The organism is Marinomonas flavescens, from assembly GCF_004352835.1.
Lineage (GTDB): Bacteria > Pseudomonadota > Gammaproteobacteria > Pseudomonadales > Marinomonadaceae > Marinomonas > Marinomonas flavescens.
The window spans coordinates 1-57,671 of the sequence record NZ_SJSB01000020.1; the positions used below are offsets into that span (position 1 = coordinate 1).

Below are 57,671 nucleotides of genomic sequence, written 5' to 3' on the forward strand. Positions count from 1 at the left end.
TGAGACGAATAAATAATCGTCCAAGGAAGTGTTTAGGGTTCAAGCAACCAGCCGTAGTGTTTAAAGAAATGTGCTTAGTTACTTGAAGTGAAAAGTGTCGCACTTCGGACTTGAATTCAGGGTCTATAATAGACATTGATAAGCCTAATTAATTTTATAATCACTAAAACCCTTTGTTTTTTATAATAAAAATATTAAATACTAATAAATAAAACTAAATTTCAATAAATTTCAATAAATTTCAATAAATTTCAATAAATTATTTTTCATGATTAGGTCTAGAATGCACAGAGCGCAACTGTAAAAAATTAGAGCGTGACATCAAACGTAAGATCGTTAATTTCTTTGTGAAAGGCAAGTCTCATCGGTTGATTTTCTGTCAGTGACGGGATTATCCAACACACATAGAAGTGGAATAATTGATGATAGCTTCTACCGTCTGCGGCGGCGCAGTAAAAATATAATTATTATTTCACCTTCATTTTCGAGCTTTTTTTATTGAAAATAATATGATAGAAAATATGGTTTTTTAGCGATAAAATCGATCATTCTTATTATGATAATAACGCTGAGGGATCACCTTGAAATATACATTACGCACCATCACACTGATTGTGGCTTGCATTGCTAGCTTATCTGCTAATGCAGATCCAAAAATGCCGGGAACACACAAAGGTTACTCTTCCATTGATATGACCACTGCGGGCATGCCAGCGGATGTGAAAATGATTTCAGTTGCAGACATCAAGCATGAACTGGAAGGGAAAGCCCCTTTTGCCGTTGGTTTTGATATTGATGATACAACACTATTTAGCTCGCCTGTTTTTTACCGCGGCCAGCAAGAATTTTCGCCTAATGGTTATTCTTATTTAACAAACCAAAAATTTTGGGATAAAGCGAACTGTGGCTGGGATCAATTCAGCATGCCTAAACACATCGCACAAGAATTGATTAAAATGCATCAAGATCGCGGTGATAGTATCTACTTCATTACCGGCCGTACTGGTTCTAAATGCCATTTCACCACAAAATATCTAAAGAAAACGTTCGATATCAAAAATATGCATGATGTGATTTTTGCAGGGTCTAGCCGAACTGAATACACAAAAACACCGTACATTAAAGAACACGACATCAAAATCTATTATGGTGACGCTGACGGCGATATTATTTCAGCACGAAATGCAGGTGCAGAAGGTATTCGTGTAATGCGCGCTGCTAACTCCAGCTACAAACCAATTCCTAAAAACGGTATTTATGGCGAGCGAGTACTAAAAGACTCTCAATACTAGAGCTCACCTCTACGAATAAACCAAAAGCCGCACTTCAAATGAATGGCGGCTTTTATATTTTTTTAGCGCTAATAGAGCTACTACGAACTAACGTATACGATCAGCATAAACCTATCATGATTTTTATCAGCCGTAGGCTATTTAGACTCTGTTAACCATAAACCAGACACCTCTTGCACCCCCGCCCAAGATTGCTCAAACCCTTCTTCCAGCGTGGCATCACCTCGCAACCACAACTCAATGCCAGACCAAGTACTAGATAACAATATATCTGACAAAACATTTAATACAAAAGAACTGTATTCTGGGCATTTCTTGGTCAGAATCGCACTCAATTCATCACGTAGTGACACCATGCCAGCCAAACGAATTTGGCTTATTTTAGGATGCTTATCCATTAACTTCTGCCTAGCAATCAACTCAGCCCATTACGATTCGGATTCTCTTCCCCCCAGTCGGGGTGAGACAGGTCTCTTTCAACCTGATGGGTTTGCCAGCTTCGCTTATAAACAAAAAAGGGAGTGATCATCATCGCTCCCTTTTCTTTTAGTGCACCTAATATGCTTTAAGCAGCGACTCGTTCCGCCACGGAGCGGTTATCCAAGTAACCACTAAAACGCGTTAAAACAAATGCCACCAGCACAATAACGCCGCCGACCCATGCGGTGTCTATTAGTTGGAATTTATCCACTATGTGGCCACCAATAAGCGCACCAAGCGCAATCCCAACATTAAACGCCGCAATATTCAGTCCAGAGGCGACGTCTACCGCATGTGGCGCTTCTCGCTCAGCAATCTGCACCACATAGACTTGTAGTCCTGGCACATTACCAAAGGCAAAGGCTCCCCAAATCAATACCGTTGCTAACGCCAACCATGGATAAGGCGCCGTAAAGTAAAATAAGAAAAGCACCGCCGCTAATGCTACAAAAAGGTAGGACAAAGCCGACACAGGTCCCATGCGATCCGCCATTCTGCCGCCGTAAATATTACCAACCGCCACAGACACACCATAAACCAGCATGATTAAACCAATCGCAGAAGAGGGAAAGCCACTCACCAACTCAAGAATAGAAGCCAGAAAGGTAAAGGCAACAAACGTGCCGCCGTAGCCTATCGCAGTCATCGCATAGACCAACAACAAACGCGGTTTCGCCAATACAGACAACTGTTTCACCAAGCTCGCACTGGCAGATTGAGGCAAGTTATTAGGCACTAAGATCGCGCTGCCAATCATGGCAACTAAACCAAGAGCAGACACCACTAAAAAGGTCGCACGCCAACCAAAGTGCTGACCGATCCAAGTTCCTAAAGGCACCCCTGTCACCAAGGCAACCGTTAAGCCGGTAAACATCAAAGCAATCGCACTGGCTTCTTTTTCTTTCGACACCAAGCGAGTCGCTATCGTCGAACCAATAGAAAAGAACACACCATGGGCTAAGCCGGTTAATATTCTGGCGGTAATCAAGGCCTCATAGCTAGGTGCAATCCACGCCAGCATATTACCAAGAATAAACAAGCTCATTAAACCAATCAGCAGCCATTTTCGGTTTAACTTACCCGTTAACGCCGTTAATACAGGGGCGCCAACGGCCACACCTAGCGCGTATAAACTGACCAGCAAACCTGCACTTGGCAAGCTCACAGAAAGATCGTTTGCAATGGTTGGGATCAAGCCAACAATAACAAATTCAGTCGTACCAATTGCAAAGGCGCTGAGCGCCAGTGCCCAAAGAGCAAGCGGCATAATAATGCACTCCTATTAAAAATGAGGTTCAAGTTTTGTTGGAGTGGAGTATGAAGCTTGTTAATATTTACAAAAATAGCATTAATAACAAATCACCTTTTCATAATCGGCAACAATATACGAGTGATGCAAGATGAATGGTATACGCTCAAAGACAGAAGACTTAGAAATACTCCTTGCCGTCGCGGATCATGGGGGCTTTTCTGCCGCGGCCAATGCGCTCGACATACAAGTCGCCAAGGTTTCCCGTGCCATCTCACGCCTTGAGCAAGAGCACGCCTGCAGCCTTTTTACTCGTACCACTCGAAAGGTCACAGTGACGCAAGAAGGCGAGCAATTTATTCGCTCGATTCGTGAGGCAATGAAGCAAATAATGGGCGCGGAATTCGCCCTCACTGAACAAAAAATACGCCCTAGTGGCCGTTTACGAATCGACGCTGCCAGCCCCTTTGTTCTTCATCAGCTTGTTCCTTTGATCAAGCCGTTTCGAATCGCCTATCCAGACATCGAATTAGAGCTGGTATCAAATGACAGTATTATTGATTTGATCGAAAAGCGCACCGACCTAGCCATTCGGATCGGCGGCTTAAGTGACTCTGGACTGTACGCGTCACTGCTTGGACGCAGCCCTTTGCATTTAGTGGCTGCGCCTGAATATCTCATGCGCTCAGGCACCCCTAGCACACTGGATGAGCTAAGCCAGCACGATATTATTGGCTTCTCTGATAGTGCGAACTTAAACAAGCTACCCAATACCCCTCCCGTCAATCTGGCGGTTAGCATCAAAGCCAACAGCGGAGAGACCATTCGCCAGCTGTGCTTAGAGGGCAACGGCATTGCCCTGCTGTCTCATTTTATGATTGCCAATGATCTTCAATCTGGCCGCCTAGTTAACTTACTGCCAGACGCCATCCAGACACCAAACCCACGAGAATTGATTCAAGCTGTGTATTACAAGCACACAGCACTTGCCTCTAGAATCGACGCGTTTTTGCAGTTTATTGCAGGAAAACTCAGCTTTTAACGTTTTTCAAAGCCATAAAAAAGGGCTAACCACGTTAGCCCTTTTGCTTAATCAATAACGATTCAATCGAGTCGAATTAGTCGAGTAAACCATCAAAGTCGGAAGCGTCATGACGCTCTAGCAGTTTGGCTCCGTCACCAAACCCTTTATTGACGATGCGTCCGCGCTGAACCGCTGGGCGTGCTTCAATCTGTTTTGCCCAACGCATCACGTTTTTGTAGCTTGCTACGTCCAAAAACTCAGCAGCATCGTACAGATTACCTAATACTAGGTTGCCATACCAAGGCCAAATCGCGATGTCTGCAATCGAATACTCTTCACCCGCAAAGTATTCATTGTTTGCTAAGTGCTGATCAAGTACGTCTAACTCACGCTTTACTTCCATTGAAAAACGATCAATTGGGTACTGCATTTTAGACGGTGCGTAGGCATAAAAATGACCGAAACCGCCACCTAAATAAGGCGCTGAACCCATTTGCCAGAATAGCCAATTACGGCATTCTGTTTTGGCTTTAAAATCACTCGGCACAAGCGCGTCAAACTTTTCCGCCAGATACTGCAAAATAGCACCAGACTCAAATACGCGTGTTGGCGGTGTTGTACTGTGATCCATTAAAGCGGGGATTTTTGAGTTTGGATTAATCTCTACAAAACCGGAACCGAACTGATCGCCTTCACCAATATTAATCAAATAAGCATCGTATTCGGCGGCGTCGATACCTATTGCCAACAACTCTTCCAACATAATCGTCACTTTCTGACCATTCGGTGTTGCTAAAGAATGCAGCTGAAGTGAGTGCTTACCTACCGGTAACACCTTTTCATGGGTTGCTCCCGCTGTAGGTCGGTTAGTGCTTGCAAATTTACCGCCATTTTCAGACTTCCATTGCCAAACCTTTGGCGGGACGTAATTTGTATCAGAACTCATAAAATCTCCTAAGCGTCTTTTCGCAAACCAAGTAGAAAAGCCTTTGTCACCCAATGGCATACAAATGTTAACTGGCTTATCCGTAGTCTCTATCTATATGGGACCTTGCTTAAAGTTAACAAGGCTGCTGTCAGCAAGGCTTAACCACGCCAACAGTGAACGCTAAAATAATGACACAAAAAATCCTTCGTGCACTAGAGCACAAAGGATGAATAAATGGGGAAGTAAAAACCTTATTTCTCGACAAAAGCCCGTTCGATAACGTAATCCCCTGGCACACCGATCTTAGGCGATTCGTTAAATCCTCGTTGATCCAACAAAGCGGCTGTGTCCTTGAGCATGTGCGGGCTACCACAAATCATCACACGATCATTTTCTGGGCTCAACGGTGGCAAGCCAATATCGTCAAACAATTTTCCACTGTTGATCAAATCGGTCAAACGCCCTTGGTTACGAAACGGTTCTCGCGTCACGGTTGGGTAGTAGATCAATTTCTCTTTCACTAGATCACCAAAGTATTCGTTATTTGGCAGCTCGTTTTCAATAAAGTCCGCATAAGCCAATTCACTAACGTGACGAACACCATGCACTAGGATGATTTTCTCGTACTCATCGTAGGCTTCAAAATCTTGGATCACACTTAAAAAGGGGGCTAGACCCGTTCCTGTTGATAAAAGATAAAGATGTTTACCCGGATGAAGATCACGTGTTACCAAGGTGCCTGTTGGCTTGCGGCTCACTAAAATGTCATCGCCTGCTTTCAGATGCTGCAAACGAGAGGTCAAAGGGCCATCGGCTACTTTGATGCTAAAGAACTCTAAGTGCTCGCTGTAATTTGGACTAGCGATACTGTATGCACGCATCAAAGGTCGAGTATCTGTTTCCAAACCAATCATCACGAATTGACCATTATCAAAACGTAGGCTCGGATCTCGTGTCACTTTAAAGCTAAAAAGATTATCGTCCCAATGATGGACGCTCAACACTTGTTCTGTTGCAAATGCACTCATGGTTATCCTGTTTTAAATCTATAAGAGGGTTTAGCTGAGGGTTAAAAAGACGTCAGCATTTCATTGTCGTCTATTTTATAAACGACTATAGTATTTGTTAAGTTGATTATTTAGATATTATCCATCTATAAAATAGATATAGCCCTTATGAAATTCACTTTAAGACAACTCGAAATATTTGTCGCTGTTTCGCGAACGGGTAGCGTATCTAGAGCTGCCGAAAAACTGTTCATGTCTCAATCTGCCACTAGCACGGCATTGGGCGAACTCGAACGTCAATACAACTCGCAATTATTTGATCGAGTAGGAAAATCTCTTAAAATAAATGAGATGGGACGACGTATATTACCCCTTGCCGTAGAGCTTTTGGATCGAGCAGAAGACATTAATAACACGCTAAAAGGACACCAAGGTTATGGCTTGATGAAAGTCGGAGCCACCTTAACCATAGGTAACTATCTTGCGGCGTTATTAATCGCCGAATTCCTTCATTTACATTCAGATAGCCAAATTAAATTAGAAGTACACAACACTAGTACTATTATTCAACAAATCAGTAACTACGAACTCGATATAGGTTTAATAGAAGGCGCTTGCCATCACCCGGACATTGAAGTGGAAAAATGGATGGCTGATGAGCTCGTCGTTTTCTGCTCTCCAGAGAATCCTTTGGCGTCATTAGAACAGGTCACAATGGATGAGCTAATTAAGACGCCTTGGATATTAAGAGAAAAAGGCTCTGGGACACGCGAAACATTTGATCATGCTTTTCATCATTATCACGCTCAACTTAATATTCGCTTAGAGCTGGAACATACCGAAGCCATCAAACGCGCGGTAGAGTCTGGTTTGGGCATTGGCTGTATTTCGCGCCTAGCCTTAAAAGACGCCTTTCGACGAGGTAGCCTAGTACCGATTGAAACACCTAATTTAGATTTACAGCGCTACTTCTACTTCCTTTGGCACAAGAAAAAACACCAAACACCTGGCATGCGAGAGTTTCTCACCTTATGTAGAGAGATAACGGAAGGCATAGAGCGAAGTGATCAAGTAGATTTATCCCGCATCCATAATGACTAGCAAATGTAAGCGTCTCTAAATCAGCTCGTCTACCCATCTGCTTGGACGCCCTGACGTTTGCTGGGCCGTTGTAACTATTTCAAACAACATGAATAAACTACACATAATCGAAATAGAAACCTAAAAAACGGGTCTTGGCATCATGATAACGTTTTCGGATCTAAGAAATTAGATTCGTTCGCATGTTAATAAAGCGACAGTTTTGCTGATCTTTTCGCATAGAAAATGAAGGAAAGATGAAGAAAACGCCGCCAAACTAAAACTGGCACACACCTTGTTACTTATCTTAATCAAGCGATACAGCTTGTTTAATTATTTGAAAAAGTAACTGAGGAGTAAGCACATGAAGAACTTCATTCCCGCACTTGCAACCACTATCGCGTTAGCTTCTTTTAGCACAATAGCCAGCGCAGATGAGACACCAGCCAACACTCACGGATTTTATGTTGGTGGTAATTACGGTTATTTAAAACTAGATGGCGACGATAACTTTGATCAAGACAGTAACCACGATGTGAAACAGGGTGTCATCGGTTATCGCATTAACCAATACCTCGCATTAGAAGGCAGTTATATCGATTTCGGACGCTATGGCAATGACGTCACTAGTGCAAAAACAGACGGCTATACTGCTGCTGTGAAAGGTACCATCCCTGTCGGCAATCGAGTGGAGTTGTTCGCGAAAGCAGGTCAGCTTTGGTATTCAACCGATTATTCCGTTGCCTCATACAATGACAGCTCCAACGATACTGGCGTCTTTGCTGGTGCAGGTGTTGGCTTCAAAGTGACTAATAATTTCCTAGTCAACGCTCAGTACACTTGGTATGACATGGATCTTGACGCGAAAAGTGCGACCGACAGCTCTAGTACCCGTACTAATACGGACTTTAACCAAGCTAGCGTAGGTGCAGAATACCGTTTCTAATCGCTATTTGCTCGACAAGTATTACTTGTCGAGCATCATTAGGCGGTTAAAAAATCAGCCTAATTTTGGCGCATCAAAATCTTCTGGTTCATCTGAATACACGCACACATTCCAATCTTCGATTAGGCCATCGCTCGATTTACATTGGCTTTCAAAAAATGCCACCAATTCGCTACGCTGGTTATGTGCTTCGAACGATGCCATGTCTTTCCAAATTTCATTAAAAACAAGAGGGAAACTGGTTCCAGTGGCCATAGGGCAGGCGATTTGGCGCGTGACGCGATATTGGATACAGCCGTCTTCACGTAGCGCATTGGCTTCAAGTCCCTGTAATAACTTGAACACGGCCTTTTCTTGACCTTTTTTGGGTAAAAACTGCGCAACACAATACACTTTACTAGACATAAATAAGCCCTTTCAAAAAAATGGAAAATCCTTTTTGATCTTATGATAAAAAGTCATTCGACCATAACCAATGGTCAACGTACAAACAAGCTCACTGACAACACTTCCCCATGTTGTTCTCTTTGTGCAGAAAAATGCGAAAGATAATAACGACCTTCCATTTTGGTGACTGTCTAATTACTATCTGACCCTATCATTCCCAAGGTAATACCACTATGAACCCTATTATTGACGCTCAATTAGCCCACAAATCCATTCGTAAGTATCTGAATAAAGACATTGAACCAACGCTATTACATGAACTGATTCATAGTGCACAAGGAGCCGCCTCCTCTAGTTTTATCCAAGCCTATTCATTAGTACAAGTCACCAACAGCGAAAACCGCAAGAAGATCGCCACCTTAGCAGGCGGCCAAAAATGGGTAGAATCCGCGCCTGAGTTTTTAGTGATTTGTGCGGATCTAAGTCGAGTAGAATATGCCTGTGTAGAGCAAGGTCTTGGCGCTCTTGAAGGTTACGCTGAGCACTTTCTAGCGGCTACGGTTGATGCGGCCTTAATGGCACAAAACCTAATGCTAGCAGCGGAATCTGTTGGTCTTGGGGCTGTTTTTATCGGCGGCATTCGTAATGACCCTGCACAAGTCTCTGAGCTGCTTGCCTTACCTGAACAGGTTTATCCTGTCTTTGGACTTTGCCTTGGTTACCCTGATGCCGAGCCGGATGTAAAACCTCGCCTACCAGTAGACGTAATCCTTCATACCGACCGTTACGATGCTTCTCGTTGCGAAGCTGATGTCAAAGCGTATGACAACCAAATGGAGGCGTATTACCAAAGTCGTGGCGACAACCAAAAAGTTAGCAACTGGTCAGAGCAAACTGCCGCAGCCGTACAGAAAAAGAAACGTGAGCACATGCTAGGATTCTTACAAGAACGCGGTTTTCTAAAACGCTAAAAACACTAGAAAATTACCCTTATTCATACCAAAAAGCGCGACTCACCCTGTCGCGCTTTTTTATTACTTGCTTACTAAAGAACCATGTTAATGCTAGTGATTTAGCCTATTCATTGGAGAAAGCGCATCAATCAACTCATTCGATTCACCCGCCATTGCTTTGACCAACAAATCTGACGTGGTTGGACCAAGAGTAAAGCCTTGATGACCATGCCCAAAATGAAACCATAATCCAGTATGGTTGGGAGCGGCTCCCACCAGCGGTAACATATCCGGCATACAAGGTCGCGTTCCCATCCACTGTGGCTCATCAACCTTTTTTCCTAGGTCCATGATTTCATTTAATGCCTTAGCACCGCGCACCAACTGGCTAATTTCTATTGGCGAGTCCATTGGCACCAAAGCCGCGCCTGTTGTTACTCGCAAGCCTTTCGTCATTGGTGCAGCCAACACACCATTTTCCACATCAAGAAAGGGACGAGTCAGAGAAGTTTGTGTATCAAAATGCCCATGATAACCACGTTTATAAATCATCGGAATTTTGTAACCAAAACGTTTCAGTAATTCAGGTGACCAAGGACCTAAAGCAACCACCACGTTCTCTGCGTGCAAATCACCTTCATTGGTTAAAACCTGCCAGCCTGAAACCGTATGTTTCAGTGTATTTGCGTCACCTGAAACAAACCTTCCGCCACGAGATAAAAATAAGTCACAGTAAGCCTTAGTTAAATCACCCGGAGAATGACAGCTCCAACTCTGGTTAAAATGCACCACACCAGCAGGATCTGCCGTTAAAGCAGGCTCTTCTTGGCGATAGCTTTTACCATCTACAATACGTGAAGTGACACCATACTCACTGTCTAAAAAGGCCGCTTTTTTCGTTGCTTTCTCAAACGCCTCAGGCTCACGATAAAGCATCGCTAAACCATTACGTTCGATAAGATGCTCTGATTTAGAATCACGAATTAAGTCAGCATGATCTGCTGTAGAGCGACCCGTTAATTGAGAGTAAATGTGAGAGATTTTCGCATGTTTCTGAGGGGATGAATGCCGAAAATACGACCAAAGAGCGGGGGCCATTTTCAATGCACCACCTACTCGCCAAGTCACATCATTACTGATTTCTAACGAATACCGAAACAACGTTAATAAATCTCTTGGTAAAGCGTAAGGCTCTGCCGCTTCAACCTGAATAATACCAGCATTACCATAACTGGTTTCACAGCCTGCATCAGTCCGATCTATTATCGTCACTGTGTGCCCTTCTGCCTGCAGCGCCAAAGCGCTACTTACACCGACCATTCCCGCACCAAGAACAAGAAAATCTGCCATATCGCGACCTCGATATTATTCCAGCGTATTTAAATCATTGTATTTTTACTATCGTTATACATTCCTACATCACGCTATAGACTTCAACCTGAAATTCCTATTTCCATCCGACAATATTGGTGATTTGGTGCATTCGTAGCGTTTTAACCACGTCCATTACGACCCATGCTGTTGAGCAAGCACCCGTAAGCGGCTTTTGAATTCAGAACGATCAACATAACAACCATGTAAATGGCGGCGACCGCTGGTGTCTTCAAACTTGTTACGGCCATGCAATACTCGACGATTATCAAACACCACCATTTGACCCGCTTGCAATTTAAGCTCGATTTTAAAGCGCTCATCACGAAAACGTGCCATCAGGTTACGATAAGCAAGGTAATAATCACGCATAATGTCACTGGGTAAGTCAAAGACTGCGGCGATATGTGCGTTGTATTTCACTTCGACAATATTGCCGAAATCATCGACGTTGATCACGCTATGGTGTTGGCGAATATCCTGCTCTTGATCATGGTAACGAAAAGGAATGACTTGCTCGGACAATAACGTAAAGTGATCGGGGCACTGTTCACGCAACTCTTCAGCCACTCGTAAGCCATCAACAAACGTGGACTCTCCGCCTTCGCATTCATTGGCTAGGCAATGTAAAAACTGGTAACCCGGTGGGGTTTCCTGATTGGGCAAATCCGTGTGAAGTGGTAAGGAAATCGAGGTGTAAGCCAAATTAATGGGAGACTCAACAGATACTACATCAAACGTGGTGCCAAAATTTGTCTGACGCAAATAATCTATACGAGTTGCCAACGACACAGTCGATTCAGTGGTGTCTGGCATGCCTTCAATAATGGTTAAGCCAAGCTTATCTAGCGCCACCATCCACTGATACAGCGCCTTATCATCACTAATCACGGCGTCATAATGGGCTCGTGGAATGCTCTGAAGAAAGGACGAATCCCAGCTTTGATAACCACTAATATGGCGTACTTGATTCACACGAGAATAGTCATATTCATGGAGCCACGACCATAAAAAAGCGCTTTTATGGCCGCCTTCTGACCAGGTGATATCCAGACTCATCTCACCAATCTGAACACTCAACGGATGAATGTCTTCACTCACACTCAACAAGTCAAAATCTCGCTCTTGTGTATCAGAATGAAACGCAGAAGAGCAATTGTCTCTTAACCAAATATAGTGATAAAGAGACTCTGAGCCATCATCCCACGTAACCGTTAAGCTGTGCTCTTCCTGTTGAACTGACGCTATTCGTCTATTGGTAAGCCGGCTATTTGAATGGCTAATATTGGCTGTCATGGAGCGCTCCTGAGGGCAAAAAATTCATCGACTAAAATCATAGGACCATGCTAGATCTATTGTATTTTTTATTCAAACAACATATTTTGACAAAGTTGATAAGCAATTGTGATGGATCAGTATGAAAACAGACCTTCCTCCCATGAATTGGGTCAAAACCTTTGAAGTGGCTGCTCGCCTGCTGAATTTTAGTGCGGCGGCGCGTGAACTCAACATGACACAATCCGCTGTTAGCCAGCAGATTAAGCTACTCGAGCATCATTTGGGCGATCCCTTGTTCATTCGCAAACACAGAAAAGTCAGCCTCACGAATAGTGGGCTCGCGTATCTTCCTGTGGTACAAGGCGTGTTGAATAATTTGCAGCGCAAAACGGCAGATATTTTTTCTCCCATTGGAAAAGGCCGCTTAGTATTGAATGTGAATTACGCTTTTTCGTCGCTCTGGCTAACCCATCACCTTTATAAGTTTTGCGCACGTTATCCGGGGATTAGGCTGCAATTAATGCACTCGAATTGGGAAAGCGATTTTTCTGAAAGCAGCTACGACTTGTCTATCATGAATGGCAATGGTCGCTGGCCCGGACTGAACTTAGAGGCTCTGCTGCAAGCCAATGTGCAGGCCTTTTGCTCGCCCAACCTTGCCAAACATATCGACTCGCCTAATGACCTCCTTTCATTACCGCTCATTGAAGTCATGGGCAGTAGCCACTCTTGGTCTCAATGGTTTGAAAAAGTAGGCATCGACATGGACGACAGCAAGGTCGTATGCCACAAGGTAGACACCCTAACCGCCGCAACCCAAATGGTAATATCTGGACTTGGCGTGATGCTCGCTTACCCAGATTTCTTTATCGGAGAAGAGTTTGAAGACACATTATGCTCTCCTTTCAAGGTTCAGTTACCCACAGAAGACAATTACTTCCTTGCCTTTCCTGAAGGCAAACCGCTGTCTAAATCTGCCACGGTTTTTCGCGACTGGCTGCTTGAAGAACTAAGAATCGTCGCTATCAATGTCTCCTAACACTCTGTAATGAAAAGGCTATTTATCTTTGGTTTCTTCCAATGCGCTGCTGTCGATAAAGCCTTTTTCTACCAATTGCGTGAGCAGAACTTTGGTTTGTTCTCGAAATAAGTCTCTAAGGAGGCGCACTGTCGGTGTAATTGACTGGCGGCTAGAACAAATTAACCAAAGCTCGCCTTGAGCAACTTTATAATCCTGCATCAATGGCAAAAGACGACCCGTTAGCAGATCATTAGTAATATCTAGCGAGGATTTAATCGCTACACCTTTTCCTGCGATACACCAACGCCTCACTAGATCACCATCGTTTGCAGCACAATACGCTTTAGGTTTCACCTTGTAGCTACGCTCGTTATCAGAGAAGCGCCATGTGTCGTTTAGAATGTCTTGCAGCTGGTAAAACAACCCCTTGTGGCTCAAGAGATCCTTTGGCTGTAATGGCATGTCGTGCTGATCAATATAGTCTGGACTGGCCACCAGCAAGCGCGGCACATTACAAATTTTAAAACCATACAAATTCGAATCCGCAGGCGGCCCATAGCGCAGCGCCATATCCAAGGCATCCCGATAGAAATCGATATTACTGTCGCTGATGTGTGCTCTCAGCGTCACTTGTGGATGCTGCACCATAAAATCGTCAATCCAAGGAATCGCAAGGTTGCGACCTAAATCGGATGAGACAGCAATACGAATCTCACCACTAATAATATCTAGATCGTTATGGATAGTTTGCTTAGCTTGCTCAAGTAACGATAATGCCTCTGCGCATTGTGGCAAATATCGCTCCCCAGCACTCGATAAACGCAAATGCCGTGTCGTCCGCACAAACAATTCCACCCCTAATGACGCTTCAATTCGTTTCACCGCGGCGCTGGCTGTGGCCATTTGCATATCGAGGTGTCGCGCCGCGGCCGTAATGCTACGGAACTCCGCAACGTTCAATACCACTCGGAGATCTTCAAGTTGCATAGTTCCGCCTTTTCCATAAAAATGTCATGAAAAGATTATCAAATAAGAATTGATAATAATTCAATAAAAACCATGTTTTTCATTCGATAAAGAAGCGTTACTATAGCGCCATCTTACTTGGTAAACGCCAAGCTATTTCTTTTTAGGGAAGCAAACATGTCAAACCAGATCATTACTGAATTAGAAAAACGTCACACTGTAAAACATTACGATGCCTCTAAACGCATTTCACAAGCGGATTTAGAGACTATTTACGAAGCGATTCGCCTATCTCCGTCTTCTATCAATTCACAACCTTGGAAATTCATTGTGATTGAAAGCGACGAAGCGAAACAACGTTTCCACGATACTTTTGCAAACAAATTCCAGTTCAACCAAAAACACGCTAAAGCCGCGTCACACACTATTCTTTTCGCTCAGAAAAAACAGTACACACGTGATGATTACTCAAAAGTAATCGACGCCGACATCCAAGCGGGCCGCACTAAAGCAGAAAACAAAGAACAAGCTTTTGGCGCTTTCGCTTTCGTTGAAATGAACACAGACGATAAAGGCATCAACGCTCCTTGGACAAGAGCACAAACATACATTGCGCTGGGTAGCACAATGACAACGCTAGCTCGCATGGGCATCGACTCCACACCTATGGAAGGCGTTGATCACGAGCTTATCAGTGAATTGTTCCCTGAACTTGAAGGCTACCAGTGCGACGTTGCATTAGCGATGGGTTATAACGATCCAGAAAGCGACTACAATGCCGCATTACCAAAATCTCGTCTAGCACTAGCCGACGTTATGACTGTTCTGTAATACTGCCATCAAGTATTGCAATTATTTAGCTGAAGCTAGATAGTCAAAAAAAAGCAAACCATGAATTTGGTTTGCTTTTTTTATGGGCGATTTATGACACAAAAAACCGTCTAATCTTGTTCTAGTTCTGGCTCTTACTTTCTAAAAGGGCAGAAACTGAATCGGACGGAGAGACAATAAAACTGACCACTTTATTTCGACCGCTTTCTTTGGCTTTATAAAGCAGATCATCCGCTTGTGCTATCAAGTCTCTGGGCTCCAAAAGTCGATTCGGTGTCATCTCCACTAAACCAATGCTGGCGGTCAAATACGGCGCAATAGGCGAGCGTTCATTGGGTATTTTTAGCTGACGAATTTCCTCCAGCAACGCCTTGGACAGTAACTCGGCTTCCAGCAAGGTCGTATAACTCCAAATAACCGTAAACTCTTCTCCACCATAGCGAGCACAGACATCGCCCGTGCGCCGAGCAAAGTTTTTTAATAGCGCGCCAACCGCGACCAAACAATCATCCCCACTTTGATGACCATAATTATCGTTGAGCAATTTAAAATGGTCTAGGTCGATCACCGCCAAACTTATCGGCTGCTTCAGGGTTAAACATTGCTGCCATTGTTCACTCAAGATCTCATCAAACGCCCGTCGGTTATAAATATTGGTCAAGCCATCTCGACGCGCCAGCTTTTCCACCGCTTTTTCGGCCAGTTTTCTCTCGGTGACATCCAGATGGGAAATGACAAAAAAACGCTCATTCTTGAGTGCAAAAGGAGACACTCGCATGATAAACCAACGCTGTTCGTCAGCACTGTGACAAGGGTATTCTAAATTGAAATACGCCTCTTTTTGATCGATAACACTTTTAATCCCTGCCCCTGCTTGAATCCCAAATTCATCCCCTGCCAATGCGGCACTATCGCAGACTGAGAGGTAATTCACCTTGCTCCAATCCTGCGCGATGGAGCAAGCATTATCATCACCAAACTGAGCCCAACTGCGATTAATAAAACGGATATCTCCACACACATCAATCACCGCAATATTCTCTGCAATCGAGTCTAGAATTAATCTCAAAAAATTATCTGAATCTTCCACACAAAGCTTCCTTATCCTAAAAAATCGCTCTATTAACCTTTGGTAGATCAACTCAATACGGTGAAAATCAGCCAGTTAAACGGGTCATGGCTTTTATTCTTTATACCGCTAAACACACAATAGCGTCGCATCAAAAAACACACTGTATGTAAGCCTAGTACAGCCTTAACAACATCACTATTCAGAATTGTAAGCTTTTGAAAAAGGCCCTAATCAAGACCTATTTTTAGAAAATATAGAAAACCCACTTAACCAAAAAGCCAAATTCGCCTTGGCGAGAAGGTCTGGTGGAAGATGAATCTATCTACCGTCAACGACGGCCAATAAAAACGCCCGTCTTTTACAAGACGGGCGTTTTCGTTTATTAACAATAGAGAGAGAGCTCAACATAAAAATATTCAGCTCATAATAGAAAGAGATAAAAGCTAACTAAAGCTTAACGCTCAACAAAGCGTCCACCAGCGTACTAAGCTGTTTCTGGATCACGGGTAGTTTGTGTTCATCCAGTAGATATTGGCCTTGCTTTACCAATTCATCATTGAGGTAAGTGGCTTGCGAAAGCTCCAGTTGGATGGCATGAATACCTTCCGCTGGCTGACCAAAGCCTCGGGTGATGTAGCCCCCCTTGAAACGGCCATTGGCGACTTGACTATAGTCTGTTGATAAACACGCTTGAGCGCTTTTTAATACCGCAGGATCACAAGACTCACCGGCATTGGTGCCCCAGTTAAAGTCTGGTAATTTGCCTTCAAACAACATAGGCACTTCGGCAGCGATGCTGTGTGCATCCAGCAAAATAGCATAACCAAATTTCGCTTTAATATGCGCTAACTCATCTTCAATTTGCTGATGATATGGACGCCAGATCTGTTCTTTGCATAGCGCATGATGGACATCGGTTGGCTCTTTTCCTGCCAAAAACGTCGGGGTTTCATCAAACAAGATCTCTGGAAACAAGCCCGTTGTCTTGCTTGCGTATAACGCGGCATCGTCATAAGGGCGATTAAGGTCAATGACATAGCGTGAGTAATTCGCTGAGATCACACTCACACCCCGTGCCGCTAAATCACCATAAAGCTCTGGAATGTACCAGTCAGTATCCGGCAAGCGTTTCGCTTTGTCGGTCAGTGATTCCTCTTCTGTCGCTGTTAAGCGCAGTCCAGAGTGAGGCATACTGATTAACAGCGGCGAATCCCCTTGATGGAACTCAAAAGGCGATTCAATCCGATTATGAATAGGCTGAAGCTCTACATTACTCATGGGATACTCCGTGTTGGATACGTTGTTTTACTAATTGCCCACCTAACCAATAACAAAGTTCACCAGGACTTTCCACATCCCAGCAGACGAAGTCGGCCACTTTGCCCACTTCTAAAGTGCCATGGGAGTCACTGATCCCCAAGGCTTTTGCCGCATGAATCGTTGCTCCTGCAAGTGCCGCTTCAGGTGTCATACCAAATAAGGTGCACGCCATGTTCATCATCAAACGTAACGACAACGCGGGCGATGTGCCTGGATTCGCGTCCGTGGCAATAGCGATGTCTACGCCATATTGACGTAATAAATCCATCGGCGGCAATTGGGTTTCTTTCAGTGTATAAAACGCCCCTGGTAACAACACAGCCACAGTGCCTGATTCAGCCATGGCTTTTACATCCGCCTCTTCCATAAATTCCAAGTGATCCGCTGACAGCGCTTGATAATACGCCGCCATCCTCGTGCCACCTAAAGCAGACAATTGTTCCGCATGGATCTTAACCGGCAAGTCTAGCTCACGGGCTTTTTGAAAATAACGTTCAACCTGCTCAGTATTAAAGGCAATGCCTTCACAAAACGCATCGACCGCATCAGCAAGACCCAGAGCGGCCACTTTCGGCAATAGTGTCTCACATAGATAATCAATGTAGGCGTCTTTATCGTCATATTCTGGCGGCATGGCATGAGCTGCCAAACAAGTTCGCTTAATGGTCACTGGAAATTGCTGCCCCAATAGCGTTGCCACTCGCAGCATTTTTAATTCGCTGTCTAATGACAAACCATAGCCCGATTTGATTTCGACGGTGGTCACACCATCCGCCATCAGGCTTTTTAAACGTCGCGTTGCACTGGTCATCAATTCGGCTTCACTGGCTTCACGAGTAGCATTCACAGACGACGCTATCCCGCCGCCTTGTTTGGCAATGTCTTGATAACTCACGCCATTCAAACGCTGCTCAAATTCGCCCGCTCGATTACCACCAAACACCAAGTGCGTGTGACAATCGATCAAACCAGGCGTGATCCAACCACCATCGAGAGAGTGTTCTTGTTCTGTCTGATAAGCGGGTAATTTGTCGGCTTCGCCCAACCAAGCGATGCGACCATTAACCACACCAATGGCGGCGTTTTCAATCACACTGTAACGACCCTCTTTCATCGTCGCTAGGTGCGCGCCGCGCCACAGGCTATCTAGTATTAATGGCGTATCGTTTGTCATATCTTTCTCTTCTTCCTAAACCGCCAGACTTGGCAATAAACCGGCTGGCATGATCTCGTTATGCACCGCTTCTAATAACAGGTCATTGGCTTTTTCAATGTCGGTTGCAAAATAGCGGTCTTTATCGTAAAAAGGCACACGCGCACGCAATGTGGCACGAACTTCTTCAAGACGTTTGGTGGATTTCAATGGCGCACGGAAGTCCAATCCTTGTACCGCAGACAAAATCTCAACCGCCAAAATACCACGGGTATTTTCCGCCATGTCTTTCAAGCGGCGTGCCGCGAATGTCGCCATGGAAACATGATCTTCTTGGTTCGCCGACGTTGGTAAACTATCGACTGACGCTGGATGTGCGTAGCTTTTGTTTTCACTCGCCAATGCCGCTGCGGTAACTTGAGCGATCATAAAACCTGAGTTCACGCCACCATTGTCCACAAGAAAAGGCGGTAATTTACTTAAATTGCTGTCGATCAATAGCGCCATACGACGCTCAGACAAACTGCCAATTTCGGCAATGGCCAAAGCCAAATTATCCGCCGCCATGGCAACAGGTTCGGCGTGGAAATTACCACCAGAAATAATGTCGCCACTTTCTGCAAATACCAATGGATTATCAGACACCGAGTTGGCTTCAACACACAAGACTTTCGCTGTGCTGCGAATTTGTTCCAAACACGCACCCATAACTTGTGGCTGACAACGCAGAGAATACGGATCTTGAACCTTCTCACAACCTTGATGAGAGTCTCCCAGCTCACTGGTTTCGCCCAACAAATGGCGATACGCGGCCGCCGAATCAATTTGTGTTTGATGGCCACGAGCTTGATGAATACGATCATCAAACGGACTACGGCTACCCAGTGCAGCTTCCACAGAAAGAGAGCCACAAACCACCGCTGAGGCAAACAAATCTTCTGCTTCAAACAGCCCTTCTAGGGCAAATGCCGTCGATGCTTGAGTACCATTTAACAGCGCCAAACCTTCTTTTGGCGCCAAGGCAATCGGCTCAAGTCCTGCAATAGACAAAGCGGCTTGACCTGAGATTACTTCGCCACGGTAACGGGCTTTTCCTTCTCCTAGCAAGATCGTACTCATGTGCGCCAACGGCGCTAAATCGCCCGATGCGCCTACTGAGCCTTTCTTTGGAATGCATGGATACACTTCTTTATTGATCAGAGTTAGCAAGGCTTGGATTACTTTTAAACGAATACCAGAAAAACCTCGTGCTAGACTGTTAACTTTCAGCGCCATGATCAGTTTCACGGTTTTATCGTCCATCAATTGGCCTATTCCCGCCGCATGAGACAAGACAATACTGCGTTGCAATTGATCCAAATCTTCTGGTGCAATTCGGGTATTTGCCAACAAGCCAAAACCAGTATTAATCCCATAGACGGTACGATTTTCTGCAATCACGTCATTGACCACTTGAGTGCTTGCGTGGATCGCAGGAAACGAACTTTCGTCTAAGCTCAACTTTACCGAGCGACGGCTTATTTGGCGTAATTCATTTAGCGTCAACTGACCTGGTTTAATCATTAATTCAAACATGATGATCCTTAATTTTAATTCTCTGCGTTGCAATGTTGTTCGCACCAACGCCTAGGATTTTTATTTTGTTTGGTTGCCCGTAATCATCGGCAAATTCAAGCCTTGCTCTTTCGCGCAGTCAATCGCGATATCGTAGCCCGCATCTGCATGACGCATAACGCCTGTTGCTGGGTCATTGTGAAGAACACGAGCAATACGCTCAGCCGCATCATCACTGCCATCACACACAATCACCATACCGGAATGTTGTGAGAAGCCCATGCCAACGCCACCGCCGTGGTGCAAAGACACCCAAGTAGCGCCTGAGGCTGTGTTCAACAAAGCGTTCAATAATGGCCAATCCGATACCGCATCAGAACCGTCCTGCATTGCTTCTGTTTCTCGATTTGGGCTTGCTACTGAACCAGAATCCAAATGATCTCGGCCGATCACAATAGGCGCTGACAATTCACCGCTGCGAACCATCTCATTAAATGCTAAACCAAGCTTCGCGCGCTGACCTAAACCAACCCAACAAATACGCGCAGGAAGACCTTGGAACTGAATACGTTCACGCGCCATGTCTAACCAATGATGAAGATGTTTATCATCAGCGATCACTTCTTTTACTTTCGCATCGGTTTTATAAATATCTTCTGGGTCACCAGATAACGCTACCCAACGGAATGGACCAATACCGCGACAGAACAACGGACGAATGTACGCAGGCACAAAACCTGGGAAATCAAACGCATTTTCTACGCCTTCTTCCATCGCCATTTGGCGGATATTATTGCCGTAGTCAAACGTTGGTATGCCCATTTTTTGAAAATCCAACATCGCTTGAACATGCTTCGCCATAGATTGCTTCGCGGCCGTCACTATCTCTTTTGGCTGTGTTTTTGCCTTCTCACGATACTCATCCCAACTCATGCCGATCGGTAAATAACCGTTCAAAGGATCATGGGCAGACGTTTGGTCGGTCACCATATCGGGGCGTACTCCGCGTTTTACCATTTCAGGCAAAATCTCAGCGGCATTACCACAAAGCGCAATCGATACGGCTTTGCCTTCTGCTGTGTATTTTTTGATGCGCGCTAGTGCGTCGTCTAAATCCGTCGCTTGCTCATCCACATAGCGTGTACGTAAACGGAAATCGATGCTGGTCTGCTGACATTCAATGTTCAATGAACACGCACCGGCTAAGGTCGCCGCCAATGGCTGAGCGCCGCCCATACCACCAAGCCCTGCTGTTAATACCCAACGACCGGTTAAATTGCCATCGTAATGTTGACGACCCGCTTCAACGAAAGTTTCATAGGTACCTTGTACTATGCCCTGACTACCGATGTAGATCCAAGAGCCCGCCGTCATTTGGCCATACATTGCCAAACCTTTGGCGTCCAACTCATTAAAATGTTCCCAGTTAGCCCAATGTGGCACTAGGTTTGAGTTTGCAATCAGCACCCGTGGCGCGTTGCTGTGAGTTTTAAACACGCCGACCGGCTTACCTGACTGAACCAATAAGGTTTCGTCATCTTCTAGCTCAGTTAGGGATTCAACGATTTTGTCGTAGCTTTCCCAGTCACGAGCGGCGCGACCAATGCCACCATAAACGACTAAGTTTTCTGGGTTTTCTGCTACATCAGGATCTAGGTTATTCATTAGCATGCGCATTGGCGCTTCGGTGAACCAAGATTTAGCCGTCAGCTTTGTACCCGTTGCAGCTTTAACGACACCAGCACGATAGCGTTTTTGAGTAATCGTTTGTTTAGTCATTTTTGCACCTTTTAAAAGAAAGCCAATTAGGCATCTTGAGATAAAACAGAACATACATGTATATACAATTAATATAAAGATAAAATCTAACATTTATAGTTGCAAGTCTTTTTTCTACAAAACATAGGAAAAATACACTCAGACTCGGACGAAAAGCACCAAAAAACGCGTCAACCCCTTATAAAACAAGGATTCTATTCAGCTGATAAATAAGTCGATTTAAAACAGACAAAAACAAACTTGTATATACATTATTTTATCTATTACACTCAAACTATTCTAATTAACCTAGGAATTAACAGTGAACAGCCTTAATCAAGCCAATTCTGACCTTCAACACTTCTTTGCGGAACGCGCCTTACTGCCATCAGGTTGGGCGGATAATGTGCTTTTTTCTGTTAAAAACGGTCGATTTCATTCATTTTCAACAAACTGCGCAGCAACCGATCAGGCCACTACTTTGTCGGGGCCGGTGTTGCCGACCATGGCCAACGTTCACTCTCACGCCTTCCAGCGGATCATGGCAGGCGCGGCAGAAGTCAGCCTTAACCCAAACGATAGTTTTTGGAGTTGGCGTGATCTGATGTATAAAATCGTCCAAAAACTCACTCCAGACGATGCGCACATTATTGCGAAGCAGCTCTACATCGACATGCTAAAAGCAGGCTATACCCAAGTCGGAGAGTTTCATTACTTACACCACGACATCGGTGGTAAGCATTATGGACAGCTCGGTGAAATGTCGAATCAACTCATCAGTGCCGCTGATGACGCAGGCATGGGATTAACCTTGCTGCCGGTGCTCTATAGCCACTCAGGCTTTGGCGGGCAAGCCCCCAACGCAGGGCAAGCACGCTTTATTCACTCCACCGATTCTTATTTAACCTTGCACCAGGCGTGCGCGGAAAAATTAGCCAATCACGCGACTCATAAGTTAGGGATCTGCTTTCATTCATTACGCGCGGTCACTAAGTCACAAATTGACACCGTGTTGCAGACACTCAATACGACGCCTCACAAAACAAGTCCGATCCACATTCACATCGCAGAGCAACAAAAAGAAGTACAAGACAGCGTGAGTTGGAGCGGACAGCGTCCGGTGGAATGGCTGCATAACGAAATCGGTTTGAACGATCGCTGGTGTCTGGTGCATGCGACTCATTTAACGGATGCCGAGCGCCAAGCCATCGCCGCCAGCCAAGCGATTGCCGGACTTTGTCCGACCACAGAGGCCAACCTAGGTGACGGAATTTTCCCTGCGGTTGAATTTGAAAAAGAACACGGTCGTTGGGGAATTGGCTCTGATAGCCATGTCAGTTTGTCGATCGTCGAAGAGTTACGTACTCTAGAATACGGCCAACGCTTACGCGATCAGCAACGCAACCGGTTATACCGACCAGAGCAAACCAGCGTTGGCGACAATCTCTACCAGCAAGCATTATTAGGCGGCAATCAAGCCTGTGATGTGTCTTTGGGCTTGGCCGTTGGCCATCGCGCAGACTTTATGGTGCTTGATGAAAGCCAGCCGTTTATCGCCGCTAGCGAGAGTAAAGACTTACTTAATCGCTGGTTATTCGCGACCAATAAAAACCTAGTAAAAGACGTATTCGTGGCAGGCCAACAGCGCATCAAAAACTTCCACCACGAAGAGGAAGAAGCCAGCCGATGTGCCTTTATCCAAATCATTAAAAAGGTGATGTATGACGCTTAATACTCCGCTTCACTATCAAATTATTAAACAAGATAGTTACCTGCGAATGCCATGGAAAAATGGCTTAGGAGAAACGCTTGAAATACAGCGTCATGACGATGAGCAAGGCTTGCGTTTTCGCATTAGCCAAGCGTCTGTTAAAGATGATGGCCTGTTTTCAGATTTCAGCGGTTTGCACCGTACTCTGGTTTTATTGTCTGGTAATGGCATGCTGCTTAGCCATCGTAATGCGAGCTCTGAAAACGATGAAACCACAGAGCATCAGCTGACTACGCCGCTTGATATGGCGAGATTTTCCGGTGGCGATGAAACCCACGCCAGACTAATCAATGGCGTGATTGAAGATTTGAACATCATGGTGCGAGACAGTGATTGTCGCTCGTCCGTACAAGCCTGCTTTGCCCCAGCGTTCTTATCACTAGCTCATGAGGCAACATTGTTTACAGGGTTTTATGCCAACGAAGATTCGATTGTCGCGTTTCAGGCAGATGAGACAGGCGAAACAAATACACTCTTGATTCCTTCACAAAGTTTGATGCTTCTCAGCCAGCACGCTATTAATCTAGACGCTATTCAGTTTATCAGTGGCTGCGGTATTTTGATCGAAATAGCAGACCATTAACAATATTGCTCTGCTCGAATCAGCCGCGCCCAAAATGCCCAAATAACTGAAAGCGAGAGCCTGGGTGAACTAAACGAGCAGCAGTAATAATATCCTCACCCGCCCAAGTACGACGTTTTATTTGTAAACAGGGCTCATTCGCAGCGATCTGCAAACGCTCGCATTCTGTTTCGCTGGGTAAAATAGCTTCAACCAAATGTTCGCCTTCTGTCATTGGCGCTGTTGTCATCAGGTATTCGTAGGAAGTGTGTTGGGAAAAATCCTGTTTGTCGTAATCTGGTGCTCGACTTGCATTAACGATACGCTCTTCAATTTGAATAGGGATATCGTTTTCATAATGCAAAACAACAGAACGAAAAATGCCATGATTAGTTCGAACACCTAACATCATGGCCTCTTCAACACTGGCTCTAGCAGACTCCAGTGTTAATAATTTTGATACATGCTGATGACCACGAGCGGCAATTTCTTCAGCAATGTTATGCACTTCAAACAAGGCTGAATGCGCTTTTTTTTCTGCGACGAATGTCCCCAGTCCTTGGTGGCGAATCAGCAATCCTTCAGCGGTTAATTCGCGTAATGCACGGTTTACAGTCATGCGACTAACGCCAAGAAAATTAACAATCTCAGCTTCAGATGGAACCCGTTGATTCGTTTGCCATTCACCCACGGAAATTTTATGCGAAATGGCTTGCTTTAATTTTGCGTAAATAGGCTGTGGCACATCTGGCAAGCCATCAAATAAGTGTTCTAATATCGTTGTAGTTTGATCAGACAAAGCGTATTCCATCTGTTTATCAATTAAGTAACATCATTATATCGCTAGTATCATTCAGCAAACAATAAACCTGTATAGACAATTAAAACTAAACAGGTAATGTCCATAGCCAAATGAGCCATGAAAAACCGATTATCATTGAAAAGATAACCCCCCAACGCGGAGTTTTGATATTAAAATTCGAGGCTATATCAGTGCGCTTTTTACCCGTAATCATTGCCAATGTAAGACGTTCTTTTAGACATAACTCATGATACAAAACAGCGGCAATATGTAGCCCGACAAGCGCTAATAATATATTTGGTAAAGCATGATGAATCCATGACATTTGGCCTATCCAGTCATTGGACGCATATTGGTTTAAAGGTCCAAACCAAAAAATATCATCACTGGTGAATAAACCTGAGACCCATTGAAATGTTAATGTTAGAAGCAAAATAACAACCATCCACCCACCGGCTGGATTATGCCCTAGATAGACCCGAGACTCGCCATTTAACATGCTATTCATAAAGGAAAAGACCGCTTTAGGCCCTTTAAGAAACTGGCTAAACTTCGCATATTTAGAGCCATATAGGCCATATAACAAGCGAAAAACAATCACGCTGGATAAGCCATAACCTAAATAAAAGTGGTATTGAAAGAGATCACCTTGAAGTTTCCCTGTAACAATCAGCCCCGTGAATAAAAACGCCATAAGCCAATGGCTGACTCTGATAGGCCAATCCCACACAAGTACGGATTTCATATTCCACACCACCTTTATTTTGGTCATTTATATTCTTCTATATAGTACTATCACCAGCCAACTATCCATATAAAATAACGTGTTTATGTGGAGACTTTAAAATACTCAAAAAAGAGTATCAAGGAGCTGAAACAAAGCCCCCTATTTGATGTATCCTAATGGCTTGGAATCTCCCCCCTTAATGTTGTTAATTTGTCCGCCAATCCTTTTTGATATTTGGCTGGCTGACGCTTCCTTTTACCAATACGAGTTCCGATCTATGAATACATCATCTTATCAAGAACATATCGCGACGCTACAAGCTCGCTACGCCAAAGCAATGCAGCACTTTAACCTCGATGCTATTGTTCTCGCTTCTGGCCAAAAAACCTATTACTTCCAAGACGACCATACTGCGCCTTTTCATGCTTATTCAGGCGCTCAACAATGGTTACCATTCACCTTAAATACCGACACTTATCTCATTATTCAAGCCGGGCAAAAGCCACGTATTGTTTGGCCTATTCGTGACGATTTTTGGCATGCGCCTAATCCTGTTCCTGCCGGTGAGTGGCAAGACGAATGGGATATTTCTCCAGCTCGGGTAGACGACAAATGGTTTTCTGGCTTACCTCAAAAATGCGCTTGGTTAGGGCCTCAACCTCAGTCTTTTGCACAAACAATTGAAGGCCTAAACGCCTATGTCGATTTTTCAAAAGCCGTTAAAACACCCTTCGAAATCAATGCTATGTGCTTAGCAACCGAGCGAGCTGTAAAAGGCCATCTTGCCGCTAAAGAGGCTTTTTTAGCTGGCATGAGTGAATTAGACATTCATTTGGCGTTTTTACAAGCCAGCCAACAGACGGCAGCCCAAGAACCTTATCCAGGCATCGTTGGCGTTAATGAACACGCCGCGGTATTACATTACGAGCACAAAGACATTAACCGTTCGGCTCGTCCGCTGACTCTGCTTATCGATGCAGGCGCCAATGAACATGGCTACGCCAGTGACATTACCCGCACCTTTGTACGTCATGATGACGAATTTAGCGCGTTGGTAAACAGCTTAGACACTATGGAACAACGTTTAGCCTCCAGCGCCATGTCAGGTGTAGATTATCGTGCCATTCATCAAGAGGCATTAGTGGGTATTGCTCATATTCTTCATGACCATAAAATCTGCCGATTAAGTGTCGATGAGCAAATGGCGAAAGCCATTCCACAAGTATTCTTTCCACATGGCATTGGTCATTTACTTGGCTTACAGGTACACGATGTAGGCGGTTTTCAAATTGATGAGTTGGGCACAACAAGAAAAGACAAAAACTCGCCTTTCTTACGACTCACTCGGACGCTTAAAAAAGACATGGTCATCACCATCGAACCGGGGCTCTACTTCGTACCAATGCTGTTAGAAAAAATGCAGGCGGATATTCCTCAGCATGGCTGTGATCTAGAGCTAATCGAACGCTTCAAGCCTTATGGCGGCATTCGTATAGAAGACAACGTCGTGGTTAAAGATGATTTACCAATCAACCTGACCCGCAACGCGTTCGGAGAGTAAAACGGTCATTAGAAATCGTAACTGATCTTAAAAGGGCTTAATCATAGGCCCTTTTTATATGGAATTTTATGTTCATCACACGATCTAGTTTGCTCTAATGCTACTGACTGTTTTTTAGTTTTGGCCGCTTAGGCGGTAAAGACTCAGCAAACGACATGCAAACACTAAGCCATCCATTTAATTCCTCATCAGACTCCAGCCCCGCAGACGCAACATACACCATGGTTTTTATCGGCTTGCCCGTAAAATCCATTTCTCTTGCATAAGGCTTGGCTAAATATTTTTCATAATCCTTTGGGCCAACACGCACCATCAACTCATCACCAACGATGACACAGCACATATGCTCAGACAGTAAAAAGCACAAACCACCAAACATCTTCCTAATGTCTAAATCTGGTCGCCCTTGAAAGTACTCACACAGCCTTTCTTCTAACCCTCTGTCATACGCCATCACTATTCACTTTTCTAGGATCAACACCGGGATTATAGCAGCGAATAATTAACCTCCCATTATCTTTTACCCTAGTCCAGAGCAATTCTTCGCGCTTGCACGGGGAGCGAGATGTTGTACATGGAAGCATCTCTACCAATGAACAAACCCGTCTAAACATTTCTCTTGTTGACTTTTCTTTCAATATATACGAAATTACACATATGTTATTTTTCGGATATGTATATGAACCCTTGTAAGTTTTATAAGTGCCTCGCCGACGATACTCGTTTGAAGTCCATCATGCTGATCCAGCAAGCAGATGAAGCCTGTGTTTGCGACCTAATGGCTGCGCTGGAGCTTGATCAACCCAAGACCTCGCGTCACCTTGCTGAACTGCGTAAATGCGGCATATTGCAAGACGAACGGCGTGGCAAATGGGTGTATTACCGTTTGCATCCTGAGTTGCCGGACTGGGCGAAAACGGTAATAAACGCAACCGCTCAACATAACAAAGACTACTACCAAGCCGCGCTGGACAAACTGTTGTCCTGCAAATCATCCGTCAATAATTGCTGCTAACACCACTTACGCACAATGGAGAAGAGTAATGCCGTCACTTGAAAACAGCTTACCAAACATCAATCATGAGCAACTTAACATTCCTAGCCATGAGCAGTTTTCCGCCACACCAAGCACCCACAAACCGCGCCTATTATTGCTCTATGGATCGCTGCGTGAGCGCTCCTATAGCCGCCTAGTGATTGAAGAGTCCGCTCGCTTATTAACGTCCTTTGGTGCCGACGTGAAAATATTCAACCCAGCGGGTTTACCACAGCCAGATTCAGAAGACGACAGCCATCCAAAGGTACAAGAACTTAGAGAATTAATGATGTGGTCTGAAGGTCAAGTATGGTGCTCGCCAGAGCGTCATGGCTCGATGACCAGCATATTGAAAAGCCAACTTGATTGGATGCCTCTCAGCATCGGCAGCGTACGCCCGACACAAGGAAAAACCCTGGCGGTTATGCAAGTCAGTGGCGGCTCTCAGTCGTTTAACGCGGTCAATCAAATGCGCATTTTAGGTCGCTGGATGCGCATGGTGACGATTCCGAATCAGTCATCTGTGGCAAAAGCCTTTTTAGAATTTGAAGAAGATGGTCGTATGAAACCCTCTGCTTACTACAACCGTATTGTCGATGTACTGGAAGAGCTGATGAAGTTCACGCTCTTGCTTCGCGATCAAAAAGACTACCTTGTAGATCGTTATTCTGAGCGTGTCGAAAGCGCAGAACAACTTAGTAAACGAGTCAATCAAAAATCGATATAGGACGAATACCATGGGATTGTTTGAACGTTATCTTACCATCTGGGTTGGATTGGGTATCATCGGTGGCATTCTGATCGGCAGTCTAATCCCCGATGCTTTCTCAGTGATCGCCGGTTTAGAATACGCCCATGTTAACTTCGTGATCGCCGTGCTTATCTGGCTGATGATTTACCCTATGATGGTGCAAATCGATTTTTCATCCATTAAAGACGTTGGCAAAAATCCAAAAGGGATTCTACTGACTCTCGTGATTAACTGGCTGATTAAGCCCTTCTCTATGGCGCTGTTGGGCTGGCTCTTCTTTAAAGTATTGTTCGTATCTTGGGTCGATCCAGAAACCGCGAAAGAATACATAGCAGGGATGATTTTGTTGGGCGTTGCTCCTTGTACTGCTATGGTGTTTGTCTGGAGTCAGCTGACTAAGGGGAATCCGAATTATACCTTGGTGCAAGTGTCTATTAACGATGTGATCATGATTTTCGCATTCGCGCCTATCGCCGGTTTCTTACTCGGCGCGACTGACATTAGTGTGCCTTGGGACACCTTACTGATTGCGGTGGTTTTATATGTATTAGTGCCTCTTTTAGCGGGTTTATTCACCCGTAAAGCATTAGATAAAAACAATGACCACTCAAGACTCGATGCTTTTTTACGTACCATGAAGCCTTGGTCTATCGTCGGTTTGCTTGCCACTGTGGTTTTGTTATTCGGTTTTCAATCTGAAACTATTTTGGCAAAACCACAAGCGATTCTATTGATTGCGATTCCTCTGCTGATCCAGACTTATTGTATTTTTGCCGTCTCTTACTGGTTAGCAAGAAAATTCAAATTGCCTCATTCTGAAGCGGCTCCTGCCAGCCTTATAGGAACGTCTAACTTTTTTGAATTGGCCGTCGCTGTCGCTATTTCGTTATTCGGATTGCACTCTGGTGCTGCGCTGGCGACCGTTGTCGGTGTGTTAGTAGAAGTGCCGGTTATGCTGTCATTGGTTTGGTTTATTAACCGCACCCGACATTGGTTTGCCTAAGCTATTAAAAACAGCACAGTCTCAAACGAAAAAGACCGTATTGATGTCACTTCATCAATACGGTCTTTTTTGCATTAACCCAATAGCAAATCTGTTTAGGCTTTGAGCTTATGAACTAGCCCTTGAATGCCCAAGGCATAACCTTGTACGCCCATACCGACCACAATGCCCAAAGCAACAGGTGAAATGTAAGAATGATGACGAAAAGCTTCGCGGGTATGTACATTAGAAATATGCACTTCAATCACAGGCACATCGGCCCCTTTAATCGCATCGTGCAATGCGACAGAAGTGTGTGTGTAAGCGGCTGGGTTAAACACCACACCTAGCACTTCCCCTTCTTTAATACGACGACCCGCTTCATGAATGTAATCGATCAGCACGCCTTCATGGTTAGATTGGCGAAAATCAATATCATGTCCTAACGCCGCGGCAGTATCTCGGCACAAGACTTCCACATCCGCGATGGTTTCATGGCCGTACATTTCTGGCTCACGAGTACCCAATAAGTTCAGGTTCGGGCCGTTCAATACCATAATGGTAGACATACAAGTTTCCTCGATAAGCTGAGATTCACACTAAGCAGTGCATAAGAAATATTGTTAAGTAAAAAGATAATACGATGATGCTGATCTAGGTACTAGAGCAAACCTCTTGTTCACCCGCTTTATCGCCGATAATAGGGCGAAAAATCGAAGATATGAACAGAAGTACATACAATTAGGAAAATACACTCAGACACACAAGAAAACCTTCTGAAAAACGAAATAAACCAAACAATCAATGTATGAATCTAATATTTTTTTCATTTCCCTTTGATTTTTTCTATTTGAAAAATAGAAAGTGCCTTTAGAAAATTTTTCTAAAAATAACATCTAGAAACTAAAAACAACGTTCTTTTTATTTTTTAGCTATTTGATTTTGATATAGTCTTTAAAACTAATATAGAGAAGGATCGCACTGTGGAAATGCCTATTCCCAACCTACGTCATCTAAGAGTTTTTTTGGCTGTAACCGAACAGAAGAGCATTACTCGTGCGTCCAATAGCATTTTTTTATCACAACCTGCAATAACTCAAGCCATTGCAAAATTAGAAAACCAACTGGGTGCAGCACTTTTTGAACGCCATTCCGATGGTATGTATGCAACACCATCTGGCGATGTTTGGTACAACCGTGTATCGCGTGCTATTAATCACTTACAAGCTGCAACCCTTACGATCGTCAAAGAAAATACGAACAAAGATGTACCATCTAAAAACCTTATTGGCCTTATCAGTACCACACAATTAAAAGCGTTAGTGGCGGTATGCGAGGCACAAAACTTCAGCATTGCCAGCCGTAATCTAGGTATTTCACAATCATCCGTACACCGAGCGGCAAGAGACCTTGAAAGATTACTGGGTGTGACACTATTCGAAAAAAGTAGCCTGGGTATTAGCGCAACCAAAGCAGCACAAAATCTATCTACAGCAACAAAACTTTCCTTTAGTGAGTTGCGCCAAGGTATTTACGAAATTAACGCTCTGCAGTTTCGTGATGTCAGTACTATTACTGTTGGCTGCATGCCGCTTGCTCGTACTACGATTTTACCAAAATCTATTTTACGTTTTAACGAACGTCATCCAGACGTGAATATTAATATGACAGACGGTCCTTACCCTGATTTATTGCATCACTTACGTCAAGGTGACATAGATATAATGCTAGGTGCATTGCGTTATCCAGCACCAGCTGACGACGTCATTCAAGAAGAGCTATGGGCACCGTCACTGTCAATTGTCGCTCGAAACGACCACCCATTAATGAAACAAGAAACAGTTTCAGCACAAGACCTAACTCAATACGCTTGGGTGGTTCCCGCTAAAGAGACCCCAACTCGCAATGCCTTTGAGAACATATTTAAAGACGCTAATATTGATTTGCCTACACGTATTGTTGAATCCAGCTCACAAATTCTGATACGTGAGTTATTGATAGAAAGCGACCGATTGACGTTAATCACAGCCAGTCAAGTTGAACGAGAAATCAATATTGGATTACTCAAAAAAATCACTTTCCCACTAGACCATACGAGGCGACCAATCGGCCTTTGTGTACGTAAAAGCTGGCTTCCTACGATGACACAATCCCATTTTTTAAGCATGTTAAGAGAAGTATCAGAGAATTTTAGATGACATTTAAAATAACTTCTTTGCAAAAAATGAATACCATATGCGGTTTATGGATTATCCCCTTTTTCACACCAATGCTAGATTTGTAAGCAGATAAAAAGCAAAAGCTAAGATACAAGATGAAGGCTCAAATCGATAAGATATGCGCATCATAATTCCTCTTCGGACTTAGCTTTACTCACCCTACACTCGCACGCTCAGGAGTAGACTAATGAAAATTTGTATCGCTGGAGCATCCGGTGCTTTTGGCATGAAACACATGGATGCTATTGCCGCTATTGAAGGCGCCGAGGTGGTTTCCGTTGTTGGCACCAAAATAGATGCGATTAAAGCATTCGCCGCAGAACGTGGCATTCCACACTACACAACAGACTTGGCTGAAAGCCTAGCGCGTGACGATGTAGATGCTGTAATTTTAGCCACTCCAACACAACTTCATGCCGCCCAAACTATCCTGTGCTTAGAAGCTGGTAAACACGTCATGTCTGAAATTCCAATGGCAGACAGCATTGAAGACGCGCGCCGTGTGGTTGCCGTTAAGAAAGAAACCGGGCTAGTTGCCATGGCAGGTCATACTCGTCGTTTCAATCCGTCTCACCAATGGATTCACAACAAAATTGAAGCCGGTGAACTCACGGTTCAACAAATGGATGTACAGACCTACTTCTTCCGCCGTTCGAACAAAAATGCATTAGGCCAAACCCGCTCTTGGACAGACCACCTACTCTGGCACCACGCTTGCCACACGGTTGACTTGTTCCAATATCAAACCGGCGAAACCGCCAGTAAAGTACAAGCACTGCAAGGCCCTATTCACCCGGAACTTGGCATTGCAATGGACATGAGCATTGGTATGAAAGTGCCTACAGGGGCCATTTGCACCCTGTCTCTGTCATTTAATAATGATGGTCCATTTGGTACCTTCTTCCGTTATATTTGTGACAACGGCACCTATCTTGCTCGTTATGATGACCTTTATGATGGCAACGACAACAAGATTGACTTATCTGATGTCGCTGTCTCTAACAACGGTATTGAGCTGCAAGATCGAGAATTTATCACCGCCATCCGAGAAGGTCGCGATCCTAACTCTTGCGTTACTCAAGCTATCGAATCAATGGAAACATTGTATCGCCTTGAGCAATGCTTGGAAGACTAAGTAAATCACTTATACGATATAGGGGGCTACGGCTCCCTATTTGCGTTTTATGGCGACAAGATGGTCATGTACACCATGATAATTTTGCTCAATCATCATTCTAAGCGCAAAATACCCCATCAAAATAATCCCTCGTCCTGTTGCTAATCAAGCAGTACGACTGTGATTAAAACGGCTAAAACAACGAGGTACCTATGCCTAAACATCCCCACCTAAGCAACCCAACGATTGGCTTAGGCTGTATGAATCTTTCCCATGCTTATGGCGCACCGCTGACAGAAGACGCGGGTATTGAAGCACTGCAAGCGGCGTTTGAAATGGGTTATCGCCACTTTGATACAGCGACATTATACGGCGCTGGCAAAAACGAGATGCTGGTTGGCAACGCATTAAAAGATCGTCGCGACGAGTTCTTTCTTGCCAGCAAATGTGGCATGGAAATGGTCGATGGTAAACGCATCATCAATGGTCGCCCTGAAAACCTACGTCGCCAATGTGAAAATAGCCTAAAGCGCTTACAAACGGATCATATCGATTTGTATTATTTGCATCGCATGGACCCAGATGTGCCGATTGAAGAAAGCGTGGGTGCGCTCGGTGATCTGGTTAAAGAAGGTAAAATTGGTGGCATCGGCTTGTCTGAAGTGTCTGCTGAGGTAGTCGAACGTGCTCATAAAGAATCTCCGCTTACTGCATTACAGACCGAATACTCTCTTTGGACTCGCAATCCAGAAATTGCTGTATTGGAGACAACGAAAACCCTCGACATTACTTTTGTAGCCTTTAGCCCGGTCGCTCGTGGTTATTTGTGTGGTGAACTGACCGATGTTACGACACTAGAAGACACCGACATCCGCAAAAAAATGCCGCGCTTTAGTGTGGAAAACTATCCTAAAAACATAGACTTGTTGCAGGATTTTCTCGCTATGGCAAAAGACATCGGCTGTACGCCAGCGCAATTGGCCTTGGCATGGACCCGCATGAAAGGCGAACATATTGTGCCGATTCCTGGTACTCGCTCGATCTCTCATATGCGAGATAACCTTCATGCGGGACAACTTACCTTGGATAGCAAAAAAATGATGCTGCTGGATGACATAATTAACCAAAATAACGTCTTTGGTTCTCGTTACAATCCGGCACAACAGGCTGATGTGAGTACCGAAATGTTCGACGCATAATTCAGTTATTGATAACCCGTGATTGATAGCCCGCGATTGATAGTCCGTGATTGATAACCCGTATTTTCACAGTAAAAAGGTCGCTTTCCTAACAAAGGAAGCGACCTTTTTTGAGTCTATTTAGACTGAAAACTCATTTTATAACGTGATAAAAAAGCGTTAATCCTGAAATAGATCACACAATTTCAATCAACATTTCACCTGGCGTGACACGATCACCTTTCTTAACGCTAACCGTTTTCACTGTGCCTGCGATATTAGCATGTACTTCGGTTTCCATTTTCATGGCTTCCGTTACGAGTACTGCTTGCCCTGCTTTCACTGTGTCACCTTCGGCTACCAATACATCGATGATATTGCCCGGCATAGCAGCACTAACATGACCTGGCTCAGTGGCTTTAGAACGACCACTACCACCTTCAGAAACGTATTCATTCAATGATTCAAATACGACTTCTTCAGGCATGCCATCAAGGGACAGGTAAAGTTTGCGCTTACCGGCACCAAAGTCACCCACACCTGTGATAGCAACGTCATAGACTTCGCCATGTACATCAATTTTAAATTCAGTCGCCAGACCAGCAGCCGCAGTCGCATTGCCCGCTTGTTCAGGCGGTAGTAATACTTCTGGTTGTAACGTTCCATCAGCACGTTGCTGCAAAAATTCACGTCCTAGCTCTGGAAACATAGCAAACGTTAGTACATCTTCTTCTGACTTAGCCAACTCACCAATGTCTTTACGCAACTTAGCTAGCTCAGGAGTTAATGAGTCTGCAGGGCGACCTTCATTAACGTGCTCATTGCCTACTGCTTTTTTCTGTACATCAGCATTCACAGCCGCTGGTGGTTGACCGTAACCACCCAATAAATAGCGTTTTACTTCATTAGTAATCGTCTTGTAGCGCTGACCAGCTAAAACATTATAGACAGCTTGAGTACCTACGATTTGCGATGTCGGTGTTACTAATGGAGGAAAGCCTAGGTCTTCACGGACACGAGGAATTTCGTCAAATACATCACGAATTTTGTCTAGGGCATTTTGCTCTTTCAGCTGATTTGCCAAGTTAGACATCATGCCGCCCGGTACTTGATTGATCTGTACCGACACATCTTCACGAGTAAACTCACTTTCAAACTGATGGTATTTTTTACGTACATCACGGAAATAGTCAGCAATTTCAGACAATAGAGCCAGATTTAAGCCGGTGTCATAGTCCGTATCTTTCAAGGCCGCAACTTGAGACTCTGTCGCTGGATGGCTAGTGCCGCCCGCAAAAGAAGAAATCGCGGTATCAATACGATCAGCGCCCGCTTCAATTGCTTTTAACTGACACAATGGCGCTAGACCAGAAGTTGAGTGGCTATGAACAACAAGCGGTAAATCCACCGCTTCTTTGATGGCTTTGACCAAATCATATGTCGCGTAAGGCGTTAGCAAACCAGCCATGTCTTTAATCGCAATAGAGTCTGCACCCATCGCTTGCATCGCTTTCGCTTGTTCAACAAACAATTGAGCGGTATGAACAGGGCTAGTGGTATAACAGATCGTACCTTGAGCATGTTTACCGGCTTTTTTAACCGCTTTCATCGCTGTTTCAATATTACGCAAATCATTCAATGCATCAAACACACGGAATACGTCGATTCCGTTATCCGCTGCTTTTTGTACAAAGGCTTCCACAACATCATCAGCATAATGACGGTAACCCAATAAATTTTGACCGCGCAATAGCATTTGTAGACGAGTATTCGGTAGCGCTTCTTTAAGTTGACGTAAACGCTCCCATGGATCTTCTTTTAAGAATCGAACACAGGCATCAAAAGTAGCGCCGCCCCATACTTCTAGGGACCAAAAACCGACTTGATCTAATTTCTCACAAATAGGCAGCATATCTTCTGTGCGCATACGTGTCGCAATAAGAGACTGATGTGCATCACGCAGAGTAACGTCCGTGATTTCGACTTTTCTTTTGTTAACTTGACTCATGTTACTTCCTCCTGCGGATTATCGACCAACGTGTGCGGCAATAGCCGCCGCTAATACAAGCGCAATATCGCTTGGGTTACGTTTTACGGAATAATTTAATAGCTCTGGATGGGCTGGTACAAAGCCCGTATTGAACTCACCTTTGATAAAATCAGGGTGTTTGAGAATTTCTTGGTAATAGTTGGCTGTTGTTTTGATACCGTGCAAACGCATATCATCGATCGCCCGGCGACCACGAGCTAACATTTCATCCCAAGTTAGTGCCCATACAACCAACTTCAAACACATGGAGTCGAAGTAAGGTGGTATTTCATAACCTGTATAAATAGCTGTATCAACTCGAACACCTGGACCACCTGGCGCATAATAATGAGTAATACGTCCAAAACTTGGCATAAAATCATTTTTAGGGTCTTCGGCGTTGATCCGAAACTGCATCGCGTACCCGGTATAGCTGATATCTTCTTGGCGAAAACTTAATGGCAAACCAGAAGCAACACGCAATTGCTCGCGTACAATATCTACGCCTGTAATTTGCTCAGTAATCGTGTGCTCTACTTGAACACGCGTGTTCATTTCCATGAAGTAGATTTCATTGCCAGACAACAAGAACTCAACAGTCCCCGCATTTTCGTAACCCACTGCTTGGGCTGCGGTAACGGCAAGATTACCAATGTATTGGCGCTGCTCTGGTGTTAATTGCGGGCTAGGTGCAATCTCAATCAATTTCTGATTACGGCGTTGAATCGAACAATCACGCTCATAAAGGTGAATCACATTGCCTTGAGAATCTGCCAAAATTTGTACTTCGATGTGGCAAGGGTCGACGATACACTTCTCAAGAAATACTTCTGCAGAACCAAAAGCCTTAGTCGCCTCAGAAATAACGCGAGGATACTGACTAACCAACTCTTCTGGTGTATCACAACGACGTATTCCACGCCCGCCGCCACCTGAAGTGGCTTTAATCATGATGGGATAACCAAACTTATCCGCTAAAGATAAAGCCTCATCAAGATCTTTTAAATTTCCTTCCGAGCCAGGAGTAACAGGCACCCCCGCCGCACGCATGCTATCTCGTGCTTGGGTTTTATCACCCATTTTATTGATTACAGTGGATTTTGGCCCAATAAACACGATACCTTTTTGCTCACATAGTGCGGCAAAATTTGCATTTTCTGATAAAAAGCCATAGCCAGGATGAATCGCATCACAGCCGGTTTCTAATGCTAAATTTACAATGCGTAAGGGATCCAAATAACCAGCGATAGGGTCGTCGCCTAATGAATAGGATTCATCCGCACGCTTAACGTGCAATGCATAACGGTCCGGCTCGGTAAAAATGGCAACAGAACGAATATCGGACTCTGAACATGCACGTATTATACGAACCGCGATTTCACCACGGTTAGCGATCAACACTTTCTTCAACATGGGTCACTCCTTAACTTGGTGTTCATTTAGCCTACGCAAAGAAAGACAAAAGTAAAAATTGATATTTCAAAGGTTATCTATAAGGTATACGTGATAGATAAACAGAAAATGAGAGAAGAAATGTCATCACCCGTCCAAAATATAGCCAATCGGTTAACCTTTAGGCAGCTACAAGTATTCAAAAGCGTCTATGAGCTAAGCAGCTACAGTCGTGCTGGTGACATGCTCGGATTAAGTCAGCCCGCGGTAAGCAATCAAATCCGCCAATTAGAGCAAACCATCGGTCAACCTTTGTTCGAATACGTCGGCCGTCAGCTTTACAGCACGGCCATCGCGAAACGCTTAGCAGAATGTACTTTTTCTGTTTTCAATGAAGTTCAACGATTTCAAAATGACCTTGCCGCCGAGACAGGATTGATATCAGGAGAGCTAAAGTTAGTTGCCGTTTCCGCGGCTCAATACATAGTGCCATATTTACTTCGCGCTTATTCAGATCTAAACCCTGACGTCACTATCTCGCTGGAGGTGGTCAATCGAGAAAAAGCCATTGAACGATTAGAAAAAAATCGCGATGAGTTAACGATTATGGGCATGGTGCCAAACGATAAACCTATGCTGAGCATACCTTTTTTAGGTAATAAGTTGATTGCTGTGGCGCCTAAAGGCCACCCTCTACTACAAGAGGAAGAGGTCACATTATCGATGTTTTTAGAGCAAACATTGCTGCTTAGAGAAGTAGGTTCTGGTAGTCGCTTAACACTCGAACTACATTGCCAAAAACAGCGAGTGCGCTTTCAGAATAAAATGGTTCTTGGTTCAAATGATGCCATTAAGCATGCCGTGCTGGCGGGGTTAGGCGTTGCTGTTTTACCGCGTTTAGCCATTATTTCCGAGTTAAAACTAGGCAGTTTAGTCGAACTGCCTATCAAAGATTTTCCATTGCGACGATCTTGGTGTCTAGTCAGCCCTCAAGGCCAACATCCAACCCCAACCATGCGCTCTTTTATTGATTATGTGCAACAGAATATTAGCCAGTTTGAGCCTATGTTTCAGCGCATGATAGATCAATAACTTATCTCTGAATCCATGGCCCACAGGTGAGCGCCAACTAGCGCCCTCCAAGGTGAATAATCGGCTAACCATTGCTCCGTTGCCTTGGCATCTAACAGCACTGACGACTTAAGTAAAGTGGATAGATTGCGGCGCACAGCCACATCCCCGTGTAACGAACCATCAAGCCAACTAAAGCCGCGCAACAAGCCATAACTAACCGTCCAGGGACCAATGCCTTTCAAGGCAAGCAATTGCTCTGTCAATGACTCGATTGCTGGTCGATCAGGTTGAGAAGGCCAAATCAACTTTCCTTGACGGAGATGCTCAGACAAAAGCAAAAGCGCAGCGGCTTTCGCTTTAGAAAAACCTGTTGCTTGTAAATCCTCAGGGACAACCTGGCTCAATGATTTAGCCGTTGGATAACACATTAACCCACTTGAGTGTTGCGCTCCAAAGGCTTGAATGAATCGCCGACGTATTGAAATAGCAGCCTTGACACTAATCTGCTGACCAATAATAGCCCAACTAAAGGCTTCAAAAGGTGAAGCGCTCTGTGGAATACGCAATCCCATTTGTTGCTTCACTAACGATGACATAGGCGAGTTTTGTGTAATACATTGCGCTTCGAAAGTATCAACATCTTGATCTAAACCCAGCATATGATCCGCTAATTCGGACAAAGCTATTTTATCAGCGTCTGTCACTTCTCTTGGTATATCTAATAAAATAAGTACCTGACCTATTTGATTGAAATTAAAAGAAATAACCGCAGCTTCATCCTGCCAAAAAAGTCCTTTCTCAATAATGTTTCCACTGCATCGCTCTGCAATAGATTCACTATCGCGACCATGAAAATCAAGAAAACCTTGTCGTTGAAAATGGTATGGAAGTGGTTTAATCAAAGACAATATCGACATGGTATCCCTTAAGAAATGAGTGAAACTATTTTATTCCTAAACCGCACCCTATGAGCAGTTCGATCAAAATAGGGCTTATTTAATGATTAGATTATCTAGCGACCCTATGCAACGTGACATAGACCTAGAAGCACATCTTGTTTTGTAATGATAAGTAACCGGGATTTCTAAAAAGTCGGTATTTTATCATTTCCTAATCAATATCACTTTTTCAAGTCACCTTTCTAAACAAAAAACCAGCATCAATCACACTAAAATTTTTTTATACTACTTAGCTGTAATGTAGGAATTAGCCTCTGACATCAGCGAACGTGTGTTGGCACAAAACAGCGAACTTACCCGCAAAGTAAAAAATAGCATGAGCAGCATTCGGGACTATTCGAGCGACAGTGCACAATTAATCAGCCAAGCAGCCGACATCATCAATGAGGTTTTAGCTGGCGCAGAGCATGTCTCAGAAACCGTGGATAAACTACTAAAAAGCTCTACCTAATAAGGGAATCAGGAGAATAAAGTATAAAAACGATACTACTCTCTTGTATGGTGCAGGTTCAATAATTTTCGAGTTTGCATCGTCGCTATAATTTTGACAACAAATGATTTGAACTAAAAACAAAAAAGCCGCTTCAAATAGCGGCTTTTACGATTACTTCAACATTATGTTCTAGATTTGTGTCAATACATATTCAGCTGAACTGACTTTGTATTCACCTGGCTCATCAAGCCAAAGTTTCTGTACTATTCCATGGTCAATTAGCATCGCATAACGACGACTGCGAACACCCATCTTTGCTGCTGATAGATCTAATTCTAAACCAAGAGAGCAGGTAAATTCGGCTAAACCATCAGCTGCCATCACAAGGTTTTCGGCATTGTTAGCATCACTCCATGCTTTCATAACGAAAACATCATTCACAGATAAACACATTAGTTCGTCGATACCTTTTTCTTTAAACGCATCGTAATGAACAATATATCCAGGTAGATGGCTCGCGCTGCAAGTCGGTGTAAACGCACCATGCAAAGCAAACATAAGCACTCGCTTTCCTGAGAAAAATTCAGTCACGTCAACACTTTCAGGGCCTTCTACACCCATGACCTGAAACTGACCATTAGGCAACATATCCCCAACTTGAACAGCCATATATTTTCTCCACAAAGTAATAATGGCGATATATTACATGAAAAACACTTAAAGTCAGGAGTCTATATTTTAAATATTCATTCATTAAATAATTTTAAATTGTGCCAGTAGCTGCTTTTGATACGTTGCCAAATCAGAAAGTCCCTCACTGTCCTTTTCACTTTGATCGGCACTGCGTGTTGCTTGGTCAGACATATCAGAGATTTCATGAACACTTTTACTGATATCTTGAGCCACCAGCGATTGCTGTTCTGCGGCCGTGGCGATCTGAGTACTTAAGTCACGAATTTCTGTCATACCGCTTTGTAGTTCATTGATCGCAAGGCCGACAGCTCGAGTATCTTCAACACTAGAATAGGCGCTATCACGACTCTCTTTCATACTTGAAACTGTCTTTTTCACCCCTTGTTGCAGCTGATTAATAACACTTTGAATCTCTTCTGTTGAGCTATGTGTTCGTGTAGCAAGGGTTCGGACCTCATCCGCAACAACTGCAAAACCACGACCATGTTCTCCCGCTCGAGCGGCTTCAATGGCGGCATTTAGGGCTAACAAATTAGTTTGTTCAGCAATTTCTTGGATCACCACCAAAATGCGACCAATATTTTGCGAATATTCATCGAGTTGATTTACCACTTCTGTGGATAGCTCAAGCTGCTCAACAAGACGCTCAACCTCTTTTACATTACGGCTCATTTGTTCGCGGCTTTCACTTGCTCGCTGATCCACATGTTGAATTTGGCTTAATGTGATTTCTGAGTTTTTCGCAACCTCATGAACTGTTGCCGCCATTTCGGTCATTGCAGTTGCCACATTGGATGTTTGATCGTTTTGTGAGCGCATCAAAATTTTCGTTTCACCAGACAAGCGAACGTTATTTTGTGCCGATTCTGAGACGTTATTAGAAGCTTTATCTATTTCCACCATGACCTTTTGAAGCTTTGCTACTAGGTTATTAACCCAGCGGGATAAGTCGCCAAACTCATCTTTCGTTTTCACATTACTGCGTTGTGTGAAGTCACCTTCCGATATTTTACCCAGCACATTCATTACTTCATTCAAGGGAGTACGAATACTACGGCTCACCCAGATAGCAATTAAAACAGCAATAATGATAGAGATGAGTAAAACAGTACCTATCATAATAGTAGAAAACGATGATGTTTCTTTAGCATCTAGCTCTGCTTGGTTACGCATCGCGGTTGTGCTAACAAGTAGCTTTTCAGACAACGCATCTACTTTGTTCATACTACCTGATAGCTGTTTAGCCAATACTTCTGATTCTTGGCTTAAGCGCATGTAATCATAGAAATGACTAATCACGCTGTCTTTACCTTGAATTTCATGACTTACCGTATCGATAGACTCTTTAATATCTCCGTTATTTAAATAACTTAATTTATCATCAAGTCCGACAAACACTTTTGACATGGTTTCAATCATATTTTTCAGATCTTTTAGACTTCTAGTATCAAAATAATCATCAATCGATACCTGAAGACTTTCTAAACGACTGCGTATATAAGCAGCCGCAAATTTAGATTGTTGTGATCCATCGCCCTCTTCTATGGCCTTAAGGTCATCAATGGTATAAGACAAGTCATCCTTAAGATCAAACTTCTCATCTGGGATTTTTGCTTGTGTTGTAAGCATCAGTTGATGGTTCGCAAACGCTACTTTTGTATACTTATAAAAAAGCTGAACCTCATTATTCACGTCTTGCAAAAGCCCAGACATTTCCGTGTCATTACTCACCTGTTTTTGCAGCGTATCTGACAAGGTATTGAGAGCCGTTTGTTGCTCCTCGAAGGATTTTTTTAAGCCACTTAATGCTGACGGTGATTTGCTTAACAAATACTGTAGAACCGTTGAATTAGCTAATGATAAGTCATGGCTTAATTCATTGCTGGAGGCCGTGATTTTCGCCACATGACCCGTTATTTCATCCAGATTCTTCTCTACTTGGTTAATCCCTGTAAAACCTGAAGCGGCAATCACCAACAATAGTAACAATAGAACGCCAAAGCCCAACAGGATCCTCTGGATAACAGATAATGACATAACCAACCTCTAAAAATTGAGTGTACTTCATACTAAAAACAGACTACATATTGGCAGAAAACTGACCTATTAGACAGATTATACCAAGCGAATTATTATCTTTTTTGTGCTGTGACACTAAAAACAAACATCTGCTAGAAATCGAACGTTAATTTCCTTCCACAAAAGGATCTGTTAAATTCAGGTCACAATAGCTAACCGACGTTGCCTATCATTATGGATCACCTTCTTTACGAAAAAGTGGCAGAACAAATAGAAAAACACATTACCGAAGGTACTTTTCTGCCCAATACACGCATCCCTTCCGTCAGAAAGTCTAGTAAACAATTCAACGTCAGCATTGCTACTGTTATGCAAGCTTATAGCGTATTAGAAGACAAAGGCATCATTAAAGCGCGTCCGCAGAAAGGCTATTTTGTTCAAACCAATCAGCCTACGACGGAAGCAACGCAAATATCCCCAAAAAAATACGATGGCCATATACACCTGCTACTAAACCGGCTATTACATGCATCTCAAGATGCAAACATCGCGCCATTTGGCGCAGCCATTCCACAAAGTGACTTTTTACCACTTAAACAACTACAGCGCTCCGTTGGGCGCTTGATGCGCACAGAGCCAGAGATTTGTGCAAGCTATGAATTTACACCTGGCTCATTAAACTTACGCCGACAAATCGCCATCCGAATGCTTGATACAGGATGTCGCCTTCAGCCCGATGACATCACCATCACACTCGGGTGCCAAAATGCCATCATGCTGGCTCTTCAAGCAATCACACGACCAGGCGACACTATTGCCATAGAAAGCCCTGCCTATCATGGCGTATTACAAGCCATTGAAGTACTCCATCTTAAAGCAATAGAAATCCCCTGCTCAGAACAGCATGGGATAGATTTGACACTGCTTGAACAAGCCGCTCGACAATGGGACATCAAAGCCTGCATTGTGACCCCAAACAACCAAAATCCAACCGGAGCAACACTCTCCAGTGAAGCCAGAAGAACACTGCTAGAAATTGCTAACAAGCATGACATTATTTTGATTGAAGATGATGTTTATGGAGAATTGAGCTATCAAGACAAACGTGAAAAAGCATTAAAAGCTGACGACCAAGAAGGCCGTGTTGTTTATTGCAGCTCCTTTTCAAAAAGCATAGCGCCGGGGTTTAGAATCGGCTGGATTGTGGGCGGAAGGTTTCGTAATGAGATAGAGCATTATGCTTATGTTCAGTCTCTTGCCATTCCTACTATCACTCAAATTGCCATCGCCAACTTTTTAGAACACGGCGCTTACGATCGTCATCTACGAAAAACACGACAAGCCTACCAAGCTAATTTAGCTCGCTGTCGAGCCCTCGTTCTTGAAACGTTTCCTGAGGGCACAGAAGTTTCCAACCCATGTGGTGGTTTCTTGCTTTGGGTGACTCTCCCTGAAACCATTAATGCTATGCAGCTTCATCAAGAAGCACTAACTGAGCAAATCGGTTTACTACCAGGTCTAGCCTTCGGTCTTTCTAATCAGTTTTCTCATCACTTTAGACTGAATTATGCTGTTATTTGGGATCAAAAAAACCTAAATGCGCTTTTAGAACTAGGGAAACTAGTACATACACTGCAAAACGACATATTGACCGATAACGACATTTACACCCAGTTCACGACATAATTAACAGAAACATATGATTTAAAAGGTGTTTTTAGTGACAAAAGCAGTGAAAATGAATTACTCATAAATAGCGTCTCAAGAGAGATACCTTTCTTATAAGCTGAGGTTATGAAAGTCTGTTTTGACATCTTAAAATTCGTCTGTACAGCCCGAACGAAAAGCGTACAATTCGCATTCTTTTTTAAACACTCTGCCCTTGTGGCCGATAACTTTAATACTTGAATTAACTGGCTCGTTGCGATGGAATTTGTTGCACATCCGAAAGAACTTCCTTTAGAGATAACTCTCATAGAGGATCAAGCCTTTCCGACTTTAATGGAAGAAAGGGATGGGTTCGTCGGAATTACCTACCTTGCCGCCCAACATCTCGAACGTGGGCGCTCAGTGCGTATTACCCTTCAAGAAATTGATCCTAATTTTTGTGTCACTGGACGCGTCGTCTCGTGCTGTAATGAAGTAGGTGAATACCGAATTGCAATTGAATTCCCAATCAAAGACGAATGTTACTGTGTTCGTATGGTTGAACAGCTTTCTCAAATAGAACATTATCGACGTCAAGCAAAAACACAAGGCCGCCGCCTTAACTATAATGAGGCCGCTGCTGAATGGATTCAGAAATTCGCCGCCTCTTTTCCTGCATTCATTATTTAAAAGACCGCTATGACCCAACCTCTTTCTCAACGTGATATTGATATTATCACCACCCAACTTGGCCGTACGCCTAGTGGTATCAGTGCCATTGCTCATTACTCTCCAAATCAAATCCCTCAAGTTCTCGAAATGGAAACATGGGTGTTTAATCAACCCTTCCCGACATTGTATTGGTTATCGAGTAAAGCGATTGATAAAGCGTTGGCTAAAATCGAAAGCCAAGGTGTTGTAAAAGAACTAGAGCAACGAATTAAAGACGATGAAGTATTGCGAGAAGCGCATCATAACTCTCATCGTGATTACATTGCTCGCCGCTGGGCAGCAATGAACGACGAGCACAAAGCCATCCTTGAAGAGAAAGGCTTTAAACCATTGTTCGAAGAGCTTGGCATTGGCGGCATTAGGAACTGGGATCAAGTACGTTGCCTACACATGCAATATGCCCATCATTTAGCGGGTGATAATGTGATTGGTCGCATTCTTGATGAAGAATATGGCATTAGAGCAATCGCTGACGCAGAATAATTTGCACCGAAATAGACCGTTATCTACGCTAAGGTCAAATGTTTGGTATAAATCATAGCAATAGAAAAGCCAAAATAAGACACCTCTTATTTTGGCTTTATTGTTTAGGCTTAGTCACCCAGAGCATTTAGAGCATCAATACACTTACAGGCTTATTCAGGTCGGGTACGAACTCGATTCACCGCTTCTTGCCATCCTGCATACAATTTTTCACCCGTACCTTTCTCCATACTAGGTTCAAAATGTTTCTCCGCTTGCCATAATTCTGTAATGGCCTCGAGTGAGGTATAAATACCGACATGCAATCCGGCCAAATACGCGGCGCCTAATGCGGTTGTTTCCGTAATTTTAGGACGTTCAACCTCTACTTCTAATAAATCGCTCAAGAATTGCACCATGACATCATTAATCACCATGCCGCCATCTACTCGCAACGAGCGAAACGTCGCGCCATCCTGCGCCATAGCACCGACTAGATCTTTGGTTTGATAACACACAGACCTCAATCCAGCACTAACGATATCCGCAACGCTGGTATCTCGCGTTAGCCCTATCATCGCGCCTCTAGCATCCGGATCCCAATGAGGTGCACCTAAGCCAGTAAACGCAGGCACTAAATACACAGAATCGCCATTAAGGGCTTGTTTCGCCAAGCTTTGCGTCTCTTTCGCGTCTTTAAACAGATTTAACCCATCTCTCAACCATTGAATAGCGGCTCCAGCAACAAATATACTGCCTTCTAAAGCATAAGTTACTTTACCATTTAGTCGATAACCTACTGTTGTTAAAAGCTTATTTTCTGAACGTAATGGTTTATCACCGGTATTTAATATAAGAAAGCAGCCAGTACCATAAGTGCTTTTCACCATGCCAGGTTTGAAGCATGCTTGCCCAACTAGCGCAGCTTGCTGATCGCCAGCCATGCCATTAACAGGAATACTCGCACCGAGCCATTCTTCGTCAATAACGCCAAAATCAGCGCTGCAATCCATCACTTCTGGTAACAGGACATCCTCAATACCTAAAGAATGAATCAATTCCTGATCCCACTCTTGAGTATGTATATTAAATGCCATGGTACGTGCCGCATTAGTCGCATCCGTTTTATGAGACTGCCCTTTGGTTAAGCGCCACAATAAAAAGCTATCAACAGTGCCAAACGCTAACTTTCCAGCTTTTGCCTTATCTTTAGCACCTTCAACATTGTCCAATACCCAACGAATTTTAGTCGCAGAAAAGTAAGGGTCTATAAGCAGGCCTGTTTTATCTTGGACTGTTTCACTTAAGCCTTGGTCATGAAGCATGCGACAAAACTCACTGGTTCTCCGGTCTTGCCAAACAATGGCATTATAAACCGTCTCACCTGTTTCTATATCCCAAAGCAGCGTGGTTTCACGCTGATTGGTAATACCAATACTGGCTACCGATTTGGCATCGATACCTGTATCCTTAAGTACAGACTGGCACACACTTAACGTGGAGCTCCATATATCTTCAGGATCATGTTCCACCCAACCATCGTGCGGAAAATGCTGTGGAAATTCTTGTTGAGACTGCCCAACTCGTTGACCTAATTCATCAAATAAAATGGCACGAGAGCTTGTAGTTCCTTGATCGATTGCAAGAATATATTTTTTCATAGAGAGTACTCTTTTATGTCTCAGTCCCCTGGCAACGAAAACAACACCAGTGAACTTGTATTTTTGTCATTTTGAACATTGATGTTCAGATATGAATATGACGTATTAAAAACCAATCTAGGCTTCTTTAGCAAGCAGTAAACTTTTTTAGGAGAATGTATAAAGATGGGGCAACAAACTCGCCAAGAGAAAATAGTCGCGATTACTAAAGAAAAAGGCTACGTGACGATTGATGAATTGGCCAACAAATTTGCTGTGACGCCTCAAACCATTCGCCGCGACATCAATGCGCTTGCCGAAGCGGAACAGATCCGTCGTCACCATGGCGGTGCAAGTTACGACTCTAGTACAACCAATGTGGCCTACGCTACACGACAAATATTGCAACTATCAGCCAAAGAACAAATTGCTAAAAGAATCGCCGCCGAAATACCTAATAATGCCTCATTGTTTATCAACATAGGCACAACAACAGAAACTGTTGCACGAGCCTTACTAAACCATCAAGGTCTACAGGTCATCACGAACAACTTAAACGTCGCGGCTATTCTTAGCGGCAAAGAAGACTTCACTGTCATTATTGCTGGCGGTACCGTCCGCTCTCGCGATGGTGGCGTTATGGGTGAAGCGACCATTGATTTCATTAGTCAATTCCGAGTCGATTACGGCATTATCGGCATCAGTGGTATCGACCCAAATGACGGCTCATTGCTTGACTATGATTATCAAGAAGTTCGTGTTGCACAAAGCATTATCGTTAATTCACGTAATGTTTTTTTGGCTGCTGACAGCGCCAAATTTGGACGAAATGCAGTAGTAAGATTGGGGAATATAACCCAAGTGGATCGCTTATTTACCGAAGAGCAGCCACCAAAACCAATTCTTGAATTAATGAAAGAACACCAAGTACGTCTAGAGCTGTGCTCTTCACAAAGCTAATACTTCTCCATAATAAAAGCAGCCTTTACCTCTAGTCGGCTGCTTTTATTTCTCTTTGCTTATTTTTTGCCTCAATACCTTTTAAAAACCTTAATTAACGACTTGCCATCGTGCATATCAGGGTCTAATATCGAACATTAATGTTCGTTTTCGAAAATGAAGACGTAAAAACCGAAATAATTAATGAGGCAAGGCATGGCACAAACACATTTTGACTTATTTGTCGTCGGCGGCGGCATCAATGGAACAGGCATCGCTGCCGATGCAGCAGGACGCGGCTTAAATGTTGGATTGTGTGAAATGGGCGACCTTGCTCATGCGACGTCTTCCTCAAGTAGTAAGTTGATTCATGGTGGATTACGCTACCTTGAACATTATGAATTCCGCTTGGTTCGAGAAGCACTCACCGAGCGTGAGGTACTATTAAAAATAGCGCCACACCTTGTTACCCCATTGCGCTTTCAAATGCCTCATCGACCTCATCTACGACCTGCTTGGCTAATTCGCATTGGCTTATTTTTATATGACAATCTAGGTAAAAGGGAAACGCTGGCCGGATCTAAAGGCGTTAAATATGGCGCTGACAGCCCTTTAAAAAAGGACATTACTAAAGGATTTGAGTATTCAGATTGCTGGGTAGATGATGCAAGATTAGTCGTGATCAATGCTTTGAGCGCCCAACAAAATGGCGCCAACATATATGCTCGTACGCGCTGCACATCAGCCAAACGTGTAAATGGAAAATGGCACATTACGCTTGAAGATCAAATGACGAAAGAATCTCAAGACATCACAGCGAATGCACTCGTCAATGCCGCTGGACCTTGGGTATCTTCTTTTATCAAAACACAAATGGATCTAAAACCGCCCTACGGTATTCGCATGATCAAGGGCAGTCATATTGTTGTGCCGAGACTTTATCAGCACTCTAATGCTTTCATTATGCAAAACACAGATAAACGCATTGTCTTTGCCATCCCTTATCGTGAAAATTACACACTGATAGGCACAACGGATGTGGAATATCATGGCGACCCTGACAAAGTAAAAATCTCTGAAGAAGAAACCCAATATATTCTTGGCGTAGCCAATCAGCATTTTAAAAAGCAATTAACCCCTGCAGACATTGTTTGGAGTTACTCAGGTGTTCGTCCGTTATTAGAAGATGAGTCATCAGACCCTTCTGCCGTAACTCGTGACTACACATTGCACTTAGATGATGAGGATAATAAAGCGCCATTATTAAGTATTTTTGGTGGAAAAATAACCACTTACCGTAAATTAGCGTTATCTGCTATGAAGCACTTGGCGCCTTATTTCCCTTCTATGGGAGAAGCATGGACACACTCAAAAGCCTTACCAGGCGGTGACTTGTCTATGTCTCTTGATGCTTTTACTTTGCAAATTCAGAAAAGATATCCGTTCCTGACAGCTCATATGGCACGACGCTTTACCATGGCATATGGCACCTTAACCAATACATTATTGAATAAGGTTACGTCACAGGAAGGGCTAGGCAAACACTTTGGCGGTGAATTATATCAAGCAGAAGTAGACTACTTGATTGAGCATGAGTGGGCGCATACTGCAGAAGACATTCTATGGCGCAGAACAAAGTTGGGGCTTGAATTTACACCAGAGCAAACAACCTCTTTGGAAAGCTATCTTAAAGAAAGGTTTGAAAACGCAGCTTAACCTTCACTGAATACCATCGAAGTCCACTTAAGATGTTGTCTAAGTGGACTTTTTTTGGTCTACTCCTAAGTAACAAACACCAAGCCTGCCAACGTCTCATTTCTGTAGCTTACTAGGAATTGTCTCCAACATGGACTTTATGATTTTCGATGTTTCATTATGGGTTTACCTTGCCCTATTTGCCGCAGCATTCTTGGCCGGTACCGTTGACTCTATTGCCGGTGGAGGCGGGTTAATTACGGTTCCTGTTCTTTTGGCAGCTGGACTTTCCCCCGTAGAGGCATTGGCCACCAATAAATTACAAGGCTGTGCAGGCACCCTATCCTCTTCTTATCACTTTATTAAAACAAAAAAAGTTAAACTGTCTGAGATGTGGCTGCCCATTATAATGACCGCGATAGGCAGTATCACAGGAACGCTACTTGTTTCCTATTTGGACAGTCGATTACTACTCAAAGCTGTGCCTATTATCTTAATTGCCGTCGCTCTGTTTTTTTTCTTTATGCCCAAATTACAACCATATATCGCTAGCAAAATCTCACTGACACACGTGCAATTCGCAGTGTTAATTGGGACAAGTATTGGTTTTTATGACGGTCTTATTGGTCCGGGTACAGGGGCATTTTTTTCAACTGCTTATTTATGCTTTATGGGGTTCACTTTAGTAGCAGCTACCGCTCACACTAAAATATTGAATGCGACTAGCAACGGCGCCTCACTCTTAATGTTTGCTTTCACTGGGCATATCGTTTGGGCGCTAGGTATTGCCATGGCATTAGGCCAGTGGTTTGGGGCACAAATTGGCTCTAGACTCGTGATCACCAAAGGGACCAAATTAATTCGTCCCATGGTCATTATTATGTGCTTAGCGATGTCGGTAAAACTACTCTGGAGTAATACCTAGCTTAATAAGGTCATCTGGTGTTGTTAGGCAATCTAGCGATGAATAAGCGAAACATTCTTCGACTAACCAAGCCAGCAATTGCTGAACGGCCTCGCGCTGACGCTGCACTTCAGGACAAGAAAATAAATAAGCGTTCCCTTCGTCCAATGATTCTGGAAACGGCTGAACTAAGCGCCCTTGCTGAATATCATCCATGACTAATGGCGTTCTTCCCAACGCAACGCCTTGACCAGCAATTGCAGCCTGCACAGCCAAATCACCGCGGTTAAAACTGATACCACGTGAAGGCTTAACCCCTTGTGCTTTCACCAACTGCAGCCATTTATCCCATTCTGCATACGGGCTAGAAAAACGCCATTCTGAGTCATCATTGAGCAATGGAACAGACGCAAGTTGATTGGGTGATTGCAGCATTCTATCGTTGGCAAATGCCGGGCTACAGACAGGAAATACCTTATCCTTCATGAGCGGTACAACATAACCGTTGTTCCGGCCAAGCATATAACTATGAATGATGGCGACATCAATACGATCTCGTTGAAAATTCATTTCCCGATCGTCGGCTTGAATCCGCAACTGCAGATCAGGGTATTTTTCCTGCAGACTACCCAGTCGAGGAATTAACCACTTGGTCGCAAACGACGGCATGACTGAGATCGTTAATATATTTGACGACTCCTCTTCTTTTAAATCACTAATCAGTGTGCTGATCTCGGTAAAGCTGTGATTCACCTGAACCGCTAACCGAGCGCCCGCCACACTAAGCTCCAAGCGGCGATGATGGCGAATAAAAAGCGTTAGCCCTAAACGCTCTTCTAATTGTCGAATTTGCTGACTTACCGCTCCTTGAGTCAGGCTTAATTCCTGCGCTGCTTTTGTAAAACTTAAATGGCGCGCAGCAATAGCAAAAGTCTCTAATCCATACAGTGGAATAATTTTCATAATAATCTCGTATTAAAGACACGTCAGCTACTGCAAATATTTTTAAAAACATTCATTAAATAAAATTAAACATCAAAGAACTCAATTTAGCACTAAGCTTTTCCTTACAAAACATAGTCTTATTAGAATTAAACGTAGAATGTCTAGAAGTTCATTTTATCAATACTAAACGATTATAGCATTAGCCATGCTAATGCTATAAACCAATTTATATCGTTTGAAAATACACATCAAAAAACTAAAATGGCGTCATCTCTTAGGTTGAACAGCGACCTAGTATGACCCTTAAATACAGCCCTAACTGTATTTAACTCCTTGCTCAATCCATGCCCCCACAGGCATGCTTTGAGTGCTGTCTTGCCGTATTTCCCACAGAATATGGCCAGGCAGTAGATAGTTACTTTTGTTTAAGCCGGACTTTGTCCGGTTTTTTTTACTTAAAAAAACCTTTTCGAGCAAGATCACAAACACTTTAAAGGCGCCCGTAAAAAGTCATCCGCGCAGATTCTGATAGCTCAACATTTGGCTTCGAGTTGTAAGCCAATACCACCAGCATACGCGTCGTATCACCGACTACTGGCGTCACTCTGTGTATTGCATTACGCCCACGGAACAAGGTTAATGTCCCAGCATCTGCGTTTAGTTTTTTGCTTTCTCGCTGCCCTGCTAATACTTCAGCAACCCCTTGATAATTCATTTCGCCGGCATCTGCATCGCGCATATTTTCGATGTATTCAAAATCTCCCCCTTGTTCAGGGCTCTGTAATAACAAGGTAATGGCGAACGAGGATTCATCAAAATGCCAGCCAAGTTCTTGGCCTTCACTGGCATAATGCAAGTTAATCGAAGACAAAGGGTCTGCGTAATTATAAAGCTGCTCTTCGTTCAGTACCGCTGCGAGAAAAACTCGAAACGGTTCAGAATCATAAAGGCTTCTTAATGGCGAGTCGGCTGAAATTTGGTCATCCGTGATACAACCTTTCGATGAACGCACAAACTTATTTCGAGAATGATCTGACGCAAACGCTGGGTCGGCCGCTTTCAAATACACATTGTGCTCATCTTTAGAAAAATACGCTAAAGATTGCTTCTCTCTACCTTCTTCTACAATGCTTGCAATCGCAGCTGGCGATAAAAAATTCGGCAACACCAAGGCGCCGTGGGCATCTAATGTCTGCTTACATTGCTGGTGAAAAGCCATATCCGTAATAGGATAGTCCGACATCCGAATAATCTTACTAAGTTCCATCAAGGCGCTCCTCTTCTCATTAATTAGGGTTTAACAAAAGAATAATTTATGGACAGCCTAATTAATAACGATATATTTTAAGGATATCGTTAAGCTGTACTTAACAATAACTCTTTAGATACTTTCTATTATTCGCTAGTAAGGTTGACTATTTATGCCCTCCTCCCAGCTCCCTCCATTAGGTGCGTTATTAGCATTCGAAGCCGCCGCAGAGTCAGGCACCTTTGCCGACGCCGCAAAAAAGCTGTTTGTCACGCCAGCAGCAGTGAGCCAGCAAATACGCAGTCTAGAACAACTGTTGGAAGTTACCTTATTTGAGCGTTCCAAAATGGGCGTAACATTAACTCGCGTGGGTCAGAGCTATTTAATATTCATCCATGAAGCGCTAGAAAAGATTCGTTTAGGTCAGCAGCAAATAAAACAGTTCAGTAATCTAGATGTCCTGACCATTACATCGTTCCCATCTATTGCCAGTAAATGGCTAATGCCTCATACATTAAGCTGGATGGAGTCTCATATAGACGTGGAGGTAAGAGTGGAAGCGAGCCACGCTATTGTCGACTTTAACCGCTCCGCTTCCGATATGTGTATTTGCTTTGGCAATAAACACTATTCAGGACTCACTAAGGAGCTGCTCTTCACAGACACTGTATCATTGGTCGCAAGCCCTTTGTTGCTGAAGTCTCTTAACGACAGGTCGGACATGTCGTCCATACTAGAGCTACCAATGATCCATATAGATTGGGGAAACCATAACCATAACTTGCCGGACTGGAGTGATTGGTTCGAGGTGGCTGGCATTGACAGAGTTGCCCCACAAGGAGGGCCTCATTTCAATCTTTCCAGTATGGCGATTGATGCGGCGGTGAAAGGCAAAGGCTTGTTGTTAGGACAAAATATGATGATAAAACATGAGCTGGAAACTGGGCAGCTCATTCCATTGTCTGATATTCGCTTACCTTTAGGCGAGGCCTATTACCTCACCTACCCGAAACGAACTCTTAACAATCCTCAAGCGGCCAACTTCATTCATTGGATAAAGCAAAAGGCTAAGGAGAATTAACCCCTTAGCCTTTTAAGATGCTAGCTTAATGAGTAGCGACTACGCCGCTTGATCTGAAAGTAACTGCTCACTCAATAAATTGGCTTGTGCCAGTTTTTCCATCAATCGAACCACTTGACAGCTGTAGCCGTATTCGTTGTCGTACCAAACATACAATGTCGCTTGGTTACCACGCACTTTTGTCGATAATGAATCTAATATACCAGCCTGCTGAGAGCCGATGAAATCGGAGCTTACTGCATCAGCTTCTGCACTGTATCCAATTTGACCCGTCAGTTCCGCACTATCTGATGCAGATTTAAGTAAGGCATTAATCTCTTCAACAGATGACGCTGTTTTTAGATTTAAGCTCAATACAGCGATAGACACATTGATCACAGGGACACGAATCGCACTGCCACTCAATTTACCTTCTAAAGAAGGGATCGCTTTAGAAACAGCTTTTGCTGCCCCCGTTTCAGTCATCACCATATTCATGCCCGCAGCACGACCACGACGATCACCTTTATGGATATTATCAATTAAGTTTTGGTCATTGGTGTAAGCGTGCACGGTTTCAACATGACCAGACACAATCCCAAATGTGTCTTCTAATACTGATAAAATCGGAGTGATTGCATTCGTCGTACAAGACGCCGCCGATACAATACGATCATCAGCAGTAACATCACTATCATTGACACCAAAGACAATATTTTTCATTTCTTTACCTGGTGCCGTTAATACTACTCGCTCAATACCTGGACGATTCAAGTGTACACTTAAACCATCACGGTCACGCCAGCGACCTGTATTATCAACAAGTAAGGCATTATCGATGCCGTAAGCTTGGTAATCGACAGAAGCAGGATCTGATGAGTAAATCACTTTCACAGGAGAGCCATTGATAATTAAAGCTTGATGCTCTTCATCAACTTTTACTAAACCTTCATAGGTTCCATGAACAGTATCGTATTTTAGCAAGCTTGCACGCTTAGCCAAGTCATTATCACACGCCTTACGAACAACAATAGCGGCTAATTTCATACCCGGTGTTGTGTTACCCAACATACACATACGACGAGCTAACAAACGACCGATACGACCAAAGCCATATAGAACGACAGGTGTTTCAACACCGGTATCTGGCTGTGCCGCTAACAATGAAGCAACATCTGCTTCAGCAAGCAAATCTTCTAGTTCAACAACCGTTTGGCTTACATCACTACTGAGTATCTCTTCGAGTACCTGATACACCTGTACAAGATCCAATTCTGGATGCTTATCAAAAAGCGCCATCAGCCCAGTAACAGAATCAGCCATTAAGGTTTGCCCTGTAAGCTGAACTTTTATTGCTTTTTCACGACCAAGTTTTCCTAATAAAGGAATCATGGATTCAACTTGCGAAAGAGTTTGTAGCCAAGTGCTTGTCATTTTTTGCCCCCGAAAAAAGACGCTGTTTCATCAATATGGGGCAAGTTTAAAGACACTTTGAGAGGAAGACAAACTGAAACAAGACTACAAAAAACCTTTAAAAACGGGTATTTAGTAGCTTTTGTTATGGAAATAACGAAATTAAAAAAGAAGGCTAGAAAGTTTACTACATTACCATCAAATCCGATCCTTCAAAATTAAAAATGATCGCAAAATTCCGTAATTTGATAACAAGAAAAGAGAGAAAGTTTCATGAATTATTTTATAAATTACGCTTTCGCTCTGCTAAAACGCCTAATAAACAAAAACAACTCACAACCAGAAGAGGTCTATAAAGATAATCGACCTGAGAAATTAGCCAATACACCAATGGTTGACTCCATAATGTCAGTAGGCCATAACCAAAAGTACACATCAAAATAAAGGCCATCACCCGGGCAACAAACATCCAAGAAGAAATCGCTCGTTTTAAGAAACCATTAACTTTATCCCCATAAATAACGAGACAAGTTGCGACTATCGCCAGAGATATTTCATGCAAGTGAGGTTGCATGAAGTGAGCAAAACGTACATTTAGATCCAGTATTATCATTTTTCTACTATTTCAATATTTTAGAGAGTGCTTTATTTAAGGTTTAGATTGTTCATTTTTCTCGTACAAAGCTTCTACGTCAATTTGTCCGGACTCTGAAGGCACCTTCGGTTGCTGGTCCACGTAGATAACCAATACATTAAAGGTCGTATTGTGGAGCTCTACATAGGTTCCATCCTTAAAAACCCATTTTGCCCGCCCATAACCATTGCGTACAAAACCAATATTAGGCGTACCGTATTTTTTTACCAGTAAACGCCCAAGTGACTGACGCTTTTCACTACTTTTCACCACACCTGACATCGTTGCTTTTATAAGGTAGTCGTCATCATTAAAGGCAATGCTCAGCTCTTTGACGCCCAGAATCCCATCAGGGCCCAAACTGTACGTCGCTACATCCTTTTTATAAGATGGATAAGGCTGCAACCCCATTGTCGCAAGGCGTTTTTCAAGACTCTCCTTACTCAGATTATTCACTTTTAAGCCAAATAACTCAGCACCTTGTTCTGCAATTGGTGTTGTTTGACGATCAGTTGAGTTATCAGCCGCAAAGCTGACCTCAGATAAAGAAAACAAAATAAATACAGACAAAAAAATTGAAATAAAACGCTTAAACATCAATATATTCCCCTTAAAACAACCAACTAGTAGAAAATCTATCAGATGGAAATACAATTCACTATTTCGATTTTAACTTATTAAAGCATATCTAGTCGTTAGCAAAACAAGTCTATTCATGTTCCAACTCGACAAAATAAAACTATTCTAGTAGTCAATACTAGAACTACATTCCCCGCACAAATGATATCGCCAATTTACCGGCATTTTTAACTAAGCCTCGATATGTTACTTTCCTAAATAATGGGGATTTAAGGGATCTAGTCCAATATTCTAATTCGCTATGCTCATTGAATCTAAAACATCATTAAGTCTGGTATCTAATCAAAAATATTTTTTTAGCGAAATCATGGGGGCAATAATAGCCCTATTGACGACTATCCTTTTTGCCATGGAAATTTGTACGAAATGACTATGTGTTCATACCTTAAAAAATCTCCTTCCTCTTTCTGACAATATTATTGGATGAGTTTACTATAAGAAAAACCAAGTTAATGACTCATAAGCAAAAAAACAAGTATCTCATGAGAGGAACTTATTCATATGCTTCATAGCACATTTATTCTTAAAATAATTAAAAGTAGTTGTGCCTAAATTCAGATAATAAGTGCGACACTGCAAATCAGGTGTAGAAGAAGCCAACTGCTGAAGTTGATACACTTCTTCTTACCACAGATAAAGCAGTACCAACATGAATTATCAGCAGTTGACCGAAGGCAAAAGATACCAGATTTCCGCTCTTTTAGGGCAAGAAATATCAGTGGCAAATATTGCACTCA

General features: G+C 43.5%; 54 protein-coding genes (1 of these 54 running past the window's edge). 26 read left to right on the forward strand and 28 right to left on the reverse strand.

Annotated elements, in window-relative coordinates; translation table 11 throughout:
• Window positions 1-581: 581 nt before the first annotated feature.
• The gene (gene aphA / locus E0D70_RS15555; RefSeq protein ID WP_133013198.1) at window positions 582-1,292 is read left to right on the forward strand and encodes an acid phosphatase AphA; all 711 of its coding nucleotides are present in this window, start codon (window positions 582-584) and stop codon (window positions 1,290-1,292) included.
• Window positions 1,293-1,429: 137 nt separating this feature from the next.
• Here the strand turns inward: aphA and E0D70_RS15560 are convergent, their stop codons facing one another.
• Together E0D70_RS15560 and E0D70_RS15565 are read right to left on the reverse strand one after the other, a co-directional pair.
• On the reverse strand, window positions 1,430-1,690 hold the full coding sequence (locus tag E0D70_RS15560) for a hypothetical protein (RefSeq protein WP_133013199.1): 261 nt from the start codon (window positions 1,688-1,690) through the stop codon (window positions 1,430-1,432).
• 167 nt (window positions 1,691-1,857) lie between these two features.
• The gene (locus tag E0D70_RS15565; RefSeq protein WP_133013200.1) at window positions 1,858-3,039 is read right to left on the reverse strand and encodes an MFS transporter; all 1,182 of its coding nucleotides are present in this window, start codon (window positions 3,037-3,039) and stop codon (window positions 1,858-1,860) included.
• Window positions 3,040-3,172: 133 nt separating this feature from the next.
• Between E0D70_RS15565 and E0D70_RS15570 the strand changes: the two genes are divergently transcribed.
• The gene (locus E0D70_RS15570) at window positions 3,173-4,063 is read left to right on the forward strand and encodes a LysR substrate-binding domain-containing protein (RefSeq protein ID WP_133013201.1); all 891 of its coding nucleotides are present in this window, start codon (window positions 3,173-3,175) and stop codon (window positions 4,061-4,063) included.
• 76 nt (window positions 4,064-4,139) lie between these two features.
• Here the strand turns inward: E0D70_RS15570 and yghU are convergent, their stop codons facing one another.
• Both yghU and E0D70_RS15580 read right to left on the reverse strand, forming a co-directional pair.
• Window positions 4,140-4,991 (reverse strand): glutathione-dependent disulfide-bond oxidoreductase, encoded by an 852-nt coding sequence (yghU, locus tag E0D70_RS15575; RefSeq protein ID WP_133013202.1) that lies wholly within the window; start codon window positions 4,989-4,991, stop codon window positions 4,140-4,142.
• Window positions 4,992-5,224: 233 nt separating this feature from the next.
• Entirely contained in the window at window positions 5,225-6,001 is a 777-nt protein-coding gene (locus E0D70_RS15580; RefSeq protein ID WP_133013203.1) for a ferredoxin--NADP reductase, read from the reverse strand.
• Window positions 6,002-6,148: 147 nt separating this feature from the next.
• On the opposite strand from E0D70_RS15580, the gene E0D70_RS15585 reads away from it, so the two are divergent.
• The gene (locus tag E0D70_RS15585; protein WP_133013204.1) at window positions 6,149-7,081 is read left to right on the forward strand and encodes a LysR family transcriptional regulator; all 933 of its coding nucleotides are present in this window, start codon (window positions 6,149-6,151) and stop codon (window positions 7,079-7,081) included.
• Between the two features lie 343 nt (window positions 7,082-7,424).
• A complete protein-coding gene (locus E0D70_RS15590; RefSeq protein WP_133013205.1) occupies window positions 7,425-8,006 on the forward strand; it encodes a porin family protein in 582 nt (193 codons plus the stop codon).
• A 54-nt stretch (window positions 8,007-8,060) separates the two neighbouring features.
• On the opposite strand, the gene E0D70_RS15595 is transcribed toward E0D70_RS15590, so the two are convergent.
• Window positions 8,061-8,411 carry a putative quinol monooxygenase gene (locus E0D70_RS15595; RefSeq protein WP_133013206.1) on the reverse strand — a complete coding sequence of 117 codons (351 nt, stop codon included), beginning with the start codon at window positions 8,409-8,411 and terminating at the stop codon, window positions 8,061-8,063.
• Between the two features lie 215 nt (window positions 8,412-8,626).
• On the opposite strand from E0D70_RS15595, the gene nfsA reads away from it, so the two are divergent.
• A complete protein-coding gene (nfsA, locus tag E0D70_RS15600) occupies window positions 8,627-9,364 on the forward strand; it encodes an oxygen-insensitive NADPH nitroreductase (protein ID WP_133013207.1) in 738 nt (245 codons plus the stop codon).
• A gap of 93 nt (window positions 9,365-9,457) precedes the next feature.
• Here the strand turns inward: nfsA and E0D70_RS15605 are convergent, their stop codons facing one another.
• A complete protein-coding gene (locus E0D70_RS15605) occupies window positions 9,458-10,696 on the reverse strand; it encodes an NAD(P)/FAD-dependent oxidoreductase (protein ID WP_133013208.1) in 1,239 nt (412 codons plus the stop codon).
• Between the two features lie 156 nt (window positions 10,697-10,852).
• Entirely contained in the window at window positions 10,853-12,013 is a 1,161-nt protein-coding gene (locus tag E0D70_RS15610) for a TauD/TfdA family dioxygenase (protein WP_133013209.1), read from the reverse strand.
• 121 nt (window positions 12,014-12,134) lie between these two features.
• On the opposite strand from E0D70_RS15610, the gene E0D70_RS15615 reads away from it, so the two are divergent.
• Window positions 12,135-13,034 carry a LysR substrate-binding domain-containing protein gene (locus E0D70_RS15615; protein ID WP_133013210.1) on the forward strand — a complete coding sequence of 300 codons (900 nt, stop codon included), beginning with the start codon at window positions 12,135-12,137 and terminating at the stop codon, window positions 13,032-13,034.
• 18 nt (window positions 13,035-13,052) lie between these two features.
• On the opposite strand, the gene E0D70_RS15620 is transcribed toward E0D70_RS15615, so the two are convergent.
• On the reverse strand, window positions 13,053-14,003 hold the full coding sequence (locus E0D70_RS15620; protein ID WP_133013211.1) for a LysR family transcriptional regulator: 951 nt from the start codon (window positions 14,001-14,003) through the stop codon (window positions 13,053-13,055).
• A 156-nt stretch (window positions 14,004-14,159) separates the two neighbouring features.
• Here E0D70_RS15620 and E0D70_RS15625 point away from each other — a divergent pair, with 156 nt between their 5' ends.
• The gene (locus E0D70_RS15625; RefSeq protein ID WP_133013212.1) at window positions 14,160-14,813 is read left to right on the forward strand and encodes a nitroreductase family protein; all 654 of its coding nucleotides are present in this window, start codon (window positions 14,160-14,162) and stop codon (window positions 14,811-14,813) included.
• 121 nt (window positions 14,814-14,934) lie between these two features.
• Here E0D70_RS15625 and E0D70_RS15630 read toward each other — a convergent pair whose 3' ends face one another.
• From E0D70_RS15630 to hutU, 5 genes are all read right to left on the reverse strand, one after another.
• Window positions 14,935-15,903 carry a sensor domain-containing diguanylate cyclase gene (locus E0D70_RS15630; protein WP_133013213.1) on the reverse strand — a complete coding sequence of 323 codons (969 nt, stop codon included), beginning with the start codon at window positions 15,901-15,903 and terminating at the stop codon, window positions 14,935-14,937.
• 429 nt (window positions 15,904-16,332) lie between these two features.
• A complete protein-coding gene (hutG, locus tag E0D70_RS15635) occupies window positions 16,333-17,163 on the reverse strand; it encodes an N-formylglutamate deformylase (protein WP_133013214.1) in 831 nt (276 codons plus the stop codon).
• Window positions 17,156-18,379, reverse strand: a complete 1,224-nt coding sequence (gene hutI, locus E0D70_RS15640; protein ID WP_133013215.1) for an imidazolonepropionase — start codon at window positions 18,377-18,379, stop codon at window positions 17,156-17,158. The genes hutG and hutI overlap by 8 nt, the downstream gene beginning before the upstream one ends.
• Window positions 18,380-18,394: 15 nt before the next feature.
• Window positions 18,395-19,933: a histidine ammonia-lyase gene (gene hutH, locus E0D70_RS15645; protein ID WP_133013216.1), complete on the reverse strand. Its 1,539-nt coding sequence runs from the start codon at window positions 19,931-19,933 to the stop codon at window positions 18,395-18,397.
• Between the two features lie 60 nt (window positions 19,934-19,993).
• Window positions 19,994-21,691: a urocanate hydratase gene (hutU, locus tag E0D70_RS15650; protein ID WP_133013217.1), complete on the reverse strand. Its 1,698-nt coding sequence runs from the start codon at window positions 21,689-21,691 to the stop codon at window positions 19,994-19,996.
• Between the two features lie 301 nt (window positions 21,692-21,992).
• Here hutU and E0D70_RS15655 point away from each other — a divergent pair, with 301 nt between their 5' ends.
• Both E0D70_RS15655 and E0D70_RS15660 read left to right on the forward strand, forming a co-directional pair.
• On the forward strand, window positions 21,993-23,402 hold the full coding sequence (locus tag E0D70_RS15655) for a formimidoylglutamate deiminase (protein WP_133013218.1): 1,410 nt from the start codon (window positions 21,993-21,995) through the stop codon (window positions 23,400-23,402).
• The gene (locus tag E0D70_RS15660; protein ID WP_133013219.1) at window positions 23,392-24,024 is read left to right on the forward strand and encodes a HutD/Ves family protein; all 633 of its coding nucleotides are present in this window, start codon (window positions 23,392-23,394) and stop codon (window positions 24,022-24,024) included. Before E0D70_RS15655 ends, E0D70_RS15660 begins: the two co-directional genes overlap by 11 nt.
• A gap of 19 nt (window positions 24,025-24,043) precedes the next feature.
• On the opposite strand, the gene hutC is transcribed toward E0D70_RS15660, so the two are convergent.
• Window positions 24,044-24,802, reverse strand: a complete 759-nt coding sequence (hutC, locus tag E0D70_RS15665) for a histidine utilization repressor (RefSeq protein WP_240537167.1) — start codon at window positions 24,800-24,802, stop codon at window positions 24,044-24,046.
• Window positions 24,803-24,890: 88 nt separating this feature from the next.
• Window positions 24,891-25,550, reverse strand: coding sequence for a cytochrome b/b6 domain-containing protein (locus E0D70_RS15670; RefSeq protein WP_133013221.1), 660 nt, complete (start codon window positions 25,548-25,550; stop codon window positions 24,891-24,893).
• A 259-nt stretch (window positions 25,551-25,809) separates the two neighbouring features.
• On the opposite strand from E0D70_RS15670, the gene pepQ reads away from it, so the two are divergent.
• On the forward strand, window positions 25,810-27,093 hold the full coding sequence (gene pepQ / locus E0D70_RS15675) for a Xaa-Pro dipeptidase (RefSeq protein WP_133013222.1): 1,284 nt from the start codon (window positions 25,810-25,812) through the stop codon (window positions 27,091-27,093).
• A gap of 100 nt (window positions 27,094-27,193) precedes the next feature.
• On the opposite strand, the gene E0D70_RS15680 is transcribed toward pepQ, so the two are convergent.
• Window positions 27,194-27,547, reverse strand: coding sequence for a TfoX/Sxy family protein (locus E0D70_RS15680; RefSeq protein ID WP_133013223.1), 354 nt, complete (start codon window positions 27,545-27,547; stop codon window positions 27,194-27,196).
• A gap of 225 nt (window positions 27,548-27,772) precedes the next feature.
• Between E0D70_RS15680 and E0D70_RS15685 the strand changes: the two genes are divergently transcribed.
• The 3 genes from E0D70_RS15685 to arsB are packed head-to-tail and all read left to right on the forward strand — an operon-like array spanning window position 27,773 to window position 29,883.
• A complete protein-coding gene (locus E0D70_RS15685; protein WP_133013224.1) occupies window positions 27,773-28,108 on the forward strand; it encodes a metalloregulator ArsR/SmtB family transcription factor in 336 nt (111 codons plus the stop codon).
• Between the two features lie 28 nt (window positions 28,109-28,136).
• The gene (gene arsH, locus E0D70_RS15690) at window positions 28,137-28,856 is read left to right on the forward strand and encodes an arsenical resistance protein ArsH (protein WP_133013225.1); all 720 of its coding nucleotides are present in this window, start codon (window positions 28,137-28,139) and stop codon (window positions 28,854-28,856) included.
• Window positions 28,857-28,866: 10 nt separating this feature from the next.
• Window positions 28,867-29,883: an ACR3 family arsenite efflux transporter gene (gene arsB, locus E0D70_RS15695; RefSeq protein WP_133013226.1), complete on the forward strand. Its 1,017-nt coding sequence runs from the start codon at window positions 28,867-28,869 to the stop codon at window positions 29,881-29,883.
• A gap of 95 nt (window positions 29,884-29,978) precedes the next feature.
• Here arsB and aroQ read toward each other — a convergent pair whose 3' ends face one another.
• Entirely contained in the window at window positions 29,979-30,431 is a 453-nt protein-coding gene (gene aroQ / locus E0D70_RS15700; RefSeq protein ID WP_133013227.1) for a type II 3-dehydroquinate dehydratase, read from the reverse strand.
• A 420-nt stretch (window positions 30,432-30,851) separates the two neighbouring features.
• Here aroQ and E0D70_RS15705 point away from each other — a divergent pair, with 420 nt between their 5' ends.
• The 3 genes from E0D70_RS15705 to E0D70_RS15715 all read left to right on the forward strand — a co-directional run bounded on the left by E0D70_RS15705 (window position 30,852) and on the right by E0D70_RS15715 (window position 34,397).
• Window positions 30,852-32,060: a LysR family transcriptional regulator gene (locus E0D70_RS15705; RefSeq protein ID WP_240537169.1), complete on the forward strand. Its 1,209-nt coding sequence runs from the start codon at window positions 30,852-30,854 to the stop codon at window positions 32,058-32,060.
• A 208-nt stretch (window positions 32,061-32,268) separates the two neighbouring features.
• Entirely contained in the window at window positions 32,269-33,216 is a 948-nt protein-coding gene (locus E0D70_RS15710; protein ID WP_133013229.1) for a Gfo/Idh/MocA family oxidoreductase, read from the forward strand.
• A gap of 194 nt (window positions 33,217-33,410) precedes the next feature.
• On the forward strand, window positions 33,411-34,397 hold the full coding sequence (locus E0D70_RS15715) for an aldo/keto reductase (protein ID WP_133013230.1): 987 nt from the start codon (window positions 33,411-33,413) through the stop codon (window positions 34,395-34,397).
• A gap of 175 nt (window positions 34,398-34,572) precedes the next feature.
• Here the strand turns inward: E0D70_RS15715 and oadA are convergent, their stop codons facing one another.
• On the reverse strand, window positions 34,573-36,384 hold the full coding sequence (gene oadA / locus E0D70_RS15720; RefSeq protein WP_133013231.1) for a sodium-extruding oxaloacetate decarboxylase subunit alpha: 1,812 nt from the start codon (window positions 36,382-36,384) through the stop codon (window positions 34,573-34,575).
• An 18-nt stretch (window positions 36,385-36,402) separates the two neighbouring features.
• Complete coding sequence (locus E0D70_RS15725; RefSeq protein ID WP_133013232.1) at window positions 36,403-37,818, reverse strand: acetyl-CoA carboxylase biotin carboxylase subunit; 1,416 nt, start codon at window positions 37,816-37,818, stop codon at window positions 36,403-36,405.
• Between the two features lie 120 nt (window positions 37,819-37,938).
• Between E0D70_RS15725 and E0D70_RS15730 the strand changes: the two genes are divergently transcribed.
• Window positions 37,939-38,889, forward strand: a complete 951-nt coding sequence (locus tag E0D70_RS15730) for a LysR family transcriptional regulator (RefSeq protein WP_133013233.1) — start codon at window positions 37,939-37,941, stop codon at window positions 38,887-38,889.
• Here the strand turns inward: E0D70_RS15730 and E0D70_RS15735 are convergent.
• Entirely contained in the window at window positions 38,883-39,788 is a 906-nt protein-coding gene (locus E0D70_RS15735) for a DNA-3-methyladenine glycosylase 2 (protein ID WP_133013234.1), read from the reverse strand. The genes E0D70_RS15730 and E0D70_RS15735 overlap by 7 nt on opposite strands.
• Before the next feature lie 358 nt (window positions 39,789-40,146).
• Here E0D70_RS15735 and E0D70_RS17745 point away from each other — a divergent pair, with 358 nt between their 5' ends.
• Window positions 40,147-40,281: a hypothetical protein gene (locus tag E0D70_RS17745; RefSeq protein ID WP_276312863.1), complete on the forward strand. Its 135-nt coding sequence runs from the start codon at window positions 40,147-40,149 to the stop codon at window positions 40,279-40,281.
• 171 nt (window positions 40,282-40,452) lie between these two features.
• Here E0D70_RS17745 and E0D70_RS15740 read toward each other — a convergent pair whose 3' ends face one another.
• Window positions 40,453-40,932 (reverse strand): peroxiredoxin, encoded by a 480-nt coding sequence (locus tag E0D70_RS15740; protein WP_133013235.1) that lies wholly within the window; start codon window positions 40,930-40,932, stop codon window positions 40,453-40,455.
• An 84-nt stretch (window positions 40,933-41,016) separates the two neighbouring features.
• Window positions 41,017-42,993, reverse strand: coding sequence for a methyl-accepting chemotaxis protein (locus E0D70_RS15745; RefSeq protein WP_133013236.1), 1,977 nt, complete (start codon window positions 42,991-42,993; stop codon window positions 41,017-41,019).
• A 216-nt stretch (window positions 42,994-43,209) separates the two neighbouring features.
• On the opposite strand from E0D70_RS15745, the gene E0D70_RS15750 reads away from it, so the two are divergent.
• From E0D70_RS15750 to E0D70_RS15760, 3 genes are all read left to right on the forward strand, one after another.
• Window positions 43,210-44,661, forward strand: a complete 1,452-nt coding sequence (locus E0D70_RS15750; RefSeq protein ID WP_133013237.1) for an aminotransferase-like domain-containing protein — start codon at window positions 43,210-43,212, stop codon at window positions 44,659-44,661.
• 240 nt (window positions 44,662-44,901) lie between these two features.
• Window positions 44,902-45,312, forward strand: a complete 411-nt coding sequence (locus E0D70_RS15755) for an energy transducer TonB (RefSeq protein WP_133013238.1) — start codon at window positions 44,902-44,904, stop codon at window positions 45,310-45,312.
• Between the two features lie 9 nt (window positions 45,313-45,321).
• Window positions 45,322-45,837, forward strand: coding sequence for a DUF501 domain-containing protein (locus E0D70_RS15760; RefSeq protein ID WP_133013239.1), 516 nt, complete (start codon window positions 45,322-45,324; stop codon window positions 45,835-45,837).
• 152 nt (window positions 45,838-45,989) lie between these two features.
• Here the strand turns inward: E0D70_RS15760 and glpK are convergent, their stop codons facing one another.
• Window positions 45,990-47,477 (reverse strand): glycerol kinase GlpK, encoded by a 1,488-nt coding sequence (glpK, locus tag E0D70_RS15765; protein ID WP_133013240.1) that lies wholly within the window; start codon window positions 47,475-47,477, stop codon window positions 45,990-45,992.
• A gap of 165 nt (window positions 47,478-47,642) precedes the next feature.
• Here glpK and E0D70_RS15770 point away from each other — a divergent pair, with 165 nt between their 5' ends.
• The 3 genes from E0D70_RS15770 (at window position 47,643) to E0D70_RS15780 (ending at window position 51,015) form a co-directional block, all read left to right on the forward strand.
• Window positions 47,643-48,416, forward strand: a complete 774-nt coding sequence (locus E0D70_RS15770) for a DeoR/GlpR family transcriptional regulator (RefSeq protein ID WP_133013241.1) — start codon at window positions 47,643-47,645, stop codon at window positions 48,414-48,416.
• A 195-nt stretch (window positions 48,417-48,611) separates the two neighbouring features.
• Window positions 48,612-50,111: a glycerol-3-phosphate dehydrogenase gene (gene glpD, locus E0D70_RS15775; RefSeq protein ID WP_133013242.1), complete on the forward strand. Its 1,500-nt coding sequence runs from the start codon at window positions 48,612-48,614 to the stop codon at window positions 50,109-50,111.
• Window positions 50,112-50,241: 130 nt separating this feature from the next.
• The gene (locus E0D70_RS15780; RefSeq protein WP_133013243.1) at window positions 50,242-51,015 is read left to right on the forward strand and encodes a TSUP family transporter; all 774 of its coding nucleotides are present in this window, start codon (window positions 50,242-50,244) and stop codon (window positions 51,013-51,015) included.
• On the opposite strand, the gene gcvA is transcribed toward E0D70_RS15780, so the two are convergent.
• On the reverse strand, window positions 50,995-51,957 hold the full coding sequence (gene gcvA, locus E0D70_RS15785) for a transcriptional regulator GcvA (RefSeq protein WP_133013244.1): 963 nt from the start codon (window positions 51,955-51,957) through the stop codon (window positions 50,995-50,997). The genes E0D70_RS15780 and gcvA overlap by 21 nt on opposite strands.
• Window positions 51,958-52,429: 472 nt before the next feature.
• The gene (locus tag E0D70_RS15790; protein WP_207923285.1) at window positions 52,430-53,206 is read right to left on the reverse strand and encodes a HalD/BesD family halogenase; all 777 of its coding nucleotides are present in this window, start codon (window positions 53,204-53,206) and stop codon (window positions 52,430-52,432) included.
• 154 nt (window positions 53,207-53,360) lie between these two features.
• On the opposite strand from E0D70_RS15790, the gene E0D70_RS15795 reads away from it, so the two are divergent.
• Window positions 53,361-54,269 carry a LysR substrate-binding domain-containing protein gene (locus E0D70_RS15795; protein WP_133013246.1) on the forward strand — a complete coding sequence of 303 codons (909 nt, stop codon included), beginning with the start codon at window positions 53,361-53,363 and terminating at the stop codon, window positions 54,267-54,269.
• A 39-nt stretch (window positions 54,270-54,308) separates the two neighbouring features.
• Here the strand turns inward: E0D70_RS15795 and E0D70_RS15800 are convergent, their stop codons facing one another.
• From E0D70_RS15800 to E0D70_RS15810, 3 genes are all read right to left on the reverse strand, one after another.
• Window positions 54,309-55,682 (reverse strand): glyceraldehyde-3-phosphate dehydrogenase, encoded by a 1,374-nt coding sequence (locus tag E0D70_RS15800; RefSeq protein WP_133013247.1) that lies wholly within the window; start codon window positions 55,680-55,682, stop codon window positions 54,309-54,311.
• A 262-nt stretch (window positions 55,683-55,944) separates the two neighbouring features.
• Window positions 55,945-56,274, reverse strand: coding sequence for a DUF3392 domain-containing protein (locus E0D70_RS15805; RefSeq protein WP_133013248.1), 330 nt, complete (start codon window positions 56,272-56,274; stop codon window positions 55,945-55,947).
• A 36-nt stretch (window positions 56,275-56,310) separates the two neighbouring features.
• A complete protein-coding gene (locus E0D70_RS15810) occupies window positions 56,311-56,892 on the reverse strand; it encodes a uridine kinase (RefSeq protein WP_133013249.1) in 582 nt (193 codons plus the stop codon).
• A gap of 691 nt (window positions 56,893-57,583) precedes the next feature.
• On the opposite strand from E0D70_RS15810, the gene E0D70_RS15815 reads away from it, so the two are divergent.
• Window positions 57,584-57,671, forward strand: part of the annotated coding region (locus E0D70_RS15815) for a helix-turn-helix domain-containing protein (RefSeq protein ID WP_165942912.1) (this coding region is incomplete at its 3' end). The annotated region continues 33 nt past the right edge of the window; 88 of its 121 annotated nt are in view.

Coding starts and splice junctions, on each gene's coding strand:
- E0D70_RS15685 (WP_133013224.1), top strand. CDS start 27,773: ATGAACCCTTGTAAGTTTTATAAGTGCCTCGCCGACGATACTCGTTTG.
- arsH (WP_133013225.1), top strand. CDS start 28,137: ATGCCGTCACTTGAAAACAGCTTACCAAACATCAATCATGAGCAACTT.
- E0D70_RS15580 (WP_133013203.1), bottom strand. CDS start 6,001: ATGAGTGCATTTGCAACAGAACAAGTGTTGAGCGTCCATCATTGGGAC.
- hutG (WP_133013214.1), bottom strand. CDS start 17,163: ATGAGTAATGTAGAGCTTCAGCCTATTCATAATCGGATTGAATCGCCT.
- E0D70_RS15760 (WP_133013239.1), top strand. CDS start 45,322: ATGACCCAACCTCTTTCTCAACGTGATATTGATATTATCACCACCCAA.
- E0D70_RS15790 (WP_207923285.1), bottom strand. CDS start 53,206: ATGGAACTTAGTAAGATTATTCGGATGTCGGACTATCCTATTACGGAT.
- E0D70_RS15810 (WP_133013249.1), bottom strand. CDS start 56,892: ATGTTTAAGCGTTTTATTTCAATTTTTTTGTCTGTATTTATTTTGTTT.
- hutH (WP_133013216.1), bottom strand. CDS start 19,933: ATGTTTGAATTAATGATTAAACCAGGTCAGTTGACGCTAAATGAATTA.
- E0D70_RS15715 (WP_133013230.1), top strand. CDS start 33,411: ATGCCTAAACATCCCCACCTAAGCAACCCAACGATTGGCTTAGGCTGT.
- E0D70_RS15710 (WP_133013229.1), top strand. CDS start 32,269: ATGAAAATTTGTATCGCTGGAGCATCCGGTGCTTTTGGCATGAAACAC.
- E0D70_RS15560 (WP_133013199.1), bottom strand. CDS start 1,690: ATGGATAAGCATCCTAAAATAAGCCAAATTCGTTTGGCTGGCATGGTG.
- aroQ (WP_133013227.1), bottom strand. CDS start 30,431: ATGTCTACCATTATGGTATTGAACGGCCCGAACCTGAACTTATTGGGT.
- E0D70_RS15745 (WP_133013236.1), bottom strand. CDS start 42,993: ATGTCATTATCTGTTATCCAGAGGATCCTGTTGGGCTTTGGCGTTCTA.
- E0D70_RS15770 (WP_133013241.1), top strand. CDS start 47,643: ATGGGGCAACAAACTCGCCAAGAGAAAATAGTCGCGATTACTAAAGAA.
- glpD (WP_133013242.1), top strand. CDS start 48,612: ATGGCACAAACACATTTTGACTTATTTGTCGTCGGCGGCGGCATCAAT.
- E0D70_RS17745 (WP_276312863.1), top strand. CDS start 40,147: ATGAGCAGCATTCGGGACTATTCGAGCGACAGTGCACAATTAATCAGC.
- E0D70_RS15595 (WP_133013206.1), bottom strand. CDS start 8,411: ATGTCTAGTAAAGTGTATTGTGTTGCGCAGTTTTTACCCAAAAAAGGT.
- E0D70_RS15680 (WP_133013223.1), bottom strand. CDS start 27,547: ATGGCGTATGACAGAGGGTTAGAAGAAAGGCTGTGTGAGTACTTTCAA.
- E0D70_RS15780 (WP_133013243.1), top strand. CDS start 50,242: ATGGACTTTATGATTTTCGATGTTTCATTATGGGTTTACCTTGCCCTA.
- hutU (WP_133013217.1), bottom strand. CDS start 21,691: ATGACTAAACAAACGATTACTCAAAAACGCTATCGTGCTGGTGTCGTT.
- E0D70_RS15625 (WP_133013212.1), top strand. CDS start 14,160: ATGTCAAACCAGATCATTACTGAATTAGAAAAACGTCACACTGTAAAA.
- E0D70_RS15800 (WP_133013247.1), bottom strand. CDS start 55,682: ATGACAAGCACTTGGCTACAAACTCTTTCGCAAGTTGAATCCATGATT.
- E0D70_RS15620 (WP_133013211.1), bottom strand. CDS start 14,003: ATGCAACTTGAAGATCTCCGAGTGGTATTGAACGTTGCGGAGTTCCGT.
- E0D70_RS15565 (WP_133013200.1), bottom strand. CDS start 3,039: ATGCCGCTTGCTCTTTGGGCACTGGCGCTCAGCGCCTTTGCAATTGGT.
- yghU (WP_133013202.1), bottom strand. CDS start 4,991: ATGAGTTCTGATACAAATTACGTCCCGCCAAAGGTTTGGCAATGGAAG.
- E0D70_RS15705 (WP_240537169.1), top strand. CDS start 30,852: ATGCCTATTCCCAACCTACGTCATCTAAGAGTTTTTTTGGCTGTAACC.
- gcvA (WP_133013244.1), bottom strand. CDS start 51,957: ATGAAAATTATTCCACTGTATGGATTAGAGACTTTTGCTATTGCTGCG.
- E0D70_RS15730 (WP_133013233.1), top strand. CDS start 37,939: ATGTCATCACCCGTCCAAAATATAGCCAATCGGTTAACCTTTAGGCAG.
- E0D70_RS15660 (WP_133013219.1), top strand. CDS start 23,392: ATGACGCTTAATACTCCGCTTCACTATCAAATTATTAAACAAGATAGT.
- E0D70_RS15755 (WP_133013238.1), top strand. CDS start 44,902: ATGGAATTTGTTGCACATCCGAAAGAACTTCCTTTAGAGATAACTCTC.
- nfsA (WP_133013207.1), top strand. CDS start 8,627: ATGAACCCTATTATTGACGCTCAATTAGCCCACAAATCCATTCGTAAG.
- E0D70_RS15570 (WP_133013201.1), top strand. CDS start 3,173: ATGAATGGTATACGCTCAAAGACAGAAGACTTAGAAATACTCCTTGCC.
- E0D70_RS15805 (WP_133013248.1), bottom strand. CDS start 56,274: ATGATAATACTGGATCTAAATGTACGTTTTGCTCACTTCATGCAACCT.
- E0D70_RS15615 (WP_133013210.1), top strand. CDS start 12,135: ATGAAAACAGACCTTCCTCCCATGAATTGGGTCAAAACCTTTGAAGTG.
- E0D70_RS15740 (WP_133013235.1), bottom strand. CDS start 40,932: ATGGCTGTTCAAGTTGGGGATATGTTGCCTAATGGTCAGTTTCAGGTC.
- oadA (WP_133013231.1), bottom strand. CDS start 36,384: ATGAGTCAAGTTAACAAAAGAAAAGTCGAAATCACGGACGTTACTCTG.
- E0D70_RS15735 (WP_133013234.1), bottom strand. CDS start 39,788: ATGTCGATATTGTCTTTGATTAAACCACTTCCATACCATTTTCAACGA.
- E0D70_RS15585 (WP_133013204.1), top strand. CDS start 6,149: ATGAAATTCACTTTAAGACAACTCGAAATATTTGTCGCTGTTTCGCGA.
- E0D70_RS15795 (WP_133013246.1), top strand. CDS start 53,361: ATGCCCTCCTCCCAGCTCCCTCCATTAGGTGCGTTATTAGCATTCGAA.
- E0D70_RS15725 (WP_133013232.1), bottom strand. CDS start 37,818: ATGTTGAAGAAAGTGTTGATCGCTAACCGTGGTGAAATCGCGGTTCGT.
- E0D70_RS15750 (WP_133013237.1), top strand. CDS start 43,210: ATGGATCACCTTCTTTACGAAAAAGTGGCAGAACAAATAGAAAAACAC.
- E0D70_RS15670 (WP_133013221.1), bottom strand. CDS start 25,550: ATGAAATCCGTACTTGTGTGGGATTGGCCTATCAGAGTCAGCCATTGG.
- arsB (WP_133013226.1), top strand. CDS start 28,867: ATGGGATTGTTTGAACGTTATCTTACCATCTGGGTTGGATTGGGTATC.
- pepQ (WP_133013222.1), top strand. CDS start 25,810: ATGAATACATCATCTTATCAAGAACATATCGCGACGCTACAAGCTCGC.
- E0D70_RS15590 (WP_133013205.1), top strand. CDS start 7,425: ATGAAGAACTTCATTCCCGCACTTGCAACCACTATCGCGTTAGCTTCT.
- glpK (WP_133013240.1), bottom strand. CDS start 47,477: ATGAAAAAATATATTCTTGCAATCGATCAAGGAACTACAAGCTCTCGT.
- hutI (WP_133013215.1), bottom strand. CDS start 18,379: ATGACAAACGATACGCCATTAATACTAGATAGCCTGTGGCGCGGCGCG.
- E0D70_RS15605 (WP_133013208.1), bottom strand. CDS start 10,696: ATGGCAGATTTTCTTGTTCTTGGTGCGGGAATGGTCGGTGTAAGTAGC.
- E0D70_RS15610 (WP_133013209.1), bottom strand. CDS start 12,013: ATGACAGCCAATATTAGCCATTCAAATAGCCGGCTTACCAATAGACGA.